Annotated in this window: 50 protein-coding genes and 1 rRNA gene (1 of these 51 running past the window's edge); 18 read left to right on the forward strand and 33 right to left on the reverse strand. The window is 36.9% G+C overall.

Annotated features, from left to right (window positions below):
• The 6 genes from L1275_RS06135 to L1275_RS06160 all read right to left on the reverse strand — a co-directional run.
• Nucleotides 1-171, reverse strand: a 16S ribosomal RNA gene (locus L1275_RS06135); the annotation flags it as partial.
• A gap of 1194 nt (nucleotides 172-1365) precedes the next feature.
• Complete coding sequence (dnaN, locus tag L1275_RS06140) at nucleotides 1366-2484, reverse strand: DNA polymerase III subunit beta (protein WP_253470887.1); 1119 nt, start codon at nucleotides 2482-2484, stop codon at nucleotides 1366-1368.
• A gap of 82 nt (nucleotides 2485-2566) precedes the next feature.
• Nucleotides 2567-4255: a gliding motility-associated ABC transporter substrate-binding protein GldG gene (gene gldG / locus L1275_RS06145; RefSeq protein WP_253470889.1), complete on the reverse strand. Its 1689-nt coding sequence runs from the start codon at nucleotides 4253-4255 to the stop codon at nucleotides 2567-2569.
• Nucleotides 4255-4980, reverse strand: coding sequence for a gliding motility-associated ABC transporter permease subunit GldF (gene gldF, locus L1275_RS06150; protein WP_253470891.1), 726 nt, complete (start codon nucleotides 4978-4980; stop codon nucleotides 4255-4257). Before gldF ends, gldG begins: the two co-directional genes overlap by 1 nt.
• 9 nt (nucleotides 4981-4989) lie before the next feature.
• Nucleotides 4990-5286 (reverse strand): putative quinol monooxygenase, encoded by a 297-nt coding sequence (locus tag L1275_RS06155; RefSeq protein ID WP_253470893.1) that lies wholly within the window; start codon nucleotides 5284-5286, stop codon nucleotides 4990-4992.
• A 14-nt stretch (nucleotides 5287-5300) separates the two neighbouring features.
• Entirely contained in the window at nucleotides 5301-6122 is an 822-nt protein-coding gene (locus L1275_RS06160) for an S-adenosyl-l-methionine hydroxide adenosyltransferase family protein (RefSeq protein WP_253470895.1), read from the reverse strand.
• A 97-nt stretch (nucleotides 6123-6219) separates the two neighbouring features.
• On the opposite strand from L1275_RS06160, the gene L1275_RS06165 reads away from it, so the two are divergent.
• On the forward strand, nucleotides 6220-7179 hold the full coding sequence (locus L1275_RS06165) for a PhoH family protein (RefSeq protein WP_253470897.1): 960 nt from the start codon (nucleotides 6220-6222) through the stop codon (nucleotides 7177-7179).
• A 97-nt stretch (nucleotides 7180-7276) separates the two neighbouring features.
• On the opposite strand, the gene L1275_RS06170 is transcribed toward L1275_RS06165, so the two are convergent.
• The 4 genes from L1275_RS06170 to L1275_RS06185 all read right to left on the reverse strand — a co-directional run bounded on the left by L1275_RS06170 (nucleotide 7277) and on the right by L1275_RS06185 (nucleotide 15110).
• Nucleotides 7277-8065, reverse strand: coding sequence for a hypothetical protein (locus tag L1275_RS06170; RefSeq protein ID WP_253470899.1), 789 nt, complete (start codon nucleotides 8063-8065; stop codon nucleotides 7277-7279).
• Nucleotides 8066-8180: 115 nt separating this feature from the next.
• Nucleotides 8181-9314, reverse strand: a complete 1134-nt coding sequence (locus L1275_RS06175) for an efflux RND transporter periplasmic adaptor subunit (protein WP_253470901.1) — start codon at nucleotides 9312-9314, stop codon at nucleotides 8181-8183.
• A 1-nt stretch (nucleotide 9315) separates the two neighbouring features.
• Nucleotides 9316-13644 carry a CusA/CzcA family heavy metal efflux RND transporter gene (locus L1275_RS06180; protein WP_253470903.1) on the reverse strand — a complete coding sequence of 1443 codons (4329 nt, stop codon included), beginning with the start codon at nucleotides 13642-13644 and terminating at the stop codon, nucleotides 9316-9318.
• An 80-nt stretch (nucleotides 13645-13724) separates the two neighbouring features.
• On the reverse strand, nucleotides 13725-15110 hold the full coding sequence (locus tag L1275_RS06185) for a HAMP domain-containing sensor histidine kinase (protein ID WP_253470905.1): 1386 nt from the start codon (nucleotides 15108-15110) through the stop codon (nucleotides 13725-13727).
• Nucleotides 15111-15911: 801 nt separating this feature from the next.
• Here L1275_RS06185 and L1275_RS06190 point away from each other — a divergent pair.
• The gene (locus L1275_RS06190; protein WP_253470907.1) at nucleotides 15912-17603 is read left to right on the forward strand and encodes an acyl-CoA synthetase; all 1692 of its coding nucleotides are present in this window, start codon (nucleotides 15912-15914) and stop codon (nucleotides 17601-17603) included.
• A 295-nt stretch (nucleotides 17604-17898) separates the two neighbouring features.
• Here L1275_RS06190 and L1275_RS06195 read toward each other — a convergent pair whose 3' ends face one another.
• The 15 genes from L1275_RS06195 to L1275_RS06265 all read right to left on the reverse strand — a co-directional run bounded on the left by L1275_RS06195 (nucleotide 17899) and on the right by L1275_RS06265 (nucleotide 29736).
• Nucleotides 17899-18219, reverse strand: a complete 321-nt coding sequence (locus tag L1275_RS06195) for a hypothetical protein (protein WP_253470909.1) — start codon at nucleotides 18217-18219, stop codon at nucleotides 17899-17901.
• Between the two features lie 404 nt (nucleotides 18220-18623).
• The gene (locus L1275_RS06200; protein WP_253470911.1) at nucleotides 18624-19043 is read right to left on the reverse strand and encodes a hypothetical protein; all 420 of its coding nucleotides are present in this window, start codon (nucleotides 19041-19043) and stop codon (nucleotides 18624-18626) included.
• A gap of 402 nt (nucleotides 19044-19445) precedes the next feature.
• The gene (locus tag L1275_RS06205) at nucleotides 19446-19982 is read right to left on the reverse strand and encodes a hypothetical protein (protein WP_253470913.1); all 537 of its coding nucleotides are present in this window, start codon (nucleotides 19980-19982) and stop codon (nucleotides 19446-19448) included.
• Between the two features lie 522 nt (nucleotides 19983-20504).
• Nucleotides 20505-21131, reverse strand: a complete 627-nt coding sequence (locus tag L1275_RS06210; RefSeq protein WP_253470915.1) for a hypothetical protein — start codon at nucleotides 21129-21131, stop codon at nucleotides 20505-20507.
• 365 nt (nucleotides 21132-21496) lie between these two features.
• Nucleotides 21497-21880 carry a DUF2750 domain-containing protein gene (locus L1275_RS06215; protein WP_253470917.1) on the reverse strand — a complete coding sequence of 128 codons (384 nt, stop codon included), beginning with the start codon at nucleotides 21878-21880 and terminating at the stop codon, nucleotides 21497-21499.
• A gap of 9 nt (nucleotides 21881-21889) precedes the next feature.
• Nucleotides 21890-22261, reverse strand: a complete 372-nt coding sequence (locus tag L1275_RS06220) for a polymorphic toxin type 8 domain-containing protein (protein WP_253470919.1) — start codon at nucleotides 22259-22261, stop codon at nucleotides 21890-21892.
• 233 nt (nucleotides 22262-22494) lie between these two features.
• Complete coding sequence (locus L1275_RS06225) at nucleotides 22495-22908, reverse strand: hypothetical protein (RefSeq protein ID WP_253470921.1); 414 nt, start codon at nucleotides 22906-22908, stop codon at nucleotides 22495-22497.
• 4 nt (nucleotides 22909-22912) lie between these two features.
• Nucleotides 22913-24808 (reverse strand): RHS repeat domain-containing protein, encoded by a 1896-nt coding sequence (locus L1275_RS06230; protein ID WP_253470923.1) that lies wholly within the window; start codon nucleotides 24806-24808, stop codon nucleotides 22913-22915.
• Nucleotides 24809-25116: 308 nt separating this feature from the next.
• Nucleotides 25117-25308: a hypothetical protein gene (locus tag L1275_RS06235; RefSeq protein ID WP_253470925.1), complete on the reverse strand. Its 192-nt coding sequence runs from the start codon at nucleotides 25306-25308 to the stop codon at nucleotides 25117-25119.
• A 338-nt stretch (nucleotides 25309-25646) separates the two neighbouring features.
• On the reverse strand, nucleotides 25647-26066 hold the full coding sequence (locus tag L1275_RS06240; RefSeq protein WP_253470927.1) for a hypothetical protein: 420 nt from the start codon (nucleotides 26064-26066) through the stop codon (nucleotides 25647-25649).
• A 369-nt stretch (nucleotides 26067-26435) separates the two neighbouring features.
• The gene (locus L1275_RS06245; protein WP_253470929.1) at nucleotides 26436-26909 is read right to left on the reverse strand and encodes a hypothetical protein; all 474 of its coding nucleotides are present in this window, start codon (nucleotides 26907-26909) and stop codon (nucleotides 26436-26438) included.
• A gap of 34 nt (nucleotides 26910-26943) precedes the next feature.
• Complete coding sequence (locus L1275_RS06250) at nucleotides 26944-27384, reverse strand: hypothetical protein (RefSeq protein WP_253470931.1); 441 nt, start codon at nucleotides 27382-27384, stop codon at nucleotides 26944-26946.
• Between the two features lie 337 nt (nucleotides 27385-27721).
• Nucleotides 27722-28054, reverse strand: coding sequence for a hypothetical protein (locus L1275_RS06255; RefSeq protein ID WP_253470933.1), 333 nt, complete (start codon nucleotides 28052-28054; stop codon nucleotides 27722-27724).
• A gap of 393 nt (nucleotides 28055-28447) precedes the next feature.
• Complete coding sequence (locus L1275_RS06260) at nucleotides 28448-28819, reverse strand: hypothetical protein (RefSeq protein ID WP_253470935.1); 372 nt, start codon at nucleotides 28817-28819, stop codon at nucleotides 28448-28450.
• A gap of 35 nt (nucleotides 28820-28854) precedes the next feature.
• The gene (locus tag L1275_RS06265) at nucleotides 28855-29736 is read right to left on the reverse strand and encodes a PPK2 family polyphosphate kinase (RefSeq protein WP_253470937.1); all 882 of its coding nucleotides are present in this window, start codon (nucleotides 29734-29736) and stop codon (nucleotides 28855-28857) included.
• 102 nt (nucleotides 29737-29838) lie between these two features.
• Here L1275_RS06265 and L1275_RS06270 point away from each other — a divergent pair, with 102 nt between their 5' ends.
• From L1275_RS06270 to L1275_RS06295, 6 genes are all read left to right on the forward strand, one after another.
• Entirely contained in the window at nucleotides 29839-30678 is an 840-nt protein-coding gene (locus L1275_RS06270) for a hypothetical protein (RefSeq protein ID WP_253470939.1), read from the forward strand.
• A gap of 121 nt (nucleotides 30679-30799) precedes the next feature.
• Complete coding sequence (locus L1275_RS06275; RefSeq protein ID WP_253470941.1) at nucleotides 30800-31243, forward strand: MarR family winged helix-turn-helix transcriptional regulator; 444 nt, start codon at nucleotides 30800-30802, stop codon at nucleotides 31241-31243.
• Nucleotides 31244-31418: 175 nt separating this feature from the next.
• Complete coding sequence (locus L1275_RS06280; protein WP_253470943.1) at nucleotides 31419-32810, forward strand: TolC family protein; 1392 nt, start codon at nucleotides 31419-31421, stop codon at nucleotides 32808-32810.
• A 12-nt stretch (nucleotides 32811-32822) separates the two neighbouring features.
• Entirely contained in the window at nucleotides 32823-33776 is a 954-nt protein-coding gene (locus L1275_RS06285) for an HlyD family secretion protein (protein ID WP_253470945.1), read from the forward strand.
• Between the two features lie 3 nt (nucleotides 33777-33779).
• The gene (locus tag L1275_RS06290; RefSeq protein ID WP_253470947.1) at nucleotides 33780-34949 is read left to right on the forward strand and encodes an ABC transporter permease; all 1170 of its coding nucleotides are present in this window, start codon (nucleotides 33780-33782) and stop codon (nucleotides 34947-34949) included.
• A 167-nt stretch (nucleotides 34950-35116) separates the two neighbouring features.
• The gene (locus L1275_RS06295) at nucleotides 35117-35596 is read left to right on the forward strand and encodes a lipocalin family protein (protein WP_253470949.1); all 480 of its coding nucleotides are present in this window, start codon (nucleotides 35117-35119) and stop codon (nucleotides 35594-35596) included.
• Between the two features lie 67 nt (nucleotides 35597-35663).
• On the opposite strand, the gene L1275_RS06300 is transcribed toward L1275_RS06295, so the two are convergent.
• Both L1275_RS06300 and nhaA read right to left on the reverse strand, forming a co-directional pair.
• Nucleotides 35664-37298, reverse strand: coding sequence for an ABC-F family ATP-binding cassette domain-containing protein (locus L1275_RS06300; protein ID WP_253470951.1), 1635 nt, complete (start codon nucleotides 37296-37298; stop codon nucleotides 35664-35666).
• 201 nt (nucleotides 37299-37499) lie between these two features.
• Nucleotides 37500-38834, reverse strand: coding sequence for a Na+/H+ antiporter NhaA (gene nhaA / locus L1275_RS06305; RefSeq protein ID WP_253470953.1), 1335 nt, complete (start codon nucleotides 38832-38834; stop codon nucleotides 37500-37502).
• A 366-nt stretch (nucleotides 38835-39200) separates the two neighbouring features.
• Between nhaA and L1275_RS06310 the strand changes: the two genes are divergently transcribed.
• The 3 genes from L1275_RS06310 (at nucleotide 39201) to gap (ending at nucleotide 41676) form a co-directional block, all read left to right on the forward strand.
• A complete protein-coding gene (locus L1275_RS06310) occupies nucleotides 39201-39566 on the forward strand; it encodes a four helix bundle protein (protein WP_253470955.1) in 366 nt (121 codons plus the stop codon).
• A 195-nt stretch (nucleotides 39567-39761) separates the two neighbouring features.
• Complete coding sequence (gene lipA / locus L1275_RS06315; RefSeq protein WP_219294225.1) at nucleotides 39762-40634, forward strand: lipoyl synthase; 873 nt, start codon at nucleotides 39762-39764, stop codon at nucleotides 40632-40634.
• Nucleotides 40635-40680: 46 nt separating this feature from the next.
• Nucleotides 40681-41676, forward strand: coding sequence for a type I glyceraldehyde-3-phosphate dehydrogenase (gene gap / locus L1275_RS06320; protein ID WP_253470957.1), 996 nt, complete (start codon nucleotides 40681-40683; stop codon nucleotides 41674-41676).
• 75 nt (nucleotides 41677-41751) lie between these two features.
• Here gap and L1275_RS06325 read toward each other — a convergent pair whose 3' ends face one another.
• Together L1275_RS06325 and lpxK are read right to left on the reverse strand one after the other, a co-directional pair.
• Nucleotides 41752-42564 (reverse strand): purine-nucleoside phosphorylase, encoded by an 813-nt coding sequence (locus L1275_RS06325; RefSeq protein ID WP_253470959.1) that lies wholly within the window; start codon nucleotides 42562-42564, stop codon nucleotides 41752-41754.
• Nucleotides 42521-43561, reverse strand: a complete 1041-nt coding sequence (gene lpxK / locus L1275_RS06330; protein WP_253470961.1) for a tetraacyldisaccharide 4'-kinase — start codon at nucleotides 43559-43561, stop codon at nucleotides 42521-42523. The genes L1275_RS06325 and lpxK overlap by 44 nt, the downstream gene beginning before the upstream one ends.
• Before the next feature lie 247 nt (nucleotides 43562-43808).
• Here lpxK and L1275_RS06335 point away from each other — a divergent pair, with 247 nt between their 5' ends.
• The 7 genes from L1275_RS06335 to L1275_RS06365 all read left to right on the forward strand — a co-directional run bounded on the left by L1275_RS06335 (nucleotide 43809) and on the right by L1275_RS06365 (nucleotide 54611).
• Nucleotides 43809-44903 (forward strand): Nif3-like dinuclear metal center hexameric protein, encoded by a 1095-nt coding sequence (locus tag L1275_RS06335; protein WP_253470963.1) that lies wholly within the window; start codon nucleotides 43809-43811, stop codon nucleotides 44901-44903.
• A gap of 2 nt (nucleotides 44904-44905) precedes the next feature.
• Nucleotides 44906-45685, forward strand: coding sequence for a zinc ribbon domain-containing protein (locus tag L1275_RS06340; protein WP_253470965.1), 780 nt, complete (start codon nucleotides 44906-44908; stop codon nucleotides 45683-45685).
• Between the two features lie 36 nt (nucleotides 45686-45721).
• Nucleotides 45722-46576, forward strand: a complete 855-nt coding sequence (locus tag L1275_RS06345; protein ID WP_253470967.1) for an alpha/beta hydrolase — start codon at nucleotides 45722-45724, stop codon at nucleotides 46574-46576.
• Between the two features lie 74 nt (nucleotides 46577-46650).
• Nucleotides 46651-47523 (forward strand): 23S rRNA pseudouridine(2604) synthase RluF, encoded by an 873-nt coding sequence (gene rluF, locus L1275_RS06350; protein ID WP_253471311.1) that lies wholly within the window; start codon nucleotides 46651-46653, stop codon nucleotides 47521-47523.
• A 344-nt stretch (nucleotides 47524-47867) separates the two neighbouring features.
• Nucleotides 47868-49892, forward strand: coding sequence for a TonB-dependent receptor domain-containing protein (locus L1275_RS06355; protein ID WP_253470969.1), 2025 nt, complete (start codon nucleotides 47868-47870; stop codon nucleotides 49890-49892).
• A 394-nt stretch (nucleotides 49893-50286) separates the two neighbouring features.
• Entirely contained in the window at nucleotides 50287-52671 is a 2385-nt protein-coding gene (locus L1275_RS06360; RefSeq protein ID WP_253470971.1) for a TonB-dependent receptor, read from the forward strand.
• A gap of 245 nt (nucleotides 52672-52916) precedes the next feature.
• Nucleotides 52917-54611, forward strand: a complete 1695-nt coding sequence (locus tag L1275_RS06365; RefSeq protein WP_371923449.1) for an APC family permease — start codon at nucleotides 52917-52919, stop codon at nucleotides 54609-54611.
• Between the two features lie 98 nt (nucleotides 54612-54709).
• On the opposite strand, the gene L1275_RS06370 is transcribed toward L1275_RS06365, so the two are convergent.
• The 4 genes from L1275_RS06370 to L1275_RS06385 all read right to left on the reverse strand — a co-directional run.
• Nucleotides 54710-56122 (reverse strand): DUF4173 domain-containing protein, encoded by a 1413-nt coding sequence (locus tag L1275_RS06370; RefSeq protein ID WP_253470975.1) that lies wholly within the window; start codon nucleotides 56120-56122, stop codon nucleotides 54710-54712.
• Between the two features lie 72 nt (nucleotides 56123-56194).
• Nucleotides 56195-56485 (reverse strand): transcriptional regulator, encoded by a 291-nt coding sequence (locus L1275_RS06375; RefSeq protein WP_253470977.1) that lies wholly within the window; start codon nucleotides 56483-56485, stop codon nucleotides 56195-56197.
• A gap of 2 nt (nucleotides 56486-56487) precedes the next feature.
• Nucleotides 56488-57102 (reverse strand): hypothetical protein, encoded by a 615-nt coding sequence (locus tag L1275_RS06380; protein WP_253470979.1) that lies wholly within the window; start codon nucleotides 57100-57102, stop codon nucleotides 56488-56490.
• A 118-nt stretch (nucleotides 57103-57220) separates the two neighbouring features.
• Nucleotides 57221-57671, reverse strand: partial view of a DNA mismatch repair protein MutS gene (locus L1275_RS06385; RefSeq protein ID WP_253470981.1) — the 3' portion only. The gene runs 1322 nt beyond the window's last position; the window shows 451 of its 1773 coding nt (coding positions 1323-1773); the start codon falls outside the window, past its right edge; it ends in the stop codon at nucleotides 57221-57223.

Consider the following 57671-nt stretch of genomic DNA (forward strand, 5'->3'; position numbering starts at 1 on the left):
AAGGCATTAATCCAAATTTCTCTGGGCTATTCCTTTGTAAAAGGTAGATTGCATACGCGTTACGCACCCGTGCGCCGGTCTCAAGGAAGCAAGCTTCCTCTACCCCTCGACTTGCATGTGTTAAGCCTGCCGCTAGCGTTCATCCTGAGCCAGGATCAAACTCTTCATCGTATTTTTTTAATATGTTTAGATAGTTTGCGCTAATTCTTGAAATCTTGCGATTTCCTTACTCTCTCTTATTTGCTGTCAATTCAATATGTCTATGAACGTGTCTTCTTGTCTTTCGCTTGTCTCTCAAAGCGGATGCAAAACTACAACTTCTTTTTTAAATGGCAAGCTTTTTGTTAGAAAAAAATTTCTTTTTATTTACTTGTCAATAATGTGTCAGAGCGTTGTTTCCTTGCGGATGGCAAAGATACAACTTTAATTATTTAAGAAACAAATTTAATTTTTATAAAATTTTAAAGAGCGAACTCTTTATTCTTGTTTCTTATTTTTTAACTCCGTTTCTCAAAGAACTTCTGCGGTAATGCGAGTGCAAAAGTAGGCCTTTTTACCAGCATTCCTAATCTTTTATTCTTTTATTTTTGGTATTTCTCACGCTCTTTTCTTAACTGACTAGTATCCGTTGTTTTACCTCTTTTATTATTTCTTGAATCGAAAGTCGGGATTGGTGATTCGAAGGTTCTCGTTTATGAAAAGCGAATTACTATAGTAATCAGTAAACAGTGATCAGTGACTAGAGGAGTCACGTGAATCGAAAGTCGGAATTTGTGATTCGAAGGTTATCGTTAGTGAAAAGCCGATTGTTCTAGTGATCAGTAATCGGTGATCAGTAATCGGTGATCAGTAATCGGTGATCAGTAACTAGCACGTGAATCGAAAGTCGGGATTTGGGAGTCGAGGGTTCTCGTTTGTGAAAAAGCTATCTATATATGAGGAGTGAGAAATTAACAATAGCCGACGAATCTCGATTTTCGAATAACGAATTAGCAAAGAGTGACTAGAGGCTTCAAGTTTATAAAAAGTATCTATATATGAGGAGTGAGAAATTAACGACAGCCGACGAATCACGATTTTCGAATAACGAATTAGCAAAGAGTGACTAGAGGGTTCAAGTTTATAAAAAGTATCTATATATGTGGAGTGAGAAATTAACGATAGCCGACGAATCACGATTTTCGACTAACGAATCACGAATTAGCAACGAGCAACTAGAGGGTTCAAGTTTATAAAAAGCTATCTGTATATGAGGAGTAAGAGATTCACACTAACCGACGATTCTCGATTTACGATTCTCGATTTACGCAAAAAAGTCCGATGATCGATCATCGGACTTTTTATTATATTTAAACAGGTAAAACCTTAATTGTTTAGCATTACCGGCATAACCAACATGGTTACGGTTTCTCCTTCATCCAATCCATCAACTGGAGTTAAAATCCCCGCGCGATTTGGCAAAGACATTTCCAACATGATTTCATCTGATTGTAGATTGTTTAACATCTCTGTCAAAAAACGAGAGTTAAATCCGATTTGCATATCGTCTCCTTGGTAGTCACAAGTCAAACGCTCATCTGCTTTGTTCGAATAATCGATATCTTCCGCAGAAATATTTAACTCAGTACCCGCAATCTTCAAACGAATCTGATGCGTAGTCTTATTAGCATAAATAGCTACACGACGTACTGAACTTAAAAATTGCGCACGATTGATCAATAATTTATTCGGATTCTCCTTTGGAATAACCGCTTCGTAGTTTGGATATTTACCATCGATCAAACGACAAGTCAACGTATAGTTTTCAAAAGAAAACTGTGCATTGGAATCGTTGTATTCAATTTTCACTTCTGCATCCGAAGTCATCAAGATATTCTTTAAAATATTCAACGGCTTTTTAGGCATGATAAAATTAGCTTGACTCGAAGAACTGATATCAGCACGCGAGTACTTCACTAATTTATGAGCATCTGTAGCTACAAAAATCAAACCCTCTGGAGAGAACTGAAAAAACACTCCAGACATCACTGGACGTAAATCGTCATTTCCTGCTGCAAAAATCGTTTTACTGATCGCTGTTGCCAAAACCTCAGCCGGAACTCCTGTCGTAGAAGGATCTTCCAAAGTCTCTGCCTTCGGAAACTCATCTCCTTGCGCATAAGCCAAAACATATTTCCCTAAATCAGAACTGATCTCTATGGTATTATTTTCTTTAACGGTAAAAGTCAAAGGTTGTTCTGGGAAAGTTTTTAATGTTTCCAATAATAACTTCGCCGGAACTGCGATACTTCCTTGACTGGTAGATTCTATTTCTAGCTTAGCAGACATGGTTGTTTCTAAATCGGAAGACGAAACTTTTAATTCGCTATTATCCAATTCGAATAAGAAATTATCTAAAATGTGTAAAGTATTACTACTATTGATAACACTTCCAAGAATCTGCAATTGTTTTAACAAATAGGAACTCGATACAATAAACTTCATGTTATTTTGCTTTTTTAGGTGTAAAATTACTTTTACATTTTACAAATATATCGGATTATAACCAATTATAAAAGAATTTTTATTAACACTTACGCGCAAATCGTTTCTTTCTATAAAAAGTGAAGCCCAAACCGAAAATTAAAAGGAAAAACAGTGGTAATCCGACAGTTATTATTTGAATATAGCTATAACGTTCATATACTTTTTGTTTGTCCAACAAGGGCAAGCTGACATTTTTTGAACGGATGTTAATAAGTCCCGAGTCATCCAGGAGATAATTCACCGTGTTCAGTAAAAACTCTTTATTTCCATAGAGTTTATTAGTCCATTTATCATAGCCCAACTCTAAGGGTTGAAAATTTTGATCCAATTGGTTTCTAATTACATCGCCATCTGCAATAACCACCATTTGATTCGCAGGACTCTGTTCTTTATAGTTTTTTGGCTTAAATGGCAAAATCCGATTTTGATAGACCGATTTAAAATTACCCTCTAGTAATACGGCCAAATTATAAAACCCTTTGTCTTGATAATCCGCCGGAGTCACTTCTTCATTTACCATATCCAACGATATCTGTGCCGGAGTACCAACCGCTGCAGAATTACGAGATGACTGTAATAAGATCGTTTTATGAATTCCATTCTTTAAAGTATCGATGGCATTGGCAAAATCAAACTTAACCCCTTCGATATTCTTAACTATAGGATGATCTCCCTGAGGATACGCAAAAGGAGCGAATTTCCATAGAAATTCCTCGTATTGCGTTTCACTGCCCTGACGTCCCACCGCCAGTTTAATCGGAGTTGCTTGTTCGTCTTTAACCAACACCGGATTCACGCGTACGCCATACTTAAATAACATTTCTCCCAGACTTTGATCTTTCGGATACGCCATCATCACTCCAGTTTGGTTTAAACTATCCATATCTGCCTGAACCTGATCAATCAGCCAAATCGTTTTTCCGCCATTCATAATAAACTGATCCAAAACTTCAATTTTCTCTTCAGAAAATTGCTTGCTCGGTTTCGCAATTATCGCCAGGTCATACTTCTGCAATTCCTCTAAACTACGCACCGGATTTGTCGCTACAGAATCCAAAGTAAACGGTCCGATAAAATAATTCTCACGTACTGACTTCAAGAAATCAGCTATATAATGATCATCCAATTCCCCATTACCTTTGATAATGGCAATTTTCTTTTGTTTTTCCGAGATAACTCGATGAATCGCATCGGTAATCGCATATTCCAAATGCTGTACAGAACTAATTACTTTTTCTTCAGTATTCGCCCCCATCATGTTTTTCAACAATGGGATTTGTGTTGTTTTTGTACCGTAAGTGGCAACAGCCCAAGGAAAAACCATTTCCTGTACCTGTTTTCCCTTATCAGCTACCGTGATATTAATCGGCTTCATGCCCGCTTCAAACAAAGCTCGAGCGGTTTCCATCTTTTCATCCTCCGATTCAATCGGATTGATAAACTGAAAATTAATATTGGAATTATAGGCTTTGAACTCTTCGAGCAATTGCCTGGTTTCCGTTTGCAACCTCTTGAATTCTTGAGGAAATTGTCCTTCCAAAAATACATCGACAAACAAAGGCTCCTTAACCCCTTTAATCACTTCTAACGAAGTTTCCGACAAGGTATAACGATTATCCTGAGTTAAATCCCAACGCTTGAAGACATAAGATCCCAATACATTGACTAAAACCAGCAGTACAACAACTCCCAATAACGATATAATGCGCTGTTTGCGTTTTGTATTCATTACTTTTTCATGGATTTAATTTTAAAAATAGTCGCACTCAAAAAGAATATAGCGAAACTAACAAAATACAGTATATCTCGAGTGTCTAACACACCGCGCCCCATACTCTTAAAATGAGAATTTATTCCGAAGTTAGCTATAATACCACTCCAGCTGCCTCCTATTTTGCTCCATTCATCGATACCTACAAAAAACAAAAAACACAGCAACACAGCGATTATAAAGGATACGATTTGATTTTCTGATAAGGTAGAAGCAAATATTCCGATTGCCGTATAAGCACCGATTAAGAATAACAATCCAAAATAAGATCCCCATGTACTTCCCCAATCAAAATGGGTACCTGCCAACGACAGATCTGATACAACCCACACATAAATCAATGTAGGAATTACCGCCATTACGATCAGCACAAAAGCACCTAAAAACTTACCCATAACAATTTCCCAGATACGCAGTGGTTTGGTCAACAACAGCTCCATAGTACCTTGTTTTATCTCTTCAGAAAAACTCTTCATCGTGACAGCTGGAATCAAGAAAATTAAAATCCAGGGTGCCAAGCTAAAAAACGGATTGATATCGGCATAACCGCTTTGTAAAATATTGTAATTACCGTCGAAAACCCATAGGAAGAGTCCGTTTAACACCAAAAAGACAGCCATAACAAGATAGCCCATTAAGGAGCCAAAAAAGGATTTGATTTCGCGAAATAAAAGTGCGTTCATCTTTAAATTTTAGGGTAAAGTAACTATTTTATCTACACTCCAAGCCTGTGGCTTATCATTGAAAAGCGTTTTAACGAACGACCAAATTTCTCTAAAGGTTTCGGATTTTCGGTAGTCTTCAAGGTCACTCTCCTGCCCCCAATAACTGTAGGTAAAAAAGATCGAAGGATTTTCTTTGTCCTGATACAATTCTAAAAACTGGTTGCCTGGATAATGACGCACAACTTCTTTTACCGTATCGAAATGCGCTAAAAAAACCGGTATTTTTTCTTCATGAAAACTCATTTTCACAATTCTAACAAACATAATATCTCTTTTTGTTATTCATCAAACTCAATGGTAATAGTATCTCGATATTCCAGTCCCAACAAGATCTTAGGAGAACCGGTAGTCAATGGATTAGCGCGATAGAGTGAAAACTGCAAATAGCCCAATTCATTGAAGATAGCGAGTAACTCCCCTTCTCTAGATTTTAAAGATGCGGAATCCGTAATTTTAAAGTCGGAAAAATACTTATTTATTCTCTTAATCGGTCGGTTTTTTACATTTATTATAAAGTTTCTTTCCCCTTTAATCTCATCGAACATTTTCTGGGTTATATTACTGACTGCGTTACCAAAGTGATCTTCATAAATGATATTACCTCTAATGCTGTCATTATCTTTCGCCACTACCGCTTTTAGTTCACTAACTCCAACTATGGTCTCAGCGGGTTGCCCTAATTCAGCTAGCGGTGTTCCCTCGGCAATTTTAGCTGCGCTTGCAATAAACACATCCATAGATGGCGTTCCGATTTCAAAATCGAGATAAACCACTTGATCCGCTTGTTTGTCCGTGGTCAGAAAACTCATAATACCGTTGTCTGCAGAAATAAAATAATGACCGTCTAAAAACATGGCTAATGGTCGACTAATTTCAGTCAATTCAGCATCTACACCAATGATGTGTATGGTGCCTTTAGAAAAATTCTGATAGGCTCCTGAAATAACATAACCCGCTTGACTGATGTTGAAATAATCAATACAATGAGAAATATCAACAATCTGACAATCACGAATATAGGAAATTATTTTTCCTTTAATCGCACCGACAAAATAGTCTTTCGTTCCGTAATCTGTTGTTAAAGTAATGATAGTTTCCATTATATATTTTTTACTATTTGATCGATAGTATAGAATTTTTGTATTAGCTTTGAGTAATTGCAAAATTAGTTTATTTTTTAATTAAATCTCACCCCATTTGAACGAAAGAACTATAGAACTAACAGAAATTACAGCTAAAGAATTTTGGGGACCACAAGATACCCATTTAGAAACTCTTAAACGCCTCTATCCCAAATTAAAACTAATAGCGAGAGGCTCTTTGTTAAAAATATATGGGGAGGATGAAATCCTCGATGAATTTGAATTGAGATTTCATCGCTTGGTGAAGTTTTTTTCGAAATACAACCGTATGGATGAAAATTCGATGGAACGGATCGTTATGGATGATGGACCACAACAGATGAACCCCAGTGATAAAATACTGGTCCATGGAGTTGGAGGAAAACTAATCAAAGCACTAACACCGAATCAACAACGCTTGGTACATTTCGTTGAAAACAACGATATGGTTTTTGCCATAGGTCCCGCAGGAACAGGAAAAACCTATACCGGTGTTGCTTTAGCCGTACGAGCTTTAAAGGAAAAGCAAGTAAAACGCATTATTTTGACCCGTCCCGCGGTTGAAGCAGGTGAAAACCTCGGTTTCTTACCCGGAGATATGAAGGAAAAGCTCGATCCGTATATGCAGCCGCTTTATGATGCCTTACGGGATATGTTACCTCCGCAAACCCTAGAAGATTATCTGGCTAAAGGAGTTATTCAAATCGCTCCGCTGGCATTTATGAGAGGACGTACATTAGACCATGCCTTTGTCATTTTAGATGAAGCTCAAAATACCACACACTCTCAGATGAAAATGTTTCTAACCCGTATGGGAAAAGATGCAAAGTTTATTATCACCGGTGACCCTGGACAGATCGATTTACCGAGAAAAGTTAGTTCAGGACTTAAAGAAGCCCTGCATATTCTAAAAGATGTTGAGGGAATCGGAATGATCTATTTAGACGACAAGGATATCGTGAGACACCGTTTGGTTAAAAAAATCGTTGCCGCCTATAAAACCATGGAAGAGCAGATTGAAATACAAAAATCATAGCTCAAACCGGAAACAGCAACCAGCAACTTAATCTTATAAAAAACCGGGGCTATCTCTTTGAGATAGCCCCGGTTACTTTTTGTAAAATCTAACTTAATTATAGAGAGACATAAGTATCTCTTCTAAAAACCATCTTGCGCTCGTGATCGATAAACAAGTGCAATTCGTCTTCAACCAATTTAAATTTATTAGAATGTTCTAATACATTTAAAAGCTCTTTTTCACGAACAAATTCATCAACTGATTTTTCGGGAGCCATAATATTCTTAAATTGTATACCGTCGCCTTCACAAGCCAGGTCACCATAAATAATATGATTACCACCACTACCTGAAAAACTCTTGGTGCTCACATCAATATTAATCAATGGAATTTGATCAATATTTAAATCCTCTACTTTCTTATCCTCGAAAGATTGCAAAATCCAACTACCTGATAATTTAGGTTCAAAAATATAATAACCGTATCCAGCAAAATCGGAAACCACTTCATTGCTGTGTGTATTTCTCTTCAGATGTACCGCTATCGAATGATCATATTCAATTCCAGTGAAAATATCAGAAGTCAACTCTTCATAAATCACGATCTCAATTTCCTCTCTTTTCGTTTGTGCTCTATACACTTTGGTTTCTCCAACCTGTATCGAATCAACATACGGAAACACTATTGTCTCATCTGCTTTTGATGCAGAATAAATTATTCCCTTTTTACTAATGGAAATATTCCAAAAAGGTTCATTGCCCACTGCTTTAAAAAAAGACTCATCTTCATTCTTTTTCTTTGAACCATTATCTTTCGCATTCTTTCTAGAATCCTTAGAGCGTTTTTCGTTGTTCGGCTCAATTCCAGAGCTCGGAAACAAAGATATAGTAAGTGCTAATATCATATTACTCAAATTTTCTTTTCACAATTGTAAGATTCAAAGAATATACCAAAAAAAGATTTAATTGTTTTTTTAAGAATTAATTAATACTTTTCTGCCAATTTGGGTCATTTTTAACCTACACCGCATTTATGTCATAAACACCATTAACTAATATTTTTGTGTTTTTTTTCAACTCTTTAGCGAATATTTCAGCATATTTTTCATTTTTTAGTAAAATTTGCACATTGATTTTTTTCAATATCATATTATTTTCACTTTTGCGATCCAAAATAAAAACATAGCTTAAATCGCCCTCTGTCACCACGGCTTTAGTGGGAACTCCCAAAGCAATTCGCTCTGAAGTAGCAATTTTTGCCTCTGCAAACATGCCACAAAACACCCCCTCCTGATATTCTTTTGGAAAATGTGCTACCACAGAAACCGTTCTATTGGTTTCATCAATGGTTTTACCGATCGAAAAAATCGTTGCTGGAATACTCTTTAAAGATGTCTCCGAGATCTGAAAAGTCAAATCTTGATTCCCTTTAATTTTATCAATATCCTTTTCAAAGACTTTTAAGTTTAACTGCATAGCCCGCGTATCGACAATCTCGATCATGGATTGTTCAGGAGATACAAACATCCCTATGGCCGCCGTAACTTGGTTTACCGTTCCTGAAATCGGAGCTACCAAAGCTACACGAGAGGAAAACTGTCCTCGAGCCACCGCTTTTAAGTCGACATTAAGCAAGTTTAATTTTGCGGTGATACTCTTTAATTTCGCCTGTGCAGTTCTATATTCGCTTTGTGCTTGCAAAAAATTCTTCTGAGAAGCAATCCGTTCTTCAAACAGCATTTTTTGTCTTTCGAATTCCGATTTTAAATACCCGATTTGCTCATAGGTCTCTAGATAATCTTTTTGGATGTCAATTAAGTCCGGGTTTTCCATCTGAACAACGACCTGCCCTTGTTTTACATATTGCCCCTCTGCAACTAAAATTGCTTTGATGTACCCGCCTAACATGGCATTGACCTTAGCCTTAAACTGTGGTGCTACATCAATTTGTCCCGTTGCAGCGATTTCATCTCTAAAGGTGTAATTAGTCAGTGTATCGAAACTCATTCCAATAGATTGAAACTGCTCTTGCGTAATGAGGCGTTCGTCTGCAGCAAGTGTTGATTGCTGTTGATCTTCCGTTGTATTTGTCGTTTTGTTACACGATAAAAACAAAGCCAGAAATCCGAATAATAGTATGTTTTTAGTGGTCATATTAGTAGTTTAAATAGTAAAGATTAAGATTGGCTTGTATATAAAGCAATTGATTTTCGAGGTATTCTTGTCTTAAAGCTAGGGCATTTTCAATACTGCTGATGTATTGAAAGAAATCAATTGCACCGTTTTGATAACTCATCGCTCCTACTTTAAAGAGTTCATCGGCCATTTGTTTCCCAAATGATTTGAAATAATCCATACCCTCCTTTGCTTTTGCAATTTCAGATTGTTGATTTTTCACAAATTGGTTCATCGTGATTTCTAAATTTTCGCGTTCGAATTCCCAACCTTCTGCAGCGAGTTTGGAAGCCTTAACCTGCGCTTTGGTTTCTCCAAAAAACAAGGGTATCGCAACACCTACCTGGAAACCATACATCGCTTGAGGCAAATGCTTGTTGGTCCCCTGAAAATATTCAAAGGTCAAATCGGGCATATAAGCTTGTTTTTGCTGTTTAATCGCTGCTGAAAATTGTCCCGACTTTGCTTCTAGTAGTTGTTCGTAGCTATCTCTTACCAACGGCTCTTCCAAACCAAATTCCCATTCCAAACGCTTTTGCAAAACCACAATACTATCTGGCCCTTGCACCAAAGCTTGTAACTTCTGATTCTCAATTTGCAATTCTTTTTTTAATTGATTGAGCTGTACTTTTACCTGCTGGTACTTGGCTTGAGAGGTAATCTTCTCAAGATAATTGGTTTCCCCCAATTCAAATTTGCGTTGACTGGCGTAGGAGAAGTTGTGATACAAACTATCCAGTTGTTCTAAAAGTTCCAATTTATTCTTTAGGTAAACCACCTGATAGTACGAGCCCGCAACTCCATAGGACAATCGCGTCTTATCCCAAGTGGACTGTGCATCTTCAACGGTATAATTCGCCTGAGCTAATTTCTTTTTAGCCTGATAAACCGTTGGGAAACTGATTTTTTGTTCTACTCCAAAAACCCGAAGTGCCTTGTCGTTATCCGCTTTATTGTTTTCGTCAAAACTGTAATAAACATTGGTTTTTTCAATCGAATAGGCCGTTTTTATTTCTGCTTTTGCACGAGCGGTTTTCTTATCCAAAGCCAACACACCTTTATTGTTTTTTTGAGCAGTCGCAATTAAGTGTTCTAATTCACTTGGACCTTGTGCATAAGTTGTGGTACTCATTCCCAATAAACCAATTACAATCAAGGCCGGCAAGGCACTTTTCTTTTGCTTTTTAAGTTGTTTGAGTCGCAACAATTTGTACAACACCGGTAAGACCAACATGGTTAAGATGGTAGCTGTAAACAAACCTCCAATCACTACGGTTGCTAAAGGTCGTTGTACTTCTGCCCCCGCATTACTCGAAATAGCCATCGGTAAAAACCCTAAAGCCGCTGCCGAAGCCGTTAATAATACCGGTCTTAGTCGATCTGTTGTTCCTTTGATAATCAATTCATCTATATTTTTCATTCCCGACTTGGTCAATTCATTAAAGTGTTCCACCAATACAATTCCATTTAAAACCGCTATTCCGAATAAGGCGATAAATCCAACCCCTGCCGAGATACTAAAGGGCAAATCCCGCATCCATAAAAACAGCACTCCTCCAACTGCGGAAAGCGGTATGGCTGTATAGACCATCAGCGCTTCTTGAATCGAATTAAATGCAAAATACAACAGTAAAAATATCAACAACAAGGCGACAGGTACAGCAATCATTAAGCGATCTTTAGCACTTTGTAGATTTTTAAATTGTCCTCCATATTCAATCGAGTAACCCGCAGGCATTTGCAATTCCGTCCCCAATTTTTTCTGTATATCAAGAATAACACTTTGCAAATCGCGATTTCTCACATTCACACCTACTACAATTCGCCTTTTGGTGTCTTCCCGTGAAATTTGAGCCGGTCCTTCGGTATAACTGACCATCGCCACCTCCTCTAAAGGTATTTGTTGGCCGGATGGCGTTGTTATATACAATCCCTTTAAATCGTCGAGACCCGTTTTATATTGTTCATCTAATCTGACCACCAAATCAAACTTTCGCTCTCCCTCAAATACATTTCCGACTTGCTTTCCCGCAAATGCCAAAGCAATCGTTTCATTGACATCGGCAATTCTCAATCCATATCGCGCTATTTTCTGACGGTCGAAGACCACGCTCATTTGTTTTAAACCCGCTTGCTTTTCAACGATGATGTCCGATGCACCTGGAATATTCTCAATCGCGTTACGAATCTGATGCGCCATCTTACTCAATACGTCCAAATCTTCTCCAAATAATTTAATAGCGATGTCTGCCCTAGATCCAGAAATCAATTCATTAAAACGCATTTCGATCGGCTGTGTAAATTCAATTTCCATATTTGGAATGAATTTTTCTATTTCCATTTTCATCTTATCGGCCAACTGATCTTTAGTGCTGGCAGAAGTCCACTCGCCTTTAGGATGCAGCTTAATAATCACATCGGTTTCCTCCATAGACATCGGATCTGTTGGAACCTCAGCGGCACCAATACGCGTGACCACTTGATCTACTTCCGGAAAACGATCTAAGAGTATATTTTCGATTTTAGTCATGATTTCTATGGTTTTGGAAAGCGATGTTCCCGTCTTTAGTACCGGTTGAATTACAAAATCTCCCTCGTCTAGTTTTGGAATAAATTCTCCTCCCATCTTCATAAATAATCCTATAGCAACAATCAGTAATACACCAGCACTGATCAACACCGCCTTAGTGCGCTTTAAAGCCCATTCAATTAGCGGTTGATACCAACGATTTAAACGATTGATAAGCCTTTTTGAAAAAGAGTTTTCTTTTTCAACGGTTGGTTTTAAAACTAAGGATGAAATAACAGGTACATAGGTCAGACACAAAATCATGGCACCGATCAGCGCAAAACTAAAGGTCATGGCCATTGGTTTAAACATTTCCCCCTCTACTCCGGTTAACGACAAAATCGGAATAAAGACTATCAATATAATTAACTGCCCAAAAAAGGCGGAATTCATCATTTTATTGGTGCTATTAAACGTGATTTCGTCAATAGCTGCCTGTCGATCTGCCTTGGGTAACAATCGTAAATCGGCTCCACTACGCACAATCTTAAAAGCGACAAATTCGACGATAATAACCGCTCCATCGATGATGATTCCAAAGTCAATCGCCCCCATACTCATCAAATTGGCATCGATATCAAAGAGATTCATCATCGATATGGCAAACAACAAACACAACGGAATAACCGATGCAACGACCAAGCCCGATCGAAGATTACCCAACAGTAAAACCACGACGAAAATTACAATCAAACAACCCAAGATTAGATTTTCTGCTATGGTAAAAGTGGTTTTACCTACCAATTCACTACGCTCTAAAAACGGATTGATATAAACTCCTTCCGGAAGTCGGTTTTGCACCTCAGCAACACGGTCTTTTACCGCGCTTAGAACCTGTTTGGAGTTACCGTTTTTAATCATCATGATTTGACCCAAAACTTTTTCCCCTTCACCATTCCCTGTTATCGCTCCAAAACGATTGGCACTACCTAAACGCACTTGAGCTACATCATTTACTAAAATGGGTAGGTTGTTGTGGTTTTTTACCACTATAGCACGAATATCATCTAGAGAAGTGATTTTTCCCTCCCCTCGAATAAAGAAACTTTGATTTTCCTTTTCTATATACGCCCCTCCAGCAATACTGTTATTGCTTTCCAATGCCGTAAAAAGTTCTTGCACCGAAACGTTCATCGCTTTGAGTTGAGCCGTATTGATCGCTACCTCATATTGTTTTAGATGTCCCCCCCAAGTGTTGACCTCCACGACTCCGGGAATTCCCGATAATTGTCTGCGAACGATCCAATCCTGAATGGTTCTTAAATCGGTAGTCGTATAACGGTCTTTGAATTCGGGTTTAACCTCTAAGGTATATTGATAAATTTCTCCCAAACCCGTTGTTATCGGACCAATTTCTGGACTCCCAAACCCCTCTGGAATTTCTTCTGCGGCAATTTTGATCTTCTCCGCTACCAATTGCCTCGGCAAATAGGTCCCCATACTTTCCTCAAAAACTAAGGTCACCACCGATAAACCGAATTTAGAAATCGATCGAACTTCTTTTATGCCCGGTAAGTTCGCCATTTGAATCTCAATCGGATAGGTCACAAACTGCTCTATATCTTGCGTGGATAAGGTACTCGAAGTGGTAATCACCTGAAGTTGGTTGTTGGTAATATCGGGAACAGCACCTATAGAAAGTTGCGTCACGGAATAAAGTCCAAAACCAATTAGTCCAAATGTAAAAAGCAGAATTATAAGCTTGTTTTTCAAGCTAAATTTGATCATTCCTTCCAACATGATTGTTTATTTTTTTACAAAATTACCCTCGATATTGGACAGTTTCCTTAAGCTAGACTTAAGAAACAATTAGAAATGGATTAGATCGGTTTATTTAGAATAAGTCTTACTTCAGTTCCTTTATTCAATACACTACTTATATCAATCTGGATTTGTAGTATTTCACCGAGTTTTTTGACGATGGAAAGTCCTAAACCCGTGCCTTTCACCTGAGAATCAATCGCATTTTGAGCACGGAAAAATTGATTAAAAACCTCCTGTGCCGATTGTTGAAAACCAATTCCACTATCGGAAATGATCAATTCAACCCGATCTGCTTTGTCAGTAAAAGTAATCAACAAGCTTCCGTTGTCGACATTGTATTTAATCGCATTGGATATTAAATTATTTAACATCATCACAAACAAATGTTTGTCGGTATAAACCGCAGGTGCATGATCTAAAAAGACCTGTATCTCAATGTTTTTTTGTTGTATAGCCCAGCCAAAGCGCGGTATCACTTCCTCCATCAATTGACGTAAGTACAATGGCTCTTTGTTGATCTCGCTTTGAGTATTTTCTATGCGTGCCAATAAAAGCAAGTCATCGACTAAAGTATTCATCCGTTTGATTTCCGCTATACAAAAATCAATTTTTTCTCGGTATTCGCCTTGCTCCCTTGGTTTTCGGATCAATACCTCTAAGGTACCCTGAAGGACAGCTAATGGTGTGCGTAATTCATGAGAAGCATGTGAAGTAAACTCTTTCTCGCGTTCCAAAGCTTTTTCAATGCGCTCCAACAGACTGTTAATCGTCAAAGTCAACTCATATAACTCATCCTTATTTTGAGGTAAAGGAACGCGCTCAGACAAGTTTCGCTCGGAAATTCGACGCGACGTTTTTATAATACTTTGTACCGGTCGTATGCTTTTTCCAGCAATGATCCGAGCCAGAAAAAATAAAACCACCAATACAAATGGATAGGCAAACAACAGTATTCGTTCGAGATTTAAAATGACCATAACCGCATTTTCACGAGACATGGCTACCAACAGATAACCCACCTTGTCGCCTTTCTCATAAATAGGTACCTGGATTTGACGAATTAGTTTATGCTCTAAAGTAGTATCAAATAAATCTCCATCTGTAAACCCTTTGTCAAAAAGCAATTCCTTGTCCTTTAGGTTAGGTGATTTTTCAAATAAAATTCCCTGTTCCGATACAAATTCGACAAAGACCGGGTTGACATCAATGGCATTGTGCTCACGTTCCATCCACTCGTCCTCATACAAAAGCTCTATTCTACCATCGACATATTGGTATTCCGATAGGTGCTTCTGCACTTCTGTTTGTATATTATCGTCTATGTGCTTATTGAGAGTTATAGATACAATTTGATGTACCACAATAAACAAAATCAAAATTAAAAAAGCCGTTCCCAAAATGTAATAGAAAGCAATGCGGTTTTTAATAGACAAGGAAAACATATATAAGAATTTTGAACAAAAATACGTTTTTTTTAGCGGATACTTTTATAGGCTGATACGCAGATGGGCGAATACGCTGATACGCGAGTAAGTTGAAGGCTGTTCCATTTTTACGAGTAAGGGCGAATGGGCGTATGGACACATAGGCTTTAGATGCTGATACGCTGATGGGCGAATTCGCAGATACGCGAATAAGTTGAAGGCTGTTCCATTTTTACGAGTAAGGGCGAATGGGCGTATGGACATATAGGCTTTAGATGCTGATACGCTGATACGCTGATACGCGAATAAGTTGAAGGCTGTTCCATTTTTACGAGTAAGAACGAATGGGCGTATGTGCGAATGGACATATAGGCTTTAGATGCTGATACGCAGATGGGCGAATACGCTGATACGAGAATAAGCTAGATGCTGTTCCTTTTTTATGAGTAAGGGTGAATGGGCGTATATGCGAATGGACATATAGGCTTTAGATGCTGATACGCTGATACGAGAATAAGCTAAATGCTGTTCCATTTTTACGAGTAAGGGCGAATGGGCGTATCTGCGAATGGACATATAGGCTTTAGATGCTGATACGCTGATGGGCGAATACGCTGATACGCGAATAAGTTGAAGGCTGTTCCATTTTTACGAGTAAGGGCGAATGGGCGTATATGCGAATGGACATATAGGCATTAGATGCTAATACGCTGATACGCTGATGGACGTATAGGCAAATTAACATTTAGCTCTAGGGATATACCAAATATTTCAATATATTTATAAAACACAGTATCAACCCCTTATTTCATTTTGATCATGACGGATTATTTTAAAAAAATCAGCGAATTGATTTCCTTACAAGATTACGAAGCATTAAATCATGTAGAATTAAAAAAACCCTTGTATTTCAATTGGGTTACCGAAGTTTTTGAAGCGATTCACGTCAAAAACCATCCTGATAAAACGGCTTTATTGTGGACCAATGAAACCGAAACACTCCACTTTACTTTTAAGAACTTACAACAACGATATAATCAATTGCTTAGTTTTTTAAGAAACAAGGGCATCGTTCAGGGTGATGTCGTATTAACCCAAATGATGTTTCAGCCCATCAATTGGATTGCCATTTTGGCTACGATAAAAGGCGGTTTGCAACTGGTTCCTGCCGCTAGTATACTCGGTGTTCAGGATTTGGTATATCGCATCGAAAAAACCACCCCAAAAGTTATCATATCCGATTTGGACAATGCGGCTAAAATAGACGAGGCAGAACGTCTAGGTAATCATAAAATCACCGTAAAAATCATTGCAGAAGGAACGCGAGAAGGTTGGGTATCACTAGACGAAATCGAACTGGAAGCAAGCACTGCAGAGGCTGCGAAAACTCAAGCTGATGATAATCTTTTTTTATTCTTTACATCTGGAACTACAGGTTTACCGAAGATTGTGTGTCACACCCATTGGAGTCATCCCATCGGTCATTTGACAACAGCTTCTTGGATTGGGCTTACTGCCGATGATATACATTATAACATTTCACAACCCGGTTGGGCAAAATTTGCATGGAGTAGTGTTTTTGCTCCATGGAATGTTGGTGCAACTGTATTTGCACACCATACAACCGAACGTTTTAATGCAGCAAAAACACTACAACTGATCGAAAAACATCAAATCACAACCCTTTGCGCCCCTCCAACGGTTTTACGATTATTTATACAGGAAGACCTCACGTCTTATACTTTTAAATTTAGACAATGTGTCGCCGCAGGAGAACCGTTAAATCCCGAAATTATCGAACAATGGAAAAAGGGAACAGGAATTTTGATACGCGATGGGTTTGGACAAACGGAAAGCACTTGTATGATTGCCAATCTTCCCGGTAAAAAGTTAAAAATGGGATCGATGGGAAAACCGACGTTTTTATATGAAATCATCATCGCAGACGATGAAGGAAATCCAATACCGAATAATGAAGAAGGAAATATCTGCGTAAAAACTAGCACGGAGCGCCTTAATGGACTATTTAAAGGGTATTTATACGATAAAGAACGCGAAAGACAAGTATTTCGCAACGGTGTATATTTCACCGGAGATAAGGCCTATCAAGATGAAGATGGGTATATATGGTTTGTCGGTAGAGATGATGATGTTATTAAGTCTTCCGATTATCGAATTGGCCCCTTTGAGGTTGAAAGTGTTTTATTGGAACACACAAAAGTTTTGGAATCGGCAGTAGTAGCAAGTCCGCACGAAGCAAAGGGTTTTGAAGTTAAAGCCTTTGTCGTGCTACAAGATTTTAGTTTGGGTTCGAAAGAACTGGCCGATGAATTGTTTGCCTATTCCAGAACGCATATAGCTCCATACAAAATGCCGCGACTGATCGAATTCGTCAGCGAACTACCCAAAACCATCAGTGGGAAAATCCGAAGAGTAGAACTCCGGGCATTACAAGCTGAAAGAATTGCAAAAAATCAAATCGTCGAACGAGAGTATATCTATAGAAGGTAAAACTACTAGTTCACTCCTAACATTCTTTAAGAATCATAGTAACGTGCGAAGAGACCTATCCTATTTTGAAAAAAGCAGAATACTTACTAATCATAATTCTAAATAAACCATTATTTAGAAACACAAAAACTCTCAACATAGTTGAGAGTTTTTGTGTTTAATATAAACCACGCGAGAGGACTCGCGCGGTAGCGTATCCAGACATCTTTAACAATCGCGCACCAGCGAGGAGGTAGCCTAGCCGGATATTTTTAATACTCGTGCACCAGCGGGGTCAGCATAACTCTAACTATAGTTATAGAGATCCTTCGTTAATGTCGCTGTATACTGCAAATACTATAAAATCATAAATATCATTTTGATCATAATCAGCCACCAATTTAACTTGACTAACAATAAATAAATTCGGAATATGAGCATTACTATTTGTAACAATATCATCTAGTAGTTCCAATTCTAATTCTGATGGTGGAGCGAAATAAAATGCTGTCAATAACATTTTATTTTTCTTTAAATCAATTTCGAGGTAAATTCTATTTAAATTATTAGTTATTTTAAAAACTAAAAACCTTAAAACAATTAAGTATAAATCGAATTTTTTTTGTTCTTCTGTCATATTCAATTATTTAAACGTTGTTGAACTTGGATGAACAGGAACAACTGTAGAAGATTTCCCCTGCTACACCGCTACCGCACGAAATGTAATTCGACGAAGTCAATCCTTTCGTCTGGTAATTAAAGACTTTACCATACCAACTGAAATTCGACGAAATCAATCCCTCATGTGGCAAAACTAACTATATTAATCTATTTTCATCAAAAGAGGAGTATTATTAAGAAGAAACCTTATTATATTTTGACAAAGTTGAACCACATACTTTTATAGATAAACTGCCTTTTTAAACACAAAAATCCCAACATAATTGAGAGTTTTTGTATAATATAGACCACGCGAGAGGACTCACGCGGTAGCCTAGACGGATATATTAAATACTCGCGCACCGGCGGGGGCAATTAACGTTACATTTCTTTAACATATATGCCAGAAAAAAAATATTTAAATTTCAGAACATCTTTATTAAATAATCCATCTCCTAATACAACATTATTAAAAGGAATTTCAAAAATCACTCCCTCTTCATGTATTGAACTTGGGTACCTATAACTTATATACAAATTTTTCCCAAAAACACTGTCTAATTTAGGTTGAGAATCCTCTCCCCTTATATTTATTTCTTCTATTATACTATTATTCTCGTCGCATATTTTAAGGTTAATACTTTCTCCAAAGGCTCCTTGTTCTATTTTATTGAGAGTTATAGTTTTATTCGCTGTACTGTACTCTTGAATTAAACTTATTTTATCAACTTCACAATCACGTTTTTTATCAGAACATGATGTAAGCACTGCTAAATACAATATTAAAACATCTAACTTCATGCTATTATACTTTTAAATATTTTACTAAAGTTTGAATTAAAACTATCTAAAGTTCGGATGTAATCCCACGCTGCCGCACGAAATGAAATTCGACAGAGTCAATCCCTTCGTGTGGCAAAGCAATCTATATTAACACATCTATCTCAAAACGCATGTAATATACAAAGAAACCTCATTTTATTTTGACAAAACCAGAAGACTTACTTCTATCGATAAACTGCCTTTTTAAACACAAAACTCCCAACATGATTGAGAGTTTTTCTATTTTATATAGACTACGCGAGAGGACTCGCGCGGTAGCGTAGCCGGATATTTTTAATACTCGCACACCAGCGGGGGATCCGCTAACGGGTATACGCTCAAAAATATACTGATACTCGAATCGTAATACTTTAAATCGTATTAATAAATAACACAAGGATTATCTCTTCCTTTCAATGCGACCTCTAATGAATCTCTACGAATAACACTCTTCTGATTTATATTCCATTCTGCATTAACTCTATATAGTGTCATTACTTCATTGACACCAGGGTTTTCTGTTTTTCGAAGTACTATTGAATCTCGCCCGTAAGAAACTATTTTGTATTTATTATAGCACAACATCTCAATGATACTATCACTTTCCATTTTCCAGATTGGTCTATCTGAATATTGTGCCAGTCTCTCCCCATTCCTTATACTAATTGAGTAAATTTCACAACGTCCGTCTTTATAAAACAAATAAGAAAGTTTATTCACTATTCCCATTGAATTATCTACAGAAAAATGATTCCACATCTCTGCATTATTATTAGTCAAATCATTAATAAATAAGTCAAATTCCCTTTTTTCCTTACAAGAAACGAAGAAACAGAGAAATAACATAAAGCTAAATCTGCTATTCACTTGGGTTATCAAGTTTTTTGTATTGAAAACCAATTCTTTTATCCATTCCATCTATTGAAGTTTTAAAATTTACCCCCCCCGCTGCCACACGAAATAAAATTTGACAGAGTCAATCCTTCCGTGTGGCAAATTTCAATATACTAATATTCTACTCTTAAACCACAAAGACCTCATTCTATTTTGACAAAGTTGGAAGACCTACTTTTATCGATAAACTGCCTTTGTAAACACAAAAACTCCCCAACATGATTGAGAGTTTTTCTATTTTATATAGACTACGCGAGAGGACTCCCCCGCTGCCGCACGAAATGAAATTCGACAGAGTCAATCCTTTCGTGTGGCAAATCAAAATACTAATATTCCTCTTTTAAAATTCATCTAATATACAAAGAAACCTATTTCTATTTTACCAAAATTGAAACACATGCTTCTATCAATAAACTGTCTTTGTAAACACAAAACGCTCAACATAATTGAGCGTTTTAGTTTTTAAAATAGACCACGCGAGCGGACTCGCGCGGTAGCGTAGCCGGATATTTTTAATACTCACACACCAGCGGGGGAGTACTATTTTTACATTGAAAAACTTGTCTGCTCATCTTCAAAAAAAGAATTGCCTAATATTTCGAAAAACTCCTTATGCTGTGGATATTTCTTCATATATATAGCTCCCTGTTTCAAAAACTCTTCTTTAGAAAGCACTTTAGATTTAATAAAAAACAAATCATAGAAAACCTCTTCTTTAAAAACATTTTCTTGCTCTTGATACTTTTCAATCGCTTCTAAACTTTTTGAAAAGTATTTCTCTCTACAATTAACATCGTTATGACATAAAAAACCTTGAGCCAAGTTTAAATACATTTCTTTTGTATAAGTCATTTTAAAATCCTTTTCTTCTAGACTATTTACAAAAAGAAATAATTCCTTATATTTTCCTAATCCTAATAAAATTTCAATTTTTAAATCAACGGATTGAATCCTTCTATCTAAACATTTAATTGAAATTTCTAAATATTCCAAAGCTTCTAATAGATTTCCCTCTCTACTTTCTTCTAGTAAATATGAACTATTTATTTTTTTTACAGCATTTGAAAATGATTCCTTACATAATTTCTCTTCTGTCTCCTGTCCTTTACACTTAACATTTAGTAAAAATGTAATAAACAACAGTATACATATTCCTTTTCTTTTATATAACATATGATTCTTTATTTACTTTTAGGACTGAAAGGTGGATAACTATGGTTATATTTTAATGGATATAGTCCCATCCGAAAAAGAGGAGTTGCCCCGCTACCGCACGAATCCCCGCTGCCGCACGAATCCTTTCGTGTGGCAAAATTCAACATACTAATATTCCTCTCATAAAACGCAAGTAATATACAAAGAAACCTAATTCTATTTTGACAAACTTGAAACACATGCTTTTATCGACAAACCGCCTTTGTAAACACAAAACTCCCCAATGTGATGGAGAGTTTTGTATGTATTATAGACTACGCGAGAGGACTGGCGTGGTAGCGTATCCAGACATTTTTAATACTCGCGCACCAGCGGGGGTTTAACTATGAATAATTCTCTAATTCTTCCTTCAAATCATTTGCAAATTCATCTAAATTTACTACAAAACCTGTCCTATCGTATACAGGAAATACATTTATCAGATAATTAGAGTTAGCTATTATATCAAATATTTCATTTTCTAAATCATCAAAATTTAGTTCCTTTATAAGGAACGACTCCCATCCACTAGTCTTACATAAATTCACAAACTCTTTAGATGACCACATCGGAAATAACTCTTGATTATCAACCGTAGAAGTAATATATCTATTGTTAGTGTCTACAAGTGTATAAACCAGCTCACTATCGGCAATCTTTTTTATAAAATATTTATATCTTTCAAAAGGCTGTAAAGATGATACAGCTTCTATTTCTTTTGTATGCATAATTTATATTTATTGTATAGGTCTTTCTTTATTTCTCTTTCCGTTGTTATCATATTTGTGCTGATTTCTATGATCCTTCCTATTCTGTAAATTAGAATGTTTATAGGAATATCCTTTAGCTGCTTCTCGACCTCTTTCATGAGCTAGATCTCTACCAGGACGATTCCTCATAGATGTTCTTTTTCCTCTATCAATTTGATTTTTCTCTTGCTTTAACCACCCCTTATCAGATTTACCAAGCTTAGGCTCAGTCATTAACTCAGCTAATCGTTCTTGTTTACCAGATCTTCCTTGCTTTAATAATGCTTTTGCGTTATCAGCCGACTTAGCACCATCAATAGCTTTTTCTATCGTTTTGACGTGTTTTCCCCGTTGCCGCACGGATCCTTTCGTGTGGCAAAATTCAACATACTAATATTCCTCTCATAAAACGCAAGTAATATACAAAGAAACCTAATTCTATTTTGACAATTTTGAAACTCATGCTTTTATCGATAAACTGCCTTTGTAAACACAAAACTCCCAATATTATTGAGAGTTTGTGTATTTAATATAGACCACGCGAGCGGACTCACGCGATAGCGGGGAAATTACCATATTACTTAGTACCAATTTCATTTTACAAACTGCCTATAAACTGCTACTTCTAATCGATCATTCTTGTATAATCTTCCACCGTCATTGCTCCATATAATAACACCATCATAAACTGTATAGTTTATTGTGTAAAAATGATGCTTTTGTCCTTCACTAAAAATCACATCAAAAAAACCATAACTTACTTTCAGATTCACGGCACCCCTATCTAATATTGGTTCCATGTAGCTAAACGTATTAATTATTTCTTCAATTTGTTTCGTATCCTTTATTACTATGTTTCCTTTACTCAGTTTATCATAACTACAATCAACTTTATTAATAATCTCAATCTCATCAACTTTTGTGACTTCTATTTTTGATGCTTTTGAATTCCGCTCTGCACAAGAATATAAGCAAATTATTATATATATATATATTACGTTTTTCATGATATTATTTTTTAGGGTTTTTAAGAGTAGATTGGAGGATTGTACTTGTAATTGAAGCACTTGCTCCAGCCTTAAAAGAAGAATAACCAGTACCTAGTGAAACACCATACATTGTTGGTGTCCAATCAAACATATTTTTGACTCCCATACTAAGTGAACCATTAATAGGTCCATACCCCCCTGAAAGATTTATGGAATATCCAGTTACACTATTTCGGTTAAATTTATTTTTCTCTGTCGGCGAAGCAAAAATTGCTCCTATTTCAACACCTCCACCAATAGAAATTCCTAGAGATGGAGAAGGCCCATCAGTACTATACTGAAAAATTCCCTCGGCATCTTTCCCTGTCAAAAAAGCCACCATACTAGTATTTCCACTAATACCTCCTCCTGCAACAATACTCCCTCCTAAACTAATTGAAATAGCATCTGCTTTTCCCAAAATAGTTTCAAATATTTGGATTTGCTTATCTATTCCATTTATTTCTATTGGCTTGAATTCATTTTCTCTATTTGTTATTGGATCATGAGTAGGAATAATCGGTATTTGAGTGTCAATCATCACATCTATTAATTCAGTTTTAACGACAACAATAGGTTTCAATTCGCCTGTAGAAAGATTTTTTCCCCGAATTATAATGTCATCATTCTCAACTGCCATCATTCCATCAGGATCAATAAATCTGACAGGGTTATTTAGGACATATGTATATGGACTGAACCTTCTCGAAACCTCCGCTAAGGGATCCACGTTCATCCATCTCCCTAGTGCCGCATCATAATTCCGAGCACCGTAATCATATAACCCAAGCCCCAGCTCGTCTTGGAACTCCTTGCCGTTGTACTTATACTGCTCCGCGGCTTTATTTGCCGATTGCGCAACTGCGGCATTGTCTCCTTGATGTTGCAGTCCAAATGGATAATAGTTATTTTCACTTAAAACCTCGTCCTGAGACACTAATCCATCGCCATTGGTATCCGAGTAACTCAATCGAACGTTTCCGAGATGATCTTTGTACTGATAAACGTATTTATTGGTTTGCGCATTGTAATAACCCTCTGCAGTTGGAAAAAACTGCAATTGACCGTTTTCATACTGAAAACCTCCCAGATAATCTGTAGTGGTACTAACACCACTAGTTGGAGTAACGATCTTTTGCACTTTAGCCCCTACAGCATTGTAAATATAATTAATTTTTCCACCAGTGATGGTGATTTCTGTAGGTAAATTTAGGTGGTTGTATTTGATGTCGGTAATCCCTTTGTTTTTGTCGGTAATCATATTTCCAAAACCGTCATAGGTATAATCGATTCCACTGTGACTCCCCTTTCTAAAGCCAGCGGCATTAGCAGTTGCATCGGTAACAGTTTGCAATTGATTGCCTTCATAGGAGTACTGCAAGTCATCAATTTCTATAACGTTATTTAATACCGGTGCACCGTTGCGTTTTAAGGTTATTATATTCCCATTTTTATCGTAGGTCAACTTTTCATTATAGGCATTAGCCATCCCCGTAATCATACCTGGATACTGAAAAGTGGCATTTTTTAATCGATTTAAATCGTCGTAATCATATTTATAAACGCTTTTAATATTGCTTTTGGCGGTACGCCAAATTTGTTGCCTAATATTACCATTAAACAATGGCTTAATTTCGTCCGTAGGTGTCGGATTACTTCCCGGCACACTGTTGTCTGTTCCAAATTTATTATAATTAAGCTTTAAGGAAAACAAATTGGGATTTACTAACTGACTATTATCGACATCATTTATTTGTGTCAGCCATCCCCGAATGTTGTAGGTAAAAATTACTCTTTGCAAAAAAGTTGATGTACCGTGTAGAGCGCCAACCTCTTTACCAACCAAGGTATTAATATTGTCATAAATATTTTTAGTCAAAATCACTTTATCTCCAGCATCAACTTTATGTGTGTGTTCTACCCCGCTGCCGCACGAATCCTTTCGTGTGGCAAAACTAACTATATTAACACATCTATCTCAAAACGCATGTAATATACAAAGAAACCTCATTTTATTTTGACAAAACCAGAAGACTTACTTCTATCGATAAACTGCCTTTTTAAACACAAAACTCCCCAATGTGATGGAGAGTTTTGTATGTATTATAGACCACGCGAGAGGACTCGCGCGGTAGCGTATCCGAACATTTTTAATACTCGCGCACCAATGGGGGTAATCAAATTCAGCTAAAACAAAATTCTATAAAACATTACCAATCCCAATAGAAAAAGACCAGTTCCTCCAGCATATCCCTTTAAGTGCATTACATAACTCGTTGTTACGGTTTTATTTTTATTCTTTTCATCTTTAAGAGTCATTAAAAACAACAAAATACCTCCCACCACTAAGATTATTGCCAAAAATATATCTCTCATCATTTTTTATTTTGTTCATTAATTACTCTTTGAGCTCCTGTCGCTTTTAATGAAGCTCCTCCACTGCCGCACGAAATGAAATTCGACAGAGTCAATCCCTTCGTGTGGCAAAGCAATCTATATTAACGGATCTATCTCAAAAAGCATGTAATATACGAAGAAACCTCATTCTATTTTGACAAAGTCAGTAGACCCGCTTTTATCGATAAACTGCCTTTTTAAACACAAAACTCCCAACATGATTGAGAGTTTTTCTATTTTATATAGACTACGCGAGAGGACTCGCGCGGTAGCGTAGTGGGATATTTTTAATACTCGAGCATCAGCGGGGGCAATTAACGTTACATTTCTTTAACATATCTGCCAGAAAAAAAATATTTAAATTTCAGAACATCTTTATTAAATAATCCATCTCCTAATACAACATTATTAAAAGGAATTTCAAAAATCACTCCCTCTTCATGTATTGAACTTGGGTACCTATAACTTATATACAAATTTTTCCCAAAAACACTGTCTAATTTAGGTTGAGAATCCTCTCCCCTTATATTTATTTCTTCTATTATACTATTATTCTCGTCGCATATTTTAAGGTTAATACTTTCTCCAAAGGCTCCTTGTTCTATTTTATTGAGAGTTATCGTTTTATTCGCTGTACTGTACTCTTGAATTAAACTTACTTTATCAACTTCACAATCACGTTTTTTATCAGAACATGATGTAAGCACTGCTAAATACAATATTAAAACATCTAATTTCATGCTATTATACTTTTAAATATTTTACTAAAGTTTGAATTAAAACTATCTAAAGTTCGGATGTAATCCCACGCTGCCGCACGAAATGAAATTCGACAGAGTCAATCCTTTCATGTGGCAAAGCTATCTATATTAACACATCTATCTCAAAACGCATGTAATATACAAAGAAACCTCATTTTATTTTGACAAAACCAGAAGACTTACTTCTATCGATAAACTGCCTTTTTAAACACAAAACTCCCAACATGATTGAGAGTTTTTCTATTTTATATAGACTACGCGAGAGGACTCGCGCGGTAGCGTATCCGGACATTTTTAATACTTGCGCACCAACGAGGGGGGTTTTATTCTATAACTAATTTTAGAACATTAATACATACTATCAAAAGTCCAAGTTTCTAATTTCCACCCTTGTTCCAATAATTCAATTATAAGCGTATCATTCATCATTCCCCATGGAGATAGCTTTCTATGCTCTTCAGATAATTTAGAAACAGTTTCACGTTTCAAAGTTTTCGAATCAACTATTTGCCAAGCATCACCAGTAAAATTTATTGTTCTATAATACCTAGGAACCTCAAAATATTCAGGTAATGCATAATTACCAATCTTAGTAACTATCTTTTTTCTCACTGCAGATTTTAATGGAAATCGATTAAAAAAGTAATCACTTTTAATAATCGATTTCAATTCGGTCGGGGTATCACTCCACAAATTATAAAAGACTTTTATTAATTCTACTTCATTTTTCGTGTCAAATGGAACTTCAACACATTGAAAATATATCTTATTCCCCTTTTCTGTAGTAAGTTCAAATATATCGCCTAATTCTACTTTACTCATCATTTTAAAATTAATATTTATAGTCTCCCTATTTTTAATACTCGCGCAACACCACCGGACACGCTTTTTCTAAACTTTCAAAGTAGCCTCCAATTTCCTGTATTTGAACTTTTTTGATAATTGCAAAAACTACTGAATCTAATTCTTGAAACTGTTTACAGGAATTATTAACAAATATTCTTTTTTTATTGTTTTTATTCTGTACAATCATAATGTATCGTGTACCATCATCAAAATCATCGTCAATAGAATCACATTCTAACTTCACTATTTTATAAAGTTTTTCCTGAATACTATCCAACTCTTCTTGCTCCAAAAAACTTTCATATAATCTACCGTTTTCGTTCACTTTATTGATTAACAACAACACATTCCCCTCAGTGTCTATTTTGTAAGATTTTGTGTATTCGTTATAAATTACCGTTAAATCCATATTGTAATAACGTTCATTAGTTTTTTCAACTTTACAACTCATACAAAACAATAGTATGAAACAAGCTATAAAGTAACATTTTTCATTTATTTTCATATCCATTTCTTTTTATCACAAAATCGCGCTTGATAAGCCAATCTTTAGTGTGACAAAACTAACTATATTAATCTATTTTCATCAAAAGAGGAGTATTATTACGAGAAACATTATTCTATTTTGACAAAGTTGAACCACATACTTTTATAGATAAACTGCCTTTTTAAACACAAAACTCCCCAATGTGATGGAGAGTTTTGTATGTATTATAGACCACGCGAGAGGACTCGCGCGGTAGCGTAGCCCGATATTTTTAATACTCGCGCAGCAGTGGGAGTTTCTATTAGTTCTCTATTTTTCCTTGTATGTCTTTCAATATTTCTTTCAATTGTTTTTCTTCTTCATAGTAATTAAAAATTTCTATAAGTTGACTTAGAGATTCTCCCTCCCACGCATTTTTGGAGTTATCAATGTTTGAAATAGATTCCTTCATTGTTTTTCTACTAACTTCTTCTCCTATTAATTTATAAACATCTTTTTCATAATCTCCTAAACTGATTATTGGAGTTGGCCAATCATTAATTGCAACAAGAAGTATGCTTATTACTTCCTTTATAGTTCCTGTTAATTTTTCCGATTCTTGAACCTTTTCAAGATAATTCACTAATAAACTCATTGTCCTAAATTTTTAAATGCTTTTTGATGCCAATAGTTATACTTAGTTTTTACAACAAATACTTGCCTTGTAGTATTGTTTCCCCGCTGCTGCTGCACGAAATGAAATTCGACAGAGTCAATTCTTTCGTGTGACAAAGCTATCTATATTAACAGATCCATCTCAAAACGTATGTAATATACAAAGAAACCTCATTCTATTTTGACACAATCAGAAGACTTACTTCTATCGATATACTGCCTATGTAAACATAAAACCCTCAACATAATTGAGCGTTTTAGTTTTTAAAATAGACCACGCAAGAGGACTCGCTCGGTAGCGTATCCGAACATTTTTAATACTCGCGCAACCGCTGGGTGCGGTAGCTAGGAAAAAATGTTGCAATCACCGATATTAATACTTAATGTTTTTTGCTATTTCGTTATAATCTAACATCTCAATCAGTGTTCCACTACGATAGTGATATACCAACAATGTCCCCTTTTTCTTTGAAATAGAATCGTCCAATTTGAACTTATCTTCCCATTCAAAAGGTACTTCAAAAAGACCGTCAGAAGTTTTTAAAACTAAAACTTGGCGATCTCCTCTATACATGGAGTTGACTTTCCCGAAACAAGCTATTTTTACTTTATAACTTAGATAGATTTCACTACTGGTTCTTTCATCGGTTATACTTTCCCAAAACACATATCCGAAAAGCCCAACAAGAGGAAAAAACATCATAAAATAAAGAAAAAACTTGACCTTATTGTCTATGCCTTCCATCTTAATAGCAATAATTATTACAACAAAAAAGAAAACTAATCATTCCTCAACTGCTCTTTATACAATTCGATATTTTCTTCCATTCCCGCTTCGAGTTCTCCTTGTTTAATATCGGTATATTTCTGTAGTTCCTCCCACAATATACCCGCCAACATCAACCGCGATAAAGCTTTGTTATCTGACGGTATCACATACCAAGGATTTTTTTCTGTCGATGTTTTATTGATCGCTTCTTCATAATATTCTTCATATTGATCCCATAATTCGCGTTCCTTCAAATCCGCCGCAGAAAACTTCCAATTGTGCTCGTCTTTATTCAGTCGGCGAAACAATCGTTTTTTTTGTTCGGCTTTACTCAGGTGCAGGAAAAACTTAAAAACAATCATGCCGTTTTCAGAAATATGCTGTTCAAAATTATTGATTTGCTGCATGCGTTTATCCCAAAAATCCGCAGGAACATCATCTACCTTTTCAATACCGGGCAGGTTTTCGTTTAATAAGTATTCTGGATGCACTCTCGTTACCAACACATTTTCGTAATGGGTCCGGTTGAATACCGTAAACTTACCTCTTTCGGGTAAAGCGATATAATGTCGCCAGAGATAGTCGTGCTCCAACTCCGCTGAATTGGGAGTTTTAAAACTCTGAACAACTACTCCACGAGGATTAAATTCCTTAAAAACCTCGCGAATCAAACTGTCCTTACCCGAGGTATCCATTCCCTGTATACAGATCAAAACACTATAACGGTTATGCGCATACATCTTATCCTGAAATTTACTGAGTTTTTCTCGAAGTTTAGCAAGTTGTTTGATCGCTTTTTCATCGGTCATCCCCAAATCTACTTCAGTCGGGAGTTCTTTTAGTGTTATTTTATCCTGAACTTTACAGCGGGATGTGAAATGGGTTTCTTTCATCTTTTTTATTTAAAAGTATAAAAAAAATAATGATTAGTTATTCCCAAATCGCTTATTTATGCCAAAAAATTACCTTATATTTAACATTGATAATAAAAAACCATGAAAAAATTCACATTAGAACTCTTTATAAAAATTTTTGGAATTAGTGCCGCATCAGGCATCGGTTATCAACAAGATGTGATTCACTTAATTGCTGACACAGCCGATGTATTGTATGAATATCAAATCCCAAATGAAAAACTGAGTAAAACTGCCTTAAATGAAAGTGGTACACTGGCAGAAAACCTCGGTAAAGTAGGGAAATCCGATTTTGAATCAATGACCACAGACGGTATCAATTATTATATTTTTGGATCGGGCTCTGGAGAAATGCGAAACACCTTAGTCGAAATTAATCGCGAGAGCAAAGAAGTCATCAGCATCAATGATTTAACCGTTTTGTATGAATCAATGAAGAGTTTTTCAGGTATAGATTCCGAGAATTTTAATATAGAAGGCGTGAGCCTTTACCAAGATAAATGGTACTTTTTAAATCGCGGTAACGGTCCAAAAGAACAAAACGGCATCTTTACGATTAGCGGTGAAAATATACTAGAAAGTTTTAACATCGTCTATAACCCAATCAAATTGCCAAAAATCGATGGAGTACGAGCTGGATTTACCGATGCCTGTGTCGTTGACGGGCAATTGTATTTTCTAGCCGCCGCAGAAGACAGCTCCTCCACTTACCTAGACGGAACCGTAAAAGGCAGTTTAATCGGTAGTATTGACTTGGAAAAGATGAAAGTCAAATCAACCCAAATAATCAGTAAAACACATAAATTCGAAGGATTAGCGCTTTATTCGAAAAACAAAAAAGACCTAAGCTTTCTACTTTGTGAAGATGCGGATAATGATTCAAAGGAGGCTGATATTTACAAGCTTCACTTAAAAATATAAGATATATACCAATTACAACATCTATATATTATAAATATAGTGAATTTTAATAAAAAATCAAAGAAATTTGGATGTGTCAATTATTAAAAATACCTTTGTAGTTGTTTAAACAACTGTTGTTATGGAAACTAAATTAACTCACGAAGAAATTTACAATTTATTGACCGGTAGAATTGTTTTAGCTATGAATCGCGCTTTGGTTCACAATTTTCGCTCCAAGAACATTACATTAAGCAAGGAGCAATGGTCAATACTAGCGGTATTGTGGAAACAAGACGGTTGTTCTCAACAGCATCTCGCCGATCAAACTCACCGCGATAAGCCGAGTGTGACGCGACTGCTCGACAAAATGGAGGTTGATAATTTAATCGTGCGTCAAGCGGATGCTAACGATCGCAGATTGAATTTAATTTTTTTAACTGAAAAGGGAAAATCTTTTGAAGCACCTACTTTACAAGCGGTTAATGAAACCGTTGCTAAGGCCACATCAAACCTCAGTGACGACCAGATGAATCTTTTAAAGCAGACGATAAAAACGATTTACCTCAATATTGAAAAGATATAATACGCAGTTGTTTGTCATCATTTAGCTATTAAAAAAACGCTCGCAACAACTCTTACTTATAAAAATAATGAAATCGGCATTTAATCTTGGACAAACCAAGCGGTAAAGTATTAAACACTGCAATAGTTTAAAACCAGTAACAACTGCCTATTACCAAAACAAATATGATCTACAGATGAAAAAAACTTTATTATGCGGTTGTCTATGGGCTTTAACGTTCGTGCCTGCACAAGCACAGATAGGTCTTAGTAACAGTTTGGAACAAGCTATTGACAAAGCACTTGAAAAAAGTGCCGTTGTCAAAAATCAGCATTACGACATCAAAAAACTCGAATTGCAACGCAAAGGAGTTTTAAACACTTATCTACCTCGAGTAGAGGGAACTGCTATGTATGCTTATTTAGATAATAGGTTAACCGTAGATGTACCTACGTATTCAACCTTTTGGGGAGCTGAATTATTTGAGGGAAAGAGCTCTTTTGACAACTCAGCTCAGGCTTTTCACGCGGGACTAACCGCTAAAGTTCCTTTATTCACGGGTATGCAAGTTCCCAATGGCGCTAAAGCATTACAGCAAAAAATTGAAGGAACTGAGTACCTATTAGCCTCTCAAAAAGATGATATCATCAAAGAAGTCATCAGCAGTTTTGATCAGATCTCACTTTTAAATCAAGCCGATAAATTAATTAAAGAGAGCGAAATACGCCTTGACAAAGAAACGCAACGGGTAGAAAAAGCGATTTCTTTGGGATTAGCGATTCCCTATGATCGCGACAAAATCAAATACGCCAGCTTAGAGCTCAACTCCAAAAAAGTGGAAAGCCGTGGAAACCGAAAGGTACTCTATCAAAAAATACGCTATTTAACGGATTATTCAGACCAAGAGATTGAAAGCGTTCACTATGAACTGACCCCTTATTTAATTCAGGAATCCGGACTTAGCTCAAGTGAAAAACAAGAATTGAAAGCATTGGAATCTTTTAAAACGGCACTGGATTATCTACTTAAAAAAGAAAAGGGAACATTTTTACCTACTGTAGGCGCTTTTGCGGGACTATCCTACACCAGTCTTTTCGATATCAACGCCTCGTCTAACGCCACTGTTTTGGGAGTGCAAAAAGAAATTGACCTGAAGTTAAACGAATTGACGATCAGTCCGAATTGGATGTTTGGCGTAGCCTTAAAATGGGAGATTTTCAGCGGCTTAGAACGCAAACACAAAGTGGAAGAAGCCCAAATCAATATAGCGCAAATGCAAACTAAAATCGACGATACCAAAGAGAAGTTGGATCTGCTGTTGAATCATAACTTTTCAAAATACGAGGTTTTACTGGAAAAAATTGCCATAGCCGAACAACAAGAAAAAATTGCAAACAACAATCTAACGATGGCTATCAAGCAATACCAACAAGGGTTGATAACGGTATCTGAGCGACTAGAAGCTGAAAATGATATCTACAAAGCGGCCTTAAACAAGGTCAATACTTTGATTGAACAACGTATGTCAGCCATAGAGACCATTACTACGACTGGGCAATTAACTAATTATCTTTCTAAAAACAACTAAACCATACTACAGATGAAAAATCTATTTTCAATATTTGCTATTTTAACCTTGGTGGTATCTTGTAAGCAACCCTTAGATAATCAACTAAATCAAGGAAAGATCGAAAGAGATCAAATTGCTGTTGTGGGTAAAATACCGGGACGCATCTTAAAAATATATGTACACGAAGGAGACATTGTCAAAAAAGGGGATACTTTGGCGTTTTTAGATGCTCCGGAAGTTGATGCCAAGAAAAGTCAGGCCGAAGGCGCATTAACCTCTGCGAATGCCCAATATCAAATGGCCACTAAGGGAGCAACCGACAATCAACTAAAGCAATTACACGCCAAAGAGAAAGCGATACGAGAGCAATTTAATTTTGCACAGAAATCGATTCAGCGTTTGGATGGGATGATTAAGGACTCCCTGATTTCTCAACAAACCTATGACGAGGCATTTACTAAATATCAAGGAGCTCAAGCGCAGTTACTAGCCGTTCAAGCCGAAATTGCCGATGTACAGCACGGTGTGCGTATCGAACAACAAACCATGGCATTAGGTCAGAAAGAGCGTGCCTTAGGAGCACTACAGGAAGTTCAATCGGCTGAAAATGATCGCTATATCATCGCGCCACAAGACATGAGTATCGATAATATCTCTTTAAAAGTCGGTGAACTGGCCTTACCGGGTTATGCTTTATTTAGCGGTTATCTTTCTAATAGTGTTTATTTCAGATTTACCATACCTGAAAGCAAGCTCAACCAAGTACAAAAAGGGCAAGAAATCACGGTAAACGTTCCGTACAACAACAGCCAGATAAAAGCAAAGGTCATCAATATCAAACAATTGGGTGCTTATGCTAATATTGCGACAGCCTATCCAGATTACGAGATGCAAGAAACGCTTTTCGAAATAAAAATAATCCCGGTAGACGTCAATCAAGCCAATGAATTACTGACCAAAACCACAGTAACCTTAACCCTATAAACCATGAAGAACTTTTTTTCGCTCTTAAAACGAGAATTTCGCATGTTTTGGGGAAATAAAATTCTCCGCCTACTCTTTATAGGAGCCCCGTTAATGTATGGTATACTGTTGGGCTATGTATATGGAAAGGGAAAAGCAACGGATATTCCGATCATCGTCATCGATGAAGACCGCACCGAAATGAGCGCCAAAGCCATACAGATGTTTGAAGACAATGAGGTTTTATATGTTGCACAACTACTTCATGACGAACGCGGCTTATCTGATGCCACCATAAAATATGATGCTTCTGCAGTGGTTGTGATACCAAAGGGGTTTCAAAATGAAATTTCCACAAAGAAATATCCTGAAATAGTAACCATAGTCAATACCGCAAATATATTGACTGCGAACTATGCATCAAGTGCCGTTCAATTGTGTTTGGGAACTTTAAAAGCGGGAATTCAAATTCAAACCTTAATGAAACAAGGAATGCCGCCTGCTATAGCCGCTACACAATATGAACCTTTTAAGGCGACCTTTATCAAAAAGAACAACCGCAGTACGAATTATATGTATTTTTTATGGCCTGGTGTATTAGCCGCTGTACTGCAACAGGTACTACTTCTAGGATTGGCTCTGTCCTTTGCCTCCGAATATGAAAACGGCACTTTTGGGGATTTAATAAAAAGAGCCCCATCGATCAATAAGATGTTAGCCGTAAAAATCATTCCTTATCTGATAATGAGTTTTGGCGTTTGGCTGATGTATTGGTTGTTCACTTTTTGGTTTAGAGTACCTTTTTACGAAAACCTCGGTGCCTTAACACTGGTTGCTGGAGTATTTGTAGTTGCGGTCAGTTTTATCGGAGTACTGGTCAGTATTATGGTTCCGAACCAACTAAAAGCGACAGAAATTCTCATGGTTATTGCAACGCCAAGCTTTATCTTAAGTGGTTTTACCTGGCCACTGAGTCAAATGCCGTTATGGGTGCAATATCTAGCCGATGTGATACCGCTAACGCATTTCTTAAAAGCCTTTAGAGTTTTGATTATTGAAGAAGGTAGACTCGATCAAACTTATTCCTTTATAGGTGCCTTACTAATTATCATAGTCGTTTGCGGTTTTTGCAGTTATCTCGGTTTATATTACAAGAAGAAAGCCTATTTAAAAAATAATCCTGAAATCACCTAACCAATAAATCGTTTGCATATCTATATATCAGCGCTATATTTCCTTGAGATATAGCGCTTTTTATACGACAAAACTATCTTTTTAACACAATAAAACACCTTAAAATTGTACCGATTAACTTCTTTTAAATATTTACTTTCGCACCTTATTAAAAAAACTAAGAAAAAATGAAAAAAATTATTACAGCATTAACATTTACAAGTCTTTTATTTCTAGCTATTGGGTGTAGTAGTGACGATAGTAGCACACCTCCTCCTCCTCCTCCTCCTCCAGAACCTACAACTCAAGAATTGTTGATTGGAAAATGGAATATTCAAGAAGAAGGAGAAATTACAAATGGTATCAAAAAAGCGTATGAAATGGACGACTGTTCAGCCAAAGATACTTATGACTTTACCAAAGACTTCCAATACATCAACGAATACCATGAGAAACAACAAAATCAAGACTGCACTACTCATAATGAGCAAGGAACTTGGTTACTTAAGAACGAAAAATCACTACTATTAACTTTTTCTTCTCAAGAAATTCCTACAATAACAGAAACAGCAGATGTTAAAATAGTTCTAATAACCGCAACAGAATTACAATTGGAATACAAAGAAGAAGAAGATAATAATACCTACTACTTACACCTTAAAAAGTAATTATAATCCATAAAAATAGGGACTGCCAATGACGACAGTCCCTTTTTTTTTCAAACCTTAGTTTCATTTATTTCTTTTCGATTTCTCTTAAGTTCTCCATTTTCTTATGTGCCAAGAAACCTTTAATATCTTCAAAATGCTCCCGTACTCGTTTGTTTCCAAATTCAAATACTTTTTCTGCTAAACCATCCAAAAAGTCCCTATCGTGAGATACCAAAATCACGGTTCCCTCAAAATCTTTTAAAGCTTCCTTGATAATATCTTTGGTCTTCATGTCCAAATGGTTGGTCGGCTCATCGAGTATCAATACATTCACGGGTTCCAACAGCAATTTAATCATTGCTAAACGCGTTTTTTCACCTCCTGAAAGTACCTTTACTTTTTTCTGAATATCGTCTCCCGAAAACATAAATGCACCCAATATGTTTTTGATTTGCGTTCGAATATCTCCCTCGGCAATGCGGTCAATGGTATCGAATATCGTTAAGTTTTCATCCAACAACGAGGCTTGATTTTGTGCAAAGTAACCAATCTGTACGTTATGCCCCACCTCAAGTTTTCCATCAAAGTCAATTTCGTTCATGATCGCTTTGATCATCGTCGATTTTCCCTCTCCATTTTTACCGACAAAAGCTACTTTCTGTCCGCGCTCAATCACCATATTGGCTTTTTGAAATACCACGTGATCACCATATACTTTTGTTAGCTCTTCTACCACTACCGGATATTGTCCTGAGCGGGCTGCTGGTGGAAATTTTAGGCGTAAGGCCGAATTATCAACCTCATCAACCTGAATGATATCGAGTTTCTCTAACATTTTTACTCGAGATTGAACCTGTAGGGTTTTGGAATAAGTTCCTTTAAAACGCTCGATAAATTCAGTATTTTCCGCAATCATTTTTTGTTGCTCCTCATAGGCCTTGATCTGATGCAAACGACGGTCTTGACGCAACACTAAATAATCGGAATATTTAGCCTTATAATCGTAGATTCTTCCCATAGTTACCTCAATGGTTCTATTGGTGATATTATCGACAAAAGCCCTATCGTGAGAAATAACCATAACCGCTTTGGCAGAGGTGATCAAAAACTCCTCTAACCATTGAATACTTTCGATATCCATGTGGTTGGTTGGCTCATCCAATAAGATCAAATCCGGTTTTTGAAGCAAGATTTTAGCCAGCTCAATGCGCATTCTCCATCCTCCACTAAATTCCGAAGTTGGACGCGTAAAGTCTGAACGTTCAAATCCTAGTCCCTTCAATATTTTTTCAACTTCCGCCTCGTAATTTACCTCATCTATCGCGTAAAATTTTTCGCTCAATTCAGAAACGCGTTCGATCAACTTCATATAAGCATCACTTTCGTAATCCGTACGTATGGTTAGCTGTTCATTGATTTCATCGATTTCCTTTTTCATATTGAAAACAGTAGCAAAGGCTTTGGAAGTTTCTTCCATCACCGTACAATCATCCTGAGTCAATAAATGTTGTGGCAAATATGCTATTACCGCATCTCTAGGTGCGGAAACCGACCCCAAAGAGGGTTTGCTCTGATTAGCAACTATTTTTAACAAAGTGGACTTACCCGCTCCGTTTTTACCCATCAAGGCAATTTTATCATTTTCATTAATCGAAAAACTTACCCCACTAAAAAGGGTTGTTCCTCCAAATTGAACAGCTACATCATTTACTGTAATCATCGAATTGTTTTTTATCTATTTTGCAAATATAGCTTTTTGTATCTAGTATAAATGCGGTTGTTTTAGTTTTGATTTTAACCGTATTTCTCCCTACTCAATCCTTGCGTTAAGGACTGAAATGGCATCCTTTGACACAGCGGTAGCGAAGTCAAAGATAGAATGGAAGGCCTGACCCGAAGGGTAACGCCCAAAATCCAAAAATTATTTAGCTTTTCTATTTAACAGTAAGAAACCTATGAGTCCTCCCAATCCAGAAGCAATCAAGATTCCCAATTTAGCTTGACCAGGATATTCGGGATGTAATTGTGCATCAAAAGCCAACTCGGTTACAAACAACGACATCGTAAACCCAATAGCTGCCAAGAATCCCAATCCAAATAAATTGGTATAAGTCATGCCCTCCGGCATTTTCACCAGTTTGGTTTTAATCAATAAAGCCGTTAAGCCCGATACCCCTATTACCTTACCTAATAGCAGTCCTAAGGCTACACCCATAGTCACATAACTCAGTCCTCCTCCTTCACCCATTGAGATTGGAATAGCCGCATTGGCCAAAGCAAAAACCGGCATAACTACAAAACTTACAAATCCATGCATACCGTGCTCCAAACGATACGATAAAGGAATCACATCTGTACATAAGGTATCCATTTCTTCGACGATATATACCTGTTCCGTGGTTAAATTTGATATTTTTTCTTTAGGATCCAATCCTCTAAAACGGTCTCGCAAAAGATTCATTTTTTGAACGAAATAACTTTCACCAACTCGTGCAGTTGATGGTATAGCAAAAGCAACCAATACCGCAGCTATGGTTGCGTGAACACCCGAAAGCAAAAAAGCCAACCAAACACCTACTATACCTATTATCGCATAGTACAATACATTTTTAATTCCAATAATATTGCTGATTACCAAAACCAAGAAGAATCCCAGTCCAATACCCAAATGCATCATCGATAACTCAGAAGTATAAAAAATTGCAATAACCAATACCGCACCCAAATCATCTGCAATGGCTAAAGCAGTTAAAAACACCTTTAGCGATACAGGAACACGATCGCCTAAGAGATGTAAAACCCCCAATGCAAACGCAATATCCGTCGCCATCGGAATTCCCCAACCGTGTGCTGCATCAGTTCCAAAAGCAAAAAAAGTATAAATCAATGCCGGAACAACCATTCCTCCAATTGCTGCAATAATAGGCAACATCGCTTTCTTCGGCGAAGAGAGTTCTCCCGAAGTTAATTCGCGCTTTAATTCCAATCCAACAACAAAAAAGAAAACAGCCATCAAACCATCATTAACCCAATGATGAAGGCTTAAATTCAAAAACAATTCATTGTCAAAGCCAAATCCTATTTTATGTTCCCATAAATGGTGATACCACTCTGCCCAAGGCGAATTGGCCATAAAAATAGCGATCAATGCCGCAAGAAATAAAACGATACCACCTGAAGTAGATTTACTGGCCCATCGATTTAAAGGATTGGTAATCCATCTTTCTATAGGGGTACTCTTAATTTGCTGCTCCATGATTTTTATTTTATTATTTGCAACGAAGATACTTTTTTTAAGTTTTTTAGACAAATGTATTCTTGGATTTGCTGATACGTCTATACGCGGATACGCGGATAGGCTGATGGGCGTATAGACATATGAGCGTATAGACATATGAGCGTATAGACATATGAGCGTATAGACACATGGGCATATGGGCGTATAAACATATAGGCGCATAAGCATTTATAAAAAAAAACCTACTTTTAGAATTAAATATCAAAAAAACCTTTCGAAATCGGCTACGCTAATCAGTAAGAATTCCGTGAAATTGTTTTTACCAGTATAACAGTCGTTTCGAACAAGTAATCGATGGACATTAACCTATAAAAACAATAAAAAATGAGAGAATTTTATTTTGAAAAATTAAGGGTTTGGCAAAACGCCAAGGAGTATACGAAAGACATCTATATCCTAACCTCCCAATTTCCTGAATACGAAAAATTTGGTCTTACCTCACAAATCAGAAGGGCTACCGTGAGCATTTCAGCAAACATTGCAGAGGGAACAGCTAGAAATACACCTAAGGACAAAGCTAAATTCATCAATCAAAGTTTTAGTTCAGCTATAGAAGTATTAAACTTTTTGATTTTATCATACGACCTAGAACTCATCAGTAAAGATCAATACATCCATTTAAGGGAAAAACTTGAAATCATAACCAATCAATTAAATGCTTTGTCCAACAGAATAAAGGAGGATATTTGATTTAGAGCGGATACGCTCATACGCTCATACGCTCATACGCAGATACGCAGATACGCGGATAGGCTGATAGGCATATGGGCGTATGGACACATGGGCGTATAGACATATAGGCGTATAAAAGAATAAACGAAAGGAAGAATAGACGTATAGAAGAATAAAATTAATTATCTTTGCCTAAGAAAGAACTTCTTTATTATGGAAACTGTTTTAGAATCAAATATACTCCCACAAGGGAAACCAAAGTGGCTTCGAGTAAAATTGCCTACTGGTCAAAAATACACGGAACTTAGAGGTTTGGTTGACAAATATAAATTAAATACGATTTGTACATCTGGTAGTTGTCCTAATATGGGAGAATGCTGGGGAGAAGGTACTGCTACGTTTATGATACTCGGAAATGTATGCACGAGATCATGTGGTTTTTGCGGTGTTAAAACCGGTCGCCCGGAAACGGTGGATTGGGATGAGCCGGAGAAAGTAGCGCGTTCGATCAAATTGATGAACATCAAACACGCGGTATTAACCAGTGTTGATCGCGATGATTTAAAAGACGGAGGATCTATTATTTGGGCAGAAACGGTTCAGGCGGTACGCCGAATGAATTTGGAGACAACTATGGAAACCTTGATACCCGACTTTCAAGGGATCGAAAGAAATATTGACCGCATTATCGAGGTACACCCGGAAGTGGTTTCTCACAATATGGAAACCGTGCGTCGATTGACTCGTGAAGTGCGTATCCAAGCCAAATACGATCGTAGTTTAGAAGTATTGCGATATTTAAAAGCCAGCGGTATCAATAGAACCAAATCGGGAATCATGTTGGGATTGGGCGAAACTGAAGCTGAAGTCATTCAAACAATGAACGATTTGAGAAGTGTTAATTTAGATGTATTAACCATCGGACAGTATTTACAACCGAGTAAAAAACACCTACCGGTAAAACAATTTATCACACCCGACCAATTCAAAAAATACGAAGAAATCGGTTTGGACTTAGGCTTTAGACATGTGGAAAGCGGTGCTTTGGTACGCTCCTCTTATAAAGCTCAAAAACACCTTTTATAATCTCATGGGTCGCTTGTAAAAGCGACCTTGCTTTTTTAGTTTTTTTATGCAAAAAATACATATAGCAATCAACGGTTTTGGACGTATCGGTCGAACACTCTTTAGACTATTGCGCCAACATCCTTCCATTGAAGTTGTAGCAGTTAATGATTTAGCTGACATACACACTATGGCTCACTTATTAAAATACGACAGCATACACGGCATACTTCCGGAGAAAGTCGGTCACGACGACGACCACCTTTTAGTCGGTAGCGATAGCATACGTTATTTGCAGCAGGCAGAAATAGAAAATATTGATTGGAAATCTCTAAATATTGATTTTGTCATTGAAGCCACCGGTAAACGCAAAACCTACGCTTCACTAGAACCACATTTAAAGCAGGGTGCTAAACGCGTCATACTTTCTGTTCCCCCAGATGACAACAGTATCAAAACCGTAGTATTGGGGGTTAATGAAAATATCCTCCAAGGTGATGAGCTGATCATCTCCAATGCGAGTTGCACCACCAACAATGCTGCTCCAATGATTAAAGTACTCCAAGAACTCTGCGGTATCGAACAAGCGTATATCACAACGATACATTCCTATACTACCGATCAAAGTTTACACGATCAGCCTCACAAAGACCTCAGACGTGCTAGAGGCGCAGCCCAATCTATAGTTCCAACTACTACTGGTGCAGCCAAAGCGCTAACGAAAATATTCCCGGAATACGATGGTAAAATCGGCGGTGGAGGTATCCGCGTTCCCGTGCCTGATGGGTCGCTAACCGACATCACCTGTTATGTACAAAGAGAAGTCAGTATAGACGAAATTAATGCGGCGTTTAAAAAAGCATCAGAGACCACCCTAAAAGGTATTCTAGACTATACCGAAGATCCTATCGTATCGGTAGACATTATCGGAAACCCACATTCTTGTTTATTTGATGCGCAATTGACTTCTGCCTTAGGCAAAATGGTTAAGGTCGTAGGATGGTACGATAATGAAGTCGGATATTCCTCACGCATTATTGATTTAATCAAAAAACTATCATAAGATCTGTCTATTGATACAACAACTCAACTAACGTCTTGATAAGCTTATTCGCACATTCACAAAGCTGCGAATAAGCTACATACTCAAAATCAATTCCCTAATTAATTTGCGCGCATGAGGTTCGGCACCTTGGACTGCTTTTAAAACTTCTTGATGACTTAGTTGTGTTATTCCCGTTTCATCACCCATATCGGAGATAATCGAAATACCAAAACATTCCATATCCAAATGTCGCGCTACGATAATTTCAGAAACCGTTGACATACCCACACAATCTCCGCCAAGAATACGGACCATTTTATATTCTGCCAAGGTTTCAAAAGTAGGCCCTTGCAATCCAAAATAAACACCTTCTTTTAAGTCAATTTGATATTCTTTAGCTATTTCTCGAGCATTAGCAATTAAATTCGGACTATAAGCGTGATGCATATTTAAAAAACGAGGTCCCATGCGTTCATCATTCTTTCCCCTCAAAGGATGCTCCGGCATAAAATTGATGTGATCCAATATCATCATGACATCACCAACCTTAAAATTTGGGTTGACTCCTCCAGAAGCATTGGAAACGATCAACTTATCCGCTCCCATATATTTCATCACACGAATGGGAAAAGTCACTTGTTGTAAGTCATAACCTTCATAATAATGAAAACGCCCCTGCATCGCCATGACTCTTTTATCACCTATAGTACCCAAAATTAATTTCCCCTGATGTCCCTCCACCGTTGATGTTGGGAAATTTGGAATATCGGCATAAGAAATGCTGTGCTCTATCTGTATTTCTTTGGTAAAATTTCCTAAGCCCGACCCCAATACAATACCTATTTCGGGTTGAAAACCGGTTTTATCCTTGAGGTATTGAACGGTTTCTTGAATCTTGTTCCACATAATTTAAAAGAATTTGATCAAACCGATCTGCATTGGCAAGGAAAGCGGTTTGAATCGGTAAATAATATAGTTGCTCATCGGGTAAAAGCCCTTGCAATCGCATATAGTCTTTTTCAGTCGTAACGATCTTTTTACCAGCTGCATTTTTTAAGATCAATTGTAAATCGCGATCGTTGAAAGCATGATGATCCGGAAAACTCATACAAACGGTATCTTCGGTTTTTAATTGTTCGAAGAAAGTTTTGGGTTTGGCTATACCCGCAACCAAAACTAACTGAGACCTATCTATTAAAGATACCGAAATTTTTTCTTTTTGCGAAAAAACTTCCGCAGCAAATTCAATATAGGTGAAAAATATTTTTTGATCACCTGTGAGTTTTAGTCGTTGTTCAATGCGTTTTTGTTCTAAAACACTTAGATTCTTAGGGCATTTGGTCACCACAACAATTTGCGCACGTTGTGCGCCTTTTCGACTTTCTCGCAAATTACCCGTCGGCAAAAGCCAATCATCACAATACAATTCCGAATAGGTAGTCAGCAGTATATTCATAGCTGCCTTAACCGGTAGATGCTGAAAGGCATCGTCTAAGACAATCAATTCCAAATCGGGCTTAAGAAGTTGTAACTGCTCAATACCGTTGACGCGATTGGCATCAACAGCCACGGATATACCGCTAAATTTTTGATGATATTGAAAGGGTTCATCCCCAATATCCGTCATTTTAGTGTGTTGATCCGCTAAGATAAAACCTTGACTAGTTCTTTTATATCCCCTACTTAATGTAGCCAATCGAACCTTGTCCGACAATAATCGAATCAGATATTCCACCATAGGCGTTTTTCCGGTTCCACCAACACTAAGGTTGCCTACAACAATCAACGGTATCGAAAAAGTATGCCTTTTTAAAATATTGTAGTGGTATAAAACATTTCTGACTTCAGTAATCCATCCGTAAAGAACAGCAAAGGGAAATAATATTTTTCGAATTAAATTCATTTATAGATAGTAGTGTTTTTTAAGATCGGAAACAGACTGATTCCCCATAGCAAGGCAAGAATACATGAGTCAGAATAATTTAACTTAAATATTCTTATTTACAAGAGCAACACAGTGTCACTTTTACCTGGAGCATGATCCTTGCGATGAACGCGTTCTTATTCGCGATTTGGTAACACGAAAGTAGCATTTTTTTTTATCTTTGAGAAATATCTCATTAGAGAAGACAACGTTTTACCTTACAGTTATGAAAATCAAGCAAATTATCGACATACTCGAAGAAATGGCTCCTTTATCTTATGCCGAAGACTTTGATAATGTTGGTTTATTAGTCGGAAATCCGCAGCAAGACATCAACGGAATTTTAGTTTGCCATGACGCACTAGACACGGTAATTGAAGAAGCTATAGAGAAGGATTGCAATATGGTGGTTTGTTTTCACCCGATTCTCTTTACTGGTTTAAAGAAAATAACCGGGAAAAATTATGTAGAAAGAGCGGTGATCAAAGCGATTCGTCACGATATCGCTATTTATGCCGTGCATACTGCCTTAGACAACCACAAAGAAGGGGTTAATAAAATTTTCTGCGAAGCTCTGGGCTTGACACAGACCAAAATTCTATTACCGAAAAGCAGTTATATTAAAAAATTGGTTACCTATGCCCCTATCGAAGAAACCGCAACTATTAAGCAAGCCCTTTTTGATGCTGGAGCGGGTCAGATCGGCAATTATCAGGATTGCAGTTTTGTGTCGACAGGTACGGGTAGCTTTAGAGGTAATGAGGATAGCTCTCCCACAATCGGTACCAAACGAGAATTACAAACTGTTACGGAATCCAAAATTGAAGTGACTTTTGAAAAACACTTAGAGACCAAAATCCTCAAAACTCTTTTTGACCAGCATTCTTATGAAGAAGTGGCTTATGAGATTTATACTTTAGAAAATGCTTACCAGCATATAGGTATGGGTATGATCGGAGAATTGGACATAGCGATGAGCGAAACCGAATTTTTAGAACACGTTAAAATTCGCACACAAACCGGAGGAATCCGCCATAGTCCATTTCTAAATAGGCCTATTAAACGCGTTGCAGTGCTCGGAGGATCGGGAAGTTTTGCCATTAAAGCAGCAATTCAGCAAGGGGCAGATGCATTTATTACGGCAGATTTAAAATATCATCAATTTTACGAGGCTGAAAATCAAATACTTTTAGCGGATATCGGTCATTTTGAGAGTGAACGATATACAAAAAACTATATAGTTGATTATCTTACAAAAAAAATGCCTAATTTTGCAATTATTTTATCGAGTATAAATACAAATCCAGTTAACTACTTATAGATATGACAAAGAAAAAAGAATTAACCGTTGAGGAGAAATTAAGAGCGCTATTCGATTTGCAATTAATTGACTCTAGAATTGACGAAATCAAAAATATGAGAGGGGAATTGCCTCTAGAAGTAGAAGATTTAAAAGATGAAGTTGCTGGATTAAGCAAACGCTCAGAAAAACTACAATCTGATTTAAGCAACATTGAAACTGGAATCAAAGAAAAGAAAACTGCGATTGACAATTTCAAAGATTCTATAAAGAGATATACCGAACAACAAACGGATGTTCGTAACAATAGAGAATTCAATTCTTTGACTAAAGAAATTGAGTTTCAAAATCTAGAGATTGAGCTTGCTGAAAAGCACATCAAAGAGATGAAAGCCAGTATCGAATTCAAAAAAACAAACATTACAGAGACTTTGGAGCGTTTAGGAGCGAAACAAACGCATTTAGAGCACAAAGAATCGGAGTTAAACAGCATTATGGCTGAAACAGAACGCGAAGAGAAATTGCTTTTGGAGAAATCAATTGAATTTCAAGAAAACATCGAAGAGCGTTTGTTGATGGCTTATACTAGAATCCGTAATGGAGTTAGAAATGGTTTAGCAGTAGTATCTATAGAAAGAGGTGCTTCTGGGGGATCATATTTCACAATTCCTCCACAGATCCAAATGGAAATAGCTGGACGTAAAAAAATCATTACTGATGAGCATAGTGGACGTATTTTAGTTGACAGCGCTCTTGCAGAAGAAGAAAGAGAAAAAATCGAAGCGTTAATCGCAAAAATATAATTAAATTGAGCCTCTACTAACCTAGAGGCTTTTTTTATGACAACATTTTTTAGGAGAACCGCAGATTTAGTCGTTTCAAAAACCCTTGGTTTTTTTCTAAATCTCTTGTATTTTATTAACGCTCAAAAAAGCACTTCACTGGCCTACGCCCTATTTTCCACGCCTCAAAGTGGAAAATTGACTGCTGATACCCTACCTAAATTCTTACAACTAGCCCAATTTAAAAGACTTCGATTTAAAGAACATCAAATTCAAACCTATCGCTGGTCGGGATCCGGATCTACTATATTATTGGTACATGGATGGCAGAGCAATTCCAGTCGGTGGCAACAACTTATCGAGTATTTACAAACTTTCAACTACAACATCATCACTTTAGACGCACCAGGTCAGGGCTTGAGTAATGGCAAGGAATTTAGTCCGCCGATCTACAGCGCTTTTATAGATACAGCACTGAAAGAATTCCGCCCAAAAATATTGATCTCCCATTCGTTGGGTTCTTTTTCAACACTGTATCAACTGGCGAACAGCACTTATCCAGAACTGGAAAAAAACATTATTTTAGGCTGCCCAAACACTTTTAAAAACATCGTAAACAACTTCCAAAATCTCCTTTCCTTTTCCGACAGGAACTATCAAGCCCTGGTTAAGCTTATGGAACAAATGATCAATATGCCCTTAGAGGACTACAACAGCGATCGTTTTATACAAAAAATAAGTTTACCAACCTTAATTATACACGATAGACATGACGAAACCATACCTTTTTCCGAAGCGATATCCATTTTAAATGCTTCCGAAAAAACCACGATAATCGCTACGGACAATCTCGGTCATAGCCTTCAAAATGACAAAGTCTATCAGAGTATTGCACATTTTATAACCCCCTGAGCAAGCTATGGTGTTAACGAGTGTAAAACTTTGCTTATAATCCAGTTTAAAATAGTTATTTTTGCAGTATGGAAATGGAAAACAAATTCACTAGGCTCAATAAATATCTGTCAGAAGTAGGATATTGCTCTCGCAGAGAGGCCGATCGATTAATCGAACAGGGAAAAATCACTGTTAATGGCATCTTGCCAGAAATGGGGATGAAGGTTTGTGCTGACGATGAAATTATCGTCGATGGTAAACGCATACAGGAATCTAACGATAAGCCAATTTATTTGGCATTTAACAAACCCGTGGGTATTGAATGTACGACCAATCAAACCGTTAGGCACAATATAGTCGATTACATCAATTACCCAAAGCGAATATTTCCGGTTGGTCGCTTAGACAAAGCCAGTGAGGGTTTGATTTTCATGACCAATGACGGCGATATTGTAAACAAGATTTTACGCCAAAAAAACAATCACGAAAAAGAATATATAGTAACGGTTGATCAACCGATTACCGATGACTTTATCAAACGCATGTCTGGCGGTATTCCAATTCTAGATACCATTACCAAACCGTGTAAAGTAGAGCGCGTCAGTAAGTTTGTCTTTAGAATGTTTTTAACCCAAGGTTTAAACCGACAAATTCGTCGTATGTGTGACTATTTAGATTATGAAGTAGTCGCCCTTAAAAGGGTTCGTATCATCAACATCTCTTTAGATGTGCCTGTTGGTCAATATCGCGACATTACAGCCGAGGAATTGGCTGAACTGAACCGATTGGTAGAACCGTCATTAAAAACCGAAGAAGCGAGTTTAGATGTCACAGCAACTGCTGCAACGGACAACGATTCCACAACAACAAGACCTCGCAAAAAATTTGATCGCGAAAAAACCACGTTTAGAGATCGGGATCGCGCTCCAAAAAACGAAAGAAGATCTTCGAGACGAGGCAACTAAGCCCCTACTCCATCTATATCATAAACCCCGATAAAACCATCGTTTTGTCGGGGTGTTTTTTTTTACATAGCACCCGTAAATCTCTACTAATCTACTCATCTAAGAATTATTTATAAAGAAAAAATAAAATAAATTTTTAACAAAATTAAAACACCTTTTTCCTATAGCTCCCCAATAAAAACCCATTATTCTATCAATCTTTTTAAAAATTTAAGAACAGCTTTAAACAATTGATTACCCAACAATTAACGGTTAAACCAATCCTGTAACCACAAATTTTTTTTCTGAACAAAATTATAATATTTTTACTTTGTTTTAATTAAGTCTAAATAAAATTAAATAAGATGAAGCACTTTTATTATTGTTGTATACTGGTTATAACTCATACGAGTATACAGGCGCAAAACCAATCACAGGATACGATACACCATTCAAAGGATCACAGTATCCTAAACGAAATCACCATCACTGGAGCCGGATACGAGCAAAAAATCAAGAATACTCCAGCCACCATTTCGGTGCTTACACAAAAGGAAATACAAAAGAAAGCCTATCGCGATATCACTGATGCGCTTCGAGATGTTCCAGGCGTTATGATAACAGGCGGTGGCAGTACTTCCGATATTTCGATTCGTGGCGCCAATCCGAGTTATACTTTGATCCTGATCGACGGTAAGCGTGTCAATTCGCGAGAGACTCGGCCCAATTCTGATAATTCGGGTATAGAACAAGGTTGGATGCCTCCTATCTCAAGTATCAAAAGAATTGAGGTCATTAAAGGCCCGATGTCCTCGTTATACGGATCTGATGCTATGGGCGGGGTTATTAACATCATCACGCATAAACCGTCAACTAGAGGTTGGTATGGAACAATAGCTTCTGACATTACCGTGCAAGAAAACAGCGACTCGGGTAATTTATATCAAGCTAATGCCAATATCTCCGGCCCTATTATCCCCGGTAAACTCGGTATAAAGGCAAGCGGATTGTATTCCGAAAGAGAAGAGGACAAAATTCTTGGAGGTTACAATGAACAAAAAATGAAAAGCGGTAATTTGGAATTTAATGGTCAACTGACCGACAAAGACAACCTTAATTTGGGATACAATTACAGTCGACAAGACCGTATAAGCACACCGGGATTATCCGCTTCTGAAAAAAGCAAACCCAGCATCAGCAACTATGAACGCGACAGTTGGGCTTTGACACATGAAGGAGATTACAGTAAAACCAAAACCTTAAATTACATACAATTAGATCAATCGAAAAATCCGGGTCGCGATATGAAATACAAGAGTCTGATCATAAATTCCAACACCAACTTTAGCCTATATACCCATCGCATTACCGTTGGTGGGGAATTTAGACAGGAAAAACTTGAGGATCTAGGAAATTTATTCACGAGCCCTACCGGCACCCTTAGTGAATTGGATCGTTGGAATTTGTCGCTTTTCCTCGAGGGCAACTGGAATTTGCTCCCGCGTTTTAACGGCGTAACGGCGGGACGTTTTGAAAAAGATGAAAACTATGGTACACGAATAACGCCTAGAGGATATTTGATCTGGAATATCAACGAGCAATTTACTTTAAAGGGAGGAGTCGCTTCGGGTTATAAAGCTCCTGGATTGCGTCAAAGCAGCGAAGCTTGGGGTCAGATTACCGGTGGTGGTGGTCAAACGACACCTGCCGTAATTATCGGTAACTCCGATCTAAAACCCGAAACATCTTTTAACCAAGAAATAACCGCTATGTGGGAAAACGGCAAGGGAATATCAACAAGTGTCACCTTTTACCACACGCGTTTTAGCGATAAACTATCGACCTTTAGAATCGATTCAAAAAACGTAGCTGAACACGGCAACAAATACCCCGTTTTGCCCGATGGAAATTTAGAATTTCAAGGAAATCCCTATCGATTTATTGAGGAGCGTATCAATTTGGATGGAGCCAAAATGCTCGGTATGGAATTAACCCTCAATTGGAATTTCACTACAAACTTCAGAATTAAAAATTCTTATACTTTTACACAAAGCGAAATCACTTCCGGACCGGGAAAAGGATATGCGGTAACCAATATTCCCAAGCACATAATCATATCGACCTTAGAATGGGATCCTACAAAAGTTGTGCAATTGTGGACGAGAATGAACTTTCAAGATAAAACCGCAGTTTCCTGGGGTAGATCCAGCACAAATAGTATTATTCCGAGTTATATATTACTGGATTTAGGCAGTGTCTGGAAAATAAACAACCAATTATCGATTACAGCTGGGGCCTATAACCTGCTCAATAAAGAGGTGACCCAGGAGGAATATACATTTCGATTGGACGGAAGAAGATACCAATTAGGTGCTCTATTTAACTTTTAACAGTGTTATTATAAACTTGACCTCATACCAAACGAACTTTTGACATGAGGTTTTTTCTATCTAAAAACACCTAGCAAGCCAAAGGTATTCGTACGACCTTTTTCATCATAAATAACACTAAGGCCGAATCAGTCTAAATAAAGACAAAAATGCTTAAATTATGAAGTCGCACTAGTCCAAAACGCTTCAAACACCACTTAAAAGCTACTTCGATTTTAACAAAAAAATAATTATTCATCAATTTTAAATTATCAAATAAACAAAAACATCAGTTTTATCATAAAGAACAAGAAACAATTACATTTTTTTAGTTAGAGCTTATAGAGTTGATTATTTATAATATTTTTTAGCTACTTTTGCAGTAGTTTAAATTAAGTCTAAATAAATAATTGCTATGAAAGCTGTATTAACTTTTTTAATGTTGTTTTCTTTAAGTTTTGGATATGCCCAAAATTCGAAGTTAAAAGGTCGTGTTAATGACGAAAATAATAAACCCGTAGCCTATGCCACGGTTTTTATAGAAGCTACCAAACAATCTACTCAAACCAATGAGCGCGGCGAGTATACTTTGAGAAATCTTAAACCTGGAATGCAAATTATCAAGGTTCAGTTGATAGGTTATGTGATCAACTCACAAAATATTTCTATTACCAAAGAAGATCAGACTATAAACTTTTCGTTAAAAACTTCTGACAATGAATTAGGAACAATTGAACTTTATACGAACGACAATAAAAATCAAAGAAAAGTACAAAACCTAACCCGTTTGCCGTTAAAGATAAAAGACCAAGTACAATCAATAAGTGTTGTATCTGATGCTATTATCAAGGAACAAGGAGCCTTAACAATTACAGATGCAGCGAGAAACGTAGCTGGGGTAACCTTGTTTAACACTTACGGTGGTGTAAAAGAAAGTATGAGTATTCGTGGATTTAGAGGAACGCCAGTTTTGAGAAACGGTGTGATGATGGATTCTGATTTTAGAACAGCCGCTGCTGTTTCGGATATGCAAGGAGTTGAAAGTGTACAGGTCATCAAAGGATCTGCAGCAGTTACACAAGGTTTTGGAGATGGTTTAGGTAGTGCAGGTGGTGTGATCAACGTGGTAACTAAAACCCCAAACTTCCGTAACCAAACCGAAGTTGGATTTAGAGCTGGAAGCTGGAATCAAATTCGTCCAACGGTTGATTTCGAACAAATATTAGACAAAAAAGAGACCGTTTCACTACGTGTAAACGCGGCTTATGAAAAAGCCGACGGTTTTAGAGTAAATACGGAAAGAGAAAGAATCTATTTCAATCCAGCCTTGGAATGGAAAGTAGATAGTAAAAGTACTTTAAACGTAGAAATGGATTATTTGGGCGCTTCAGTGACACCAGATAAAGGAACGGTTAACTTAGGCGATATCAATGAGAACAAATTGTATGATATGCCTCATAACAAGTTTTTAGGTTTTAAAAGCGATCAAAACAATTTAGACGCCTTCAATTATTCGGCTCGTTTTCAAAGAGAATTGACCGATAATTTAAGTATTCGTATTGCTGCAATCAACTCGATAAGCAAAACTGATAATATTGGTTCTTCTGTTGCTGGTTACAACAGTCTAAACGCGTTATTACCAGTAAATGAAAGAGAAAGAACGCTTTCTAAATCATATACCAACGATAAAAACTCCGTTGTACAAATCGATTTAGTTGGAAAAGAAATCCAAACTGGGGTTTTAAAACACACTTTTCAAATCGGATTTGATTATAGACAAAATTCAGTAATTAGTAGGAATTACAATTCATTTGTAGTAGATACTATCAATGTAGTTGGTCCTATTTCTAATGTACTACCCGCTGACAAAACAGATAAATTTGTAAGAAAGGGTGAAACTAAAGTAACTACGCCAACGATTGGTTTTATGGCACAAGATTTCATTGAAATCAATCCATATATCAAAGCGGTACTGGGACTTAGATACAGTCGTTTAAACGGAAATACTACTAAAGACAGAACTATCGATGCTTGGGATCCTTTATACGGATTAATCTTATCTCCTACCAAAAACATCAATGTATTTGGATCATATACCACTACCAGTAGTAATCGTAGTTCTAATAACGAATTATATGAAGGCGGTACAGTTGGAACTTCAAGAACAAAGCAGATTGAATTCGGATTTAAATCGGATTGGTTAAACGAACGTTTAAACTTTAATTTCACGTATTTTATCTTAAACAACGAAAACTTAGCTGCACCTTATTACGATGAAAACTTTAATGAAGTAAAAGGAAAGTATATTCTAGCGGGAGACTTAAAGAGAACGGGGTTTGAAGTAGATATTACCGGTAAAATCACCAACGACTTACAAGTGATTTTGGGCTATGCTTATTTGGATGCTCAATACAAAAATAGTCCAAGTTATGTAGACGGTTCTGCACCGATGAATGCGCCAAACCATACGGTAAATGCTTGGGCAAATTACCAAGTTTCAGAAGGAGCTCTTAAAGGCTTATCAGTAGGTTTTGGAGCCTATTACGTAGGTGAAAGACCGGTAAACGAATATTCAATGGTAAGAGATGGACACAATACTAAACCGGGTGTAAAACCTTTTGATATGCCTTCTTACTTAACGTTAAACGCTCAAGTTAGTTATACATACAAAAATGCTACTTTACGCGTATTTGGTAACAACCTAGCAGATAGATTGGGTTATACCTCTTATTTTAGAGGTGGTAACATCAACGAAATTGATCCTAGAAACTTTGCTGCACAGTTGACTTATAAATTCTAATTTATATCAATAAGCGAGCGGTTTATTATAACGGTTCTTTTTTAAAAAAACTTTATTTCATAAAACCTCCCCAAATGGGGAGGTTTTTTTTGTACTTATTTTTTTTATCCAAATGTTTTGGACTTCGCGTCTTTATAAAATTAAAAATAGTTTTATATCTTTCATTGCATGACTATATTTGCAACTTGCTTATCCATTTTTTCACTACAACAATTTACTTACACTAAAATAAACTCATGAGTCTAATTAGAAATTTACTAACAAGAAAAGATTATAATGCCGCAGCCGCACCTAGTGAATTAAAGAAAGTGTTGGGTTTGGGTGATATTGTTTTTCTCGGAATTGCTTCGATCATTGGTGCTGGAAGTTTTAGCAGTTTGGGCGAAGCCATCTTTGCCGGTGGACCTGGAGTTATATTTCTTTACATCATTTGTGGGTTTGCCTGTTGTTTTACCGCTATGTGTTATGCCGAATTTGCCAGTAGAATTCCTACCGCTGGTAGTGCCTATACCTATGCTTACGCTTCCTTTGGAGAGATAGTTGCTTGGATAATCGGTTGGACACTGATCATGGAATACAGTTTTGGAAATGTTTTTGTTTCCTTCTCTTGGTCCAATTATTTTACGTCATTGATGAAGAACCTCGGTATCCATATACCCGAATTTTTGTCAACGAGTTACTTTGAAGCTAAAAAAGGTATTTTAAGTGGCACCTTAAACGAGCGATTGATCAATGCATGGGAACACGCACCCATGTTGGGAGATCTCAAAATAATCGTCGATGTTCCCGCCCTTTGCATCAATTTGTTTATCACCTATGTTTGTTATATCGGTATCAAGGAAAGTAGAAATCTAAACAATGTTTTTGTACTGATCAAACTAATCGCTATCGTATTGATTATCATCGTCGGTTCTTTTTATATCGACTTTTCCAATTGGACGCCACTCAATGCCGAAACCAATGTGCGTTCGATGATGCCTAATGGATTTTCCGGTGTGATGGCAGCCGTAAGTGGTGTTTTCTTTGCCTATGTGGGCTTTGATGCACTTAGCGTGCTCTCCGAAGAATGTAAAGACCCCAAACGAGATCTACCGCGAGCCATGATGATTACCTTGGTGGTTTGTACCACGGTATATGTGCTTTTGGTATTGGTATTAACCGGTATGGTAGACTACCGCGCTTTTGACGGAATTGGCGATCCCCTTTCTTTTATTTTTAATAGCAGCAACGCCAATTTAATCTGGATGGAATTCATCATTTCCATCGTTGGTGTCATTGCGATAACCACGGTTTTACTCGTTTATCAAATGGGTCAGCCACGTATTTGGTATGTGATGAGTAAAGACGGTTTGTTGCCTAAAAAATTTCAAACCATACATCCCAAATACAAAACGCCATCGTTTGCGACAATAGTAACCGGTATTATCGTAGCCATCCCCATTTTTTTTACGGAGAAATCGTTTATTCTCGACTTTACCAGTATAGGAACCATCTTTGCCTTTTGTATTGTTTGCGGTGGGATTTTATTTTATCCACAACCCAAAAAGGAAAAAGGACAATTTAAAATTCCATTTGTCAATGCCAAATACGTATTTCCGTGGTTGTGTATAGTCGCTGTGGGATCTTTTTACTATTTATATCCAGAATTTTTTAAGACCATTACCCAATGGGGAGATCCAAAAGAGGGCGAATTCCGACTCTCGATGAGTATCTATTTGGTGTTATTATTTGGATTAGCTATACTAACTTTCTATAAAAAACTATCGCTTATTCCCCTTTTAGGATTGGCTTCTTGTATGTATCTACTGACGGGAATGACACACAACAACTGGTTTTGGTTTTTGGTATGGTTTGCCATTGGTATGGTCGTTTATATCTTTTATGGTTATAAACACAGCGGATTGCGTAAATCTCAAACAATAACTTCAGAAAAATCATAACCAACATCAACTAAGCCCCCTGAAATAGGGGGCTATTTATTTATAAACTATTTTTACTGAGCCATAGTACTTTTGCAATCTAGATAAAGCGTACGAGTCTATTCCTCAACAAGTTTAGGCAATTTAATGACTTGATAATACAAACCCATCGATCTCACATCTTTTCGCTGTTCCCGACTGATACGATAGTTTAAATTCCTGATATCCTGATCAAACGCGCCAGCTTCGTCATTTTGTTTTTCTGCATATTTCAACAATAATAATTCATTGCCCGAATCAATTCCTTTTAAATAATTCCAATCAATTTTATCGGTCATCAAATTGTAACGCGTAATAAGTGCACTCCAATTGAATACTCCGCAAACTAGTAAGCAAGCGTAAAATACGACACACATCCGATCCACTAAATAAAAATTAGTCTTCTTATCTTTTATTTTCCGATAAGTAAAAAGGAGGCCTATCACACACAGTACTAAAAACACAAAAACGCCTAATCGTTTATACGTCAACCCCCAAGCTACAACGTACTCTAAATTTTTAATGCACGTGCTCACTACCATGATGGTGTTCAATATAATCCAAGTAAAGGCAAGCCTTCTCAACCGTTTTGCTTTTACATCAAAATTAAAACCACCCTTAAAATACAACAACAACAAACCTATCGCCATAACAATTGACAAAATAAGCGAATTGACACGTTGATGTGTCTGAGCACTTAAATTACCCTCAACAAGTGGATCAAAAAATTGTTCGTAATTATAAAACACTAAGAAAACTGCAAGAAAAACGTTTAGCAATAACAAGGTTATTTCGCCACTCCTACGCTGTAAATCCAAATCAACTGACGAGAACATATTTTGAAATTCACTTTTACTTTCCCTATCAAATGTTGGCTGCCACTTGGAGTTATTGTACTGAATCGTCTCTAAAATCCAACAGTCCCAATACACAAATGAAATGCAAATTCCCAATACTACATAAACCAACAAAGACCAAATATCAAATTCCCAGTGAATCGACGAAACTATATGAGATAAATAATCGCTATTACTCGTATAAATAACCACAAAACCACTTATGAAAATTAACGGAATTACCACATACATCAACAACTTCAAAGCATATTGATTTTTGAGTTTAAAATCTCCCTCTATCCAGCGGTTTCGCAGAAAAACCCTATATACAACCGAAAAACTATTGACCATAAAAACAGCAGGTGCAAACATCCAATTTAACCGAGCGTCCACTGCATACATACGCAATAGAATCAACGACACCATCAATGCGAAAAAGCTACTGAAATCAGGTAACCAGGCAAAAGACAATGATGTCAATACTACAGCACTTATTAAAAATTTTCCCTTAGAGGATTGATAAATTGCAGGGAACTTATTTACTGTAAACCCCAACAGGGCGATAGCAAATACCGCAACATTAATTCCCAAACCCTGTTTGTAGAACAAAAAGATAAACAACAATACAGACAATCCGATCAAAATTTGTTTTTTCATTTCTTAAAATTTTAAATAATTACTTTAAAAGTACTTTGTACTACAAAGCGAATAGGTAAAAAAATAAGCCTATTAAGGTCTCATTAATTTTTCCAAAGCCTCTAAATGCTTTTTAAATACTTGCTTTCCCAGTGCAGTTGCTTTGTAAGAAGTTCTCGGTTTTTTTCCAATAAACTCTTTTTTAACTTCCAGATACTCCTTTTTCTCTAGGGCACTGGAATGGCTAGCCAAATTACCGTCAGTTACTTTTAAGAGTTGTTTCATTTCGTTAAAATCCACCCAGTCGTTGACCATCAAAATAGATAGCATACCGAGTCGAACCCTGCTCTCAAAATCTTTATTTAAACCGTCGATAATTCCCATGACTAATTGTACTTTTTATAGAGAATAATACCGTATAATACGTGTAAAACTCCAAAACCTATAGCCCAAAAGAGTAAACCTAACCCCAGATTAAACAGGGCAATTAAACCCAAACTCAATTCTAGAATACCCAACAATCGTACATCCGCATAAGTATACTTTTCTACGTTAATCAAAGCAAGTCCATAGAAAATCAACAAAGAAGGTGCGATTAGATCAAAATGATTCTGAAAGAGCATGGCTCCACAAAAAACAGCACCTGCTACCAAGGGAACTCCCAAACTAAAGATCATTTTCTTGGTGGTAGCAGTCCAAATGGGTAAATCCAAACGCCGACTTTTTTTCACGGTGAAATAAATCCCAAATAAAACGGCAAGCAACAATACTGAAATCGCTAAAATCAACAATTCTACTGTCAAACTACTGCTATATGTTTGTCCGACTTTTTCAAAATAGTCCAATCCCGACCGTTGCATTAAGAGATAAGCCCCGAATGCACCTATTAAACCTAAACAACCCGCAACAATTCCAGACAAACCACTGAGCGAGATAAATCGAGAGGAGCGTTCCATCATCTCGCGGATGTGCGCCAAATCATCCATAGTGTTGTTTTTCATATTAAATAGCAATTAAGGTTAAAAACTGTGATAGCTGTACTTTGTACGGCAAAGTTATTTGAAAATTTTAAATACACAACTATTTAGATAATAATTTAAGGACAAAAAAAAATGGGAATTAAATAATTCCCATTTTTTTCATGATAAAGGTTGCATTTTTATTTTTGCATATACCGTCGTAAATCTTATAATCGAAAAACAATTCGTCGTCGTGCATTTCGACTTCAAAACATTTGTTGGTCAAAATCGTCGGATGATCTTTAGTAATTTCACAGACTTCGAGATCGTGAGTCGCGATCATACCAAAGGTTTGATCTTGGATCAATTTTAGGATCACCCCTATAGTACCCGATTGTTTGTCATCAGAATTGGTACCGCGTAAGATTTCGTCCAAAAGCACAAAACAAGGCTCTTCTTTGACCGATTCCACGATCAATTTCAATCTTTTAACCTCTGCATAGAAATACGATTCACTATCGCTGAGAGAATCTTCTAAGCGCATGGAAACAAACAACGGCATCGGAAAAAAACTGGCTTTTGAACTACAGATCGGCGCACCGATTCCAGCT

It is taken from the genome of Flavobacterium sp. HSC-61S13 (assembly GCF_024171535.1).
In the GTDB taxonomy this organism is placed as follows: Bacteria; Bacteroidota; Bacteroidia; order Flavobacteriales; family Flavobacteriaceae; genus Flavobacterium.

Excerpts from the sequence above, each read along its gene's own strand:
- L1275_RS06225 (WP_253470921.1), bottom strand. The coding sequence starts at position 22,908 with ATGAAAAACGTAATATATATATATATAATAATTTGCTTATATTCTTGT.
- L1275_RS06190 (WP_253470907.1), top strand. The coding sequence starts at position 15,912 with ATGACGGATTATTTTAAAAAAATCAGCGAATTGATTTCCTTACAAGAT.
- L1275_RS06235 (WP_253470925.1), bottom strand. The coding sequence starts at position 25,308 with ATGATGAGAGATATATTTTTGGCAATAATCTTAGTGGTGGGAGGTATT.
- L1275_RS06295 (WP_253470949.1), top strand. The coding sequence starts at position 35,117 with ATGAAAAAAATTATTACAGCATTAACATTTACAAGTCTTTTATTTCTA.
- L1275_RS06280 (WP_253470943.1), top strand. The coding sequence starts at position 31,419 with ATGAAAAAAACTTTATTATGCGGTTGTCTATGGGCTTTAACGTTCGTG.
- L1275_RS06340 (WP_253470965.1), top strand. The coding sequence starts at position 44,906 with ATGACAAAGAAAAAAGAATTAACCGTTGAGGAGAAATTAAGAGCGCTA.
- L1275_RS06155 (WP_253470893.1), bottom strand. The coding sequence starts at position 5,286 with ATGTTTGTTAGAATTGTGAAAATGAGTTTTCATGAAGAAAAAATACCG.
- L1275_RS06245 (WP_253470929.1), bottom strand. The coding sequence starts at position 26,909 with ATGAGTAAAGTAGAATTAGGCGATATATTTGAACTTACTACAGAAAAG.
- L1275_RS06195 (WP_253470909.1), bottom strand. The coding sequence starts at position 18,219 with ATGACAGAAGAACAAAAAAAATTCGATTTATACTTAATTGTTTTAAGG.
- L1275_RS06205 (WP_253470913.1), bottom strand. The coding sequence starts at position 19,982 with ATGGAATGGATAAAAGAATTGGTTTTCAATACAAAAAACTTGATAACC.
- L1275_RS06175 (WP_253470901.1), bottom strand. The coding sequence starts at position 9,314 with ATGACCACTAAAAACATACTATTATTCGGATTTCTGGCTTTGTTTTTA.
- L1275_RS06335 (WP_253470963.1), top strand. The coding sequence starts at position 43,809 with ATGAAAATCAAGCAAATTATCGACATACTCGAAGAAATGGCTCCTTTA.
- L1275_RS06265 (WP_253470937.1), bottom strand. The coding sequence starts at position 29,736 with ATGAAAGAAACCCATTTCACATCCCGCTGTAAAGTTCAGGATAAAATA.
- L1275_RS06325 (WP_253470959.1), bottom strand. The coding sequence starts at position 42,564 with ATGTGGAACAAGATTCAAGAAACCGTTCAATACCTCAAGGATAAAACC.
- gap (WP_253470957.1), top strand. The coding sequence starts at position 40,681 with ATGCAAAAAATACATATAGCAATCAACGGTTTTGGACGTATCGGTCGA.
- L1275_RS06270 (WP_253470939.1), top strand. The coding sequence starts at position 29,839 with ATGAAAAAATTCACATTAGAACTCTTTATAAAAATTTTTGGAATTAGT.
- L1275_RS06170 (WP_253470899.1), bottom strand. The coding sequence starts at position 8,065 with ATGATATTAGCACTTACTATATCTTTGTTTCCGAGCTCTGGAATTGAG.
- L1275_RS06370 (WP_253470975.1), bottom strand. The coding sequence starts at position 56,122 with ATGAAAAAACAAATTTTGATCGGATTGTCTGTATTGTTGTTTATCTTT.
- L1275_RS06375 (WP_253470977.1), bottom strand. The coding sequence starts at position 56,485 with ATGGGAATTATCGACGGTTTAAATAAAGATTTTGAGAGCAGGGTTCGA.
- nhaA (WP_253470953.1), bottom strand. The coding sequence starts at position 38,834 with ATGGAGCAGCAAATTAAGAGTACCCCTATAGAAAGATGGATTACCAAT.
- L1275_RS06210 (WP_253470915.1), bottom strand. The coding sequence starts at position 21,131 with ATGTTATATAAAAGAAAAGGAATATGTATACTGTTGTTTATTACATTT.
- L1275_RS06355 (WP_253470969.1), top strand. The coding sequence starts at position 47,868 with ATGAAGCACTTTTATTATTGTTGTATACTGGTTATAACTCATACGAGT.
- L1275_RS06185 (WP_253470905.1), bottom strand. The coding sequence starts at position 15,110 with ATGTTTTCCTTGTCTATTAAAAACCGCATTGCTTTCTATTACATTTTG.
- L1275_RS06250 (WP_253470931.1), bottom strand. The coding sequence starts at position 27,384 with ATGAGTTGTAAAGTTGAAAAAACTAATGAACGTTATTACAATATGGAT.
- rluF (WP_253471311.1), top strand. The coding sequence starts at position 46,651 with ATGGAAAACAAATTCACTAGGCTCAATAAATATCTGTCAGAAGTAGGA.
- L1275_RS06290 (WP_253470947.1), top strand. The coding sequence starts at position 33,780 with ATGAAGAACTTTTTTTCGCTCTTAAAACGAGAATTTCGCATGTTTTGG.
- L1275_RS06240 (WP_253470927.1), bottom strand. The coding sequence starts at position 26,066 with ATGAAATTAGATGTTTTAATATTGTATTTAGCAGTGCTTACATCATGT.
- L1275_RS06180 (WP_253470903.1), bottom strand. The coding sequence starts at position 13,644 with ATGTTGGAAGGAATGATCAAATTTAGCTTGAAAAACAAGCTTATAATT.
- L1275_RS06200 (WP_253470911.1), bottom strand. The coding sequence starts at position 19,043 with ATGAAGTTAGATGTTTTAATATTGTATTTAGCAGTGCTTACATCATGT.
- L1275_RS06285 (WP_253470945.1), top strand. The coding sequence starts at position 32,823 with ATGAAAAATCTATTTTCAATATTTGCTATTTTAACCTTGGTGGTATCT.
- L1275_RS06380 (WP_253470979.1), bottom strand. The coding sequence starts at position 57,102 with ATGAAAAACAACACTATGGATGATTTGGCGCACATCCGCGAGATGATG.
- L1275_RS06255 (WP_253470933.1), bottom strand. The coding sequence starts at position 28,054 with ATGAGTTTATTAGTGAATTATCTTGAAAAGGTTCAAGAATCGGAAAAA.
- gldG (WP_253470889.1), bottom strand. The coding sequence starts at position 4,255 with ATGAATACAAAACGCAAACAGCGCATTATATCGTTATTGGGAGTTGTT.
- L1275_RS06360 (WP_253470971.1), top strand. The coding sequence starts at position 50,287 with ATGAAAGCTGTATTAACTTTTTTAATGTTGTTTTCTTTAAGTTTTGGA.
- L1275_RS06160 (WP_253470895.1), bottom strand. The coding sequence starts at position 6,122 with ATGGAAACTATCATTACTTTAACAACAGATTACGGAACGAAAGACTAT.
- dnaN (WP_253470887.1), bottom strand. The coding sequence starts at position 2,484 with ATGAAGTTTATTGTATCGAGTTCCTATTTGTTAAAACAATTGCAGATT.
- L1275_RS06310 (WP_253470955.1), top strand. The coding sequence starts at position 39,201 with ATGAGAGAATTTTATTTTGAAAAATTAAGGGTTTGGCAAAACGCCAAG.
- lipA (WP_219294225.1), top strand. The coding sequence starts at position 39,762 with ATGGAAACTGTTTTAGAATCAAATATACTCCCACAAGGGAAACCAAAG.
- L1275_RS06275 (WP_253470941.1), top strand. The coding sequence starts at position 30,800 with ATGGAAACTAAATTAACTCACGAAGAAATTTACAATTTATTGACCGGT.
- L1275_RS06300 (WP_253470951.1), bottom strand. The coding sequence starts at position 37,298 with ATGATTACAGTAAATGATGTAGCTGTTCAATTTGGAGGAACAACCCTT.
- L1275_RS06345 (WP_253470967.1), top strand. The coding sequence starts at position 45,722 with ATGACAACATTTTTTAGGAGAACCGCAGATTTAGTCGTTTCAAAAACC.
- lpxK (WP_253470961.1), bottom strand. The coding sequence starts at position 43,561 with ATGAATTTAATTCGAAAAATATTATTTCCCTTTGCTGTTCTTTACGGA.
- L1275_RS06260 (WP_253470935.1), bottom strand. The coding sequence starts at position 28,819 with ATGGAAGGCATAGACAATAAGGTCAAGTTTTTTCTTTATTTTATGATG.
- L1275_RS06215 (WP_253470917.1), bottom strand. The coding sequence starts at position 21,880 with ATGCATACAAAAGAAATAGAAGCTGTATCATCTTTACAGCCTTTTGAA.
- gldF (WP_253470891.1), bottom strand. The coding sequence starts at position 4,980 with ATGAACGCACTTTTATTTCGCGAAATCAAATCCTTTTTTGGCTCCTTA.